The sequence below is a fragment of the uncultured Massilia sp. genome (genome assembly GCF_913773735.1).
Lineage (GTDB): Bacteria > Pseudomonadota > Gammaproteobacteria > Burkholderiales > Burkholderiaceae_D > Telluria.
On record NZ_CAJYEB010000044.1, the window covers coordinates 1 to 56824 of the forward strand.

The 56824-nt window shown below is 69.3% G+C and carries 49 protein-coding genes; 29 read left to right on the forward strand and 20 right to left on the reverse strand.

Annotated elements, in window-relative coordinates; translation table 11 throughout:
* The 5 genes from QZ749_RS23040 to QZ749_RS23060 form a co-directional block, all read right to left on the reverse strand.
* On the reverse strand, positions 1-2039 hold a 2039-nt coding region (locus QZ749_RS23040), incomplete at its 3' end, for a DUF4347 domain-containing protein (protein ID WP_296952037.1).
* 37 nt (positions 2040-2076) lie between these two features.
* A complete protein-coding gene (locus tag QZ749_RS23045) occupies positions 2077-2871 on the reverse strand; it encodes an efflux RND transporter periplasmic adaptor subunit (RefSeq protein ID WP_296952039.1) in 795 nt (264 codons plus the stop codon).
* A complete protein-coding gene (locus QZ749_RS23050) occupies positions 2868-4490 on the reverse strand; it encodes a TolC family protein (RefSeq protein WP_296952043.1) in 1623 nt (540 codons plus the stop codon). The genes QZ749_RS23045 and QZ749_RS23050 overlap by 4 nt, the downstream gene beginning before the upstream one ends.
* Before the next feature lie 445 nt (positions 4491-4935).
* Positions 4936-5607, reverse strand: a complete 672-nt coding sequence (locus tag QZ749_RS23055) for a hypothetical protein (protein ID WP_296952046.1) — start codon at positions 5605-5607, stop codon at positions 4936-4938.
* Between the two features lie 128 nt (positions 5608-5735).
* Positions 5736-6983, reverse strand: a complete 1248-nt coding sequence (locus tag QZ749_RS23060; protein WP_296952049.1) for a serine hydrolase — start codon at positions 6981-6983, stop codon at positions 5736-5738.
* A 138-nt stretch (positions 6984-7121) separates the two neighbouring features.
* Here QZ749_RS23060 and QZ749_RS23065 point away from each other — a divergent pair, with 138 nt between their 5' ends.
* Together QZ749_RS23065 and QZ749_RS23070 are read left to right on the forward strand one after the other, a co-directional pair.
* Entirely contained in the window at positions 7122-8108 is a 987-nt protein-coding gene (locus QZ749_RS23065; protein WP_296952052.1) for an LLM class flavin-dependent oxidoreductase, read from the forward strand.
* A 127-nt stretch (positions 8109-8235) separates the two neighbouring features.
* Positions 8236-8514, forward strand: a complete 279-nt coding sequence (locus tag QZ749_RS23070; protein WP_373896853.1) for a hypothetical protein — start codon at positions 8236-8238, stop codon at positions 8512-8514.
* Positions 8515-8553: 39 nt separating this feature from the next.
* On the opposite strand, the gene QZ749_RS23075 is transcribed toward QZ749_RS23070, so the two are convergent.
* Positions 8554-9144 carry an isochorismatase family protein gene (locus tag QZ749_RS23075; protein WP_296952054.1) on the reverse strand — a complete coding sequence of 197 codons (591 nt, stop codon included), beginning with the start codon at positions 9142-9144 and terminating at the stop codon, positions 8554-8556.
* A 142-nt stretch (positions 9145-9286) separates the two neighbouring features.
* Here QZ749_RS23075 and QZ749_RS23080 point away from each other — a divergent pair, with 142 nt between their 5' ends.
* Entirely contained in the window at positions 9287-10996 is a 1710-nt protein-coding gene (locus QZ749_RS23080; RefSeq protein ID WP_296952057.1) for a M1 family metallopeptidase, read from the forward strand.
* Positions 10997-11254: 258 nt separating this feature from the next.
* On the opposite strand, the gene QZ749_RS23085 is transcribed toward QZ749_RS23080, so the two are convergent.
* The gene (locus QZ749_RS23085; protein WP_296952060.1) at positions 11255-14038 is read right to left on the reverse strand and encodes a pitrilysin family protein; all 2784 of its coding nucleotides are present in this window, start codon (positions 14036-14038) and stop codon (positions 11255-11257) included.
* Between the two features lie 185 nt (positions 14039-14223).
* Between QZ749_RS23085 and QZ749_RS23090 the strand changes: the two genes are divergently transcribed.
* The 9 genes from QZ749_RS23090 (at position 14224) to QZ749_RS23130 (ending at position 20466) form a co-directional block, all read left to right on the forward strand.
* Positions 14224-14781, forward strand: coding sequence for a DUF882 domain-containing protein (locus tag QZ749_RS23090; protein ID WP_296952062.1), 558 nt, complete (start codon positions 14224-14226; stop codon positions 14779-14781).
* A gap of 77 nt (positions 14782-14858) precedes the next feature.
* Complete coding sequence (locus QZ749_RS23095) at positions 14859-15692, forward strand: hypothetical protein (RefSeq protein ID WP_296952065.1); 834 nt, start codon at positions 14859-14861, stop codon at positions 15690-15692.
* Complete coding sequence (locus QZ749_RS23100; protein ID WP_296952068.1) at positions 15689-16003, forward strand: hypothetical protein; 315 nt, start codon at positions 15689-15691, stop codon at positions 16001-16003. The genes QZ749_RS23095 and QZ749_RS23100 overlap by 4 nt, the downstream gene beginning before the upstream one ends.
* A gap of 15 nt (positions 16004-16018) precedes the next feature.
* Complete coding sequence (locus QZ749_RS23105) at positions 16019-16432, forward strand: nuclear transport factor 2 family protein (protein ID WP_296952071.1); 414 nt, start codon at positions 16019-16021, stop codon at positions 16430-16432.
* A 5-nt stretch (positions 16433-16437) separates the two neighbouring features.
* Positions 16438-17757: a M20/M25/M40 family metallo-hydrolase gene (locus QZ749_RS23110; protein WP_296952073.1), complete on the forward strand. Its 1320-nt coding sequence runs from the start codon at positions 16438-16440 to the stop codon at positions 17755-17757.
* 19 nt (positions 17758-17776) lie between these two features.
* Positions 17777-18220: a thioesterase family protein gene (locus QZ749_RS23115; RefSeq protein WP_296952081.1), complete on the forward strand. Its 444-nt coding sequence runs from the start codon at positions 17777-17779 to the stop codon at positions 18218-18220.
* An 86-nt stretch (positions 18221-18306) separates the two neighbouring features.
* On the forward strand, positions 18307-18888 hold the full coding sequence (locus QZ749_RS23120; RefSeq protein ID WP_296952084.1) for an RNA polymerase sigma factor: 582 nt from the start codon (positions 18307-18309) through the stop codon (positions 18886-18888).
* 8 nt (positions 18889-18896) lie between these two features.
* Positions 18897-19415 carry a hypothetical protein gene (locus QZ749_RS23125; protein WP_296952086.1) on the forward strand — a complete coding sequence of 173 codons (519 nt, stop codon included), beginning with the start codon at positions 18897-18899 and terminating at the stop codon, positions 19413-19415.
* A 25-nt stretch (positions 19416-19440) separates the two neighbouring features.
* Positions 19441-20466 carry a hypothetical protein gene (locus QZ749_RS23130; RefSeq protein ID WP_296952089.1) on the forward strand — a complete coding sequence of 342 codons (1026 nt, stop codon included), beginning with the start codon at positions 19441-19443 and terminating at the stop codon, positions 20464-20466.
* Between the two features lie 130 nt (positions 20467-20596).
* Here QZ749_RS23130 and QZ749_RS23135 read toward each other — a convergent pair whose 3' ends face one another.
* Positions 20597-22999, reverse strand: a complete 2403-nt coding sequence (locus QZ749_RS23135; RefSeq protein WP_296952092.1) for a catalase — start codon at positions 22997-22999, stop codon at positions 20597-20599.
* A 158-nt stretch (positions 23000-23157) separates the two neighbouring features.
* Entirely contained in the window at positions 23158-23664 is a 507-nt protein-coding gene (locus tag QZ749_RS23140) for a DUF3016 domain-containing protein (protein WP_296952096.1), read from the reverse strand.
* Positions 23665-23835: 171 nt separating this feature from the next.
* Here QZ749_RS23140 and QZ749_RS23145 point away from each other — a divergent pair, with 171 nt between their 5' ends.
* The 4 genes from QZ749_RS23145 (at position 23836) to QZ749_RS23160 (ending at position 29018) form a co-directional block, all read left to right on the forward strand.
* On the forward strand, positions 23836-24573 hold the full coding sequence (locus tag QZ749_RS23145; protein ID WP_296952098.1) for a DNA-formamidopyrimidine glycosylase family protein: 738 nt from the start codon (positions 23836-23838) through the stop codon (positions 24571-24573).
* Positions 24574-24806: 233 nt separating this feature from the next.
* Positions 24807-26312: an HD domain-containing phosphohydrolase gene (locus tag QZ749_RS23150; protein ID WP_296952103.1), complete on the forward strand. Its 1506-nt coding sequence runs from the start codon at positions 24807-24809 to the stop codon at positions 26310-26312.
* A gap of 97 nt (positions 26313-26409) precedes the next feature.
* Positions 26410-28611, forward strand: a complete 2202-nt coding sequence (locus QZ749_RS23155) for a response regulator (protein ID WP_296952107.1) — start codon at positions 26410-26412, stop codon at positions 28609-28611.
* Positions 28612-28622: 11 nt separating this feature from the next.
* The gene (locus QZ749_RS23160; RefSeq protein ID WP_296952203.1) at positions 28623-29018 is read left to right on the forward strand and encodes a PPC domain-containing DNA-binding protein; all 396 of its coding nucleotides are present in this window, start codon (positions 28623-28625) and stop codon (positions 29016-29018) included.
* 176 nt (positions 29019-29194) lie between these two features.
* Here the strand turns inward: QZ749_RS23160 and QZ749_RS23165 are convergent, their stop codons facing one another.
* The 3 genes from QZ749_RS23165 to QZ749_RS23175 all read right to left on the reverse strand — a co-directional run bounded on the left by QZ749_RS23165 (position 29195) and on the right by QZ749_RS23175 (position 32112).
* On the reverse strand, positions 29195-31171 hold the full coding sequence (locus tag QZ749_RS23165; protein WP_307726677.1) for a GAF domain-containing sensor histidine kinase: 1977 nt from the start codon (positions 31169-31171) through the stop codon (positions 29195-29197).
* A gap of 91 nt (positions 31172-31262) precedes the next feature.
* The gene (locus QZ749_RS23170; RefSeq protein WP_296952207.1) at positions 31263-31751 is read right to left on the reverse strand and encodes a hypothetical protein; all 489 of its coding nucleotides are present in this window, start codon (positions 31749-31751) and stop codon (positions 31263-31265) included.
* A 145-nt stretch (positions 31752-31896) separates the two neighbouring features.
* Complete coding sequence (locus QZ749_RS23175; protein WP_296952110.1) at positions 31897-32112, reverse strand: hypothetical protein; 216 nt, start codon at positions 32110-32112, stop codon at positions 31897-31899.
* Between the two features lie 228 nt (positions 32113-32340).
* Here QZ749_RS23175 and QZ749_RS23180 point away from each other — a divergent pair, with 228 nt between their 5' ends.
* Positions 32341-32715: a hypothetical protein gene (locus QZ749_RS23180; protein WP_296952112.1), complete on the forward strand. Its 375-nt coding sequence runs from the start codon at positions 32341-32343 to the stop codon at positions 32713-32715.
* 64 nt (positions 32716-32779) lie between these two features.
* Here the strand turns inward: QZ749_RS23180 and queC are convergent, their stop codons facing one another.
* The gene (gene queC, locus QZ749_RS23185; RefSeq protein WP_296952114.1) at positions 32780-33496 is read right to left on the reverse strand and encodes a 7-cyano-7-deazaguanine synthase QueC; all 717 of its coding nucleotides are present in this window, start codon (positions 33494-33496) and stop codon (positions 32780-32782) included.
* Between the two features lie 96 nt (positions 33497-33592).
* Here queC and QZ749_RS23190 point away from each other — a divergent pair, with 96 nt between their 5' ends.
* Together QZ749_RS23190 and QZ749_RS23195 are read left to right on the forward strand one after the other, a co-directional pair.
* Positions 33593-35530, forward strand: coding sequence for an autotransporter assembly complex family protein (locus QZ749_RS23190; RefSeq protein ID WP_296952117.1), 1938 nt, complete (start codon positions 33593-33595; stop codon positions 35528-35530).
* A complete protein-coding gene (locus tag QZ749_RS23195) occupies positions 35530-40035 on the forward strand; it encodes a translocation/assembly module TamB domain-containing protein (protein ID WP_296952121.1) in 4506 nt (1501 codons plus the stop codon). Before QZ749_RS23190 ends, QZ749_RS23195 begins: the two co-directional genes overlap by 1 nt.
* Positions 40036-40152: 117 nt before the next feature.
* On the opposite strand, the gene QZ749_RS23200 is transcribed toward QZ749_RS23195, so the two are convergent.
* Entirely contained in the window at positions 40153-41046 is an 894-nt protein-coding gene (locus QZ749_RS23200; protein ID WP_296952123.1) for an SDR family oxidoreductase, read from the reverse strand.
* Between the two features lie 93 nt (positions 41047-41139).
* On the opposite strand from QZ749_RS23200, the gene QZ749_RS23205 reads away from it, so the two are divergent.
* Complete coding sequence (locus tag QZ749_RS23205) at positions 41140-41973, forward strand: helix-turn-helix transcriptional regulator (RefSeq protein WP_296952126.1); 834 nt, start codon at positions 41140-41142, stop codon at positions 41971-41973.
* Between the two features lie 19 nt (positions 41974-41992).
* Here QZ749_RS23205 and QZ749_RS23210 read toward each other — a convergent pair whose 3' ends face one another.
* Positions 41993-42163, reverse strand: coding sequence for a hypothetical protein (locus QZ749_RS23210; RefSeq protein ID WP_296952128.1), 171 nt, complete (start codon positions 42161-42163; stop codon positions 41993-41995).
* A 98-nt stretch (positions 42164-42261) separates the two neighbouring features.
* On the opposite strand from QZ749_RS23210, the gene QZ749_RS23215 reads away from it, so the two are divergent.
* From QZ749_RS23215 to QZ749_RS23240, 6 genes are all read left to right on the forward strand, one after another.
* Entirely contained in the window at positions 42262-42783 is a 522-nt protein-coding gene (locus QZ749_RS23215; protein WP_296952130.1) for a hypothetical protein, read from the forward strand.
* A gap of 9 nt (positions 42784-42792) precedes the next feature.
* Positions 42793-43305: a hypothetical protein gene (locus QZ749_RS23220; RefSeq protein WP_296952132.1), complete on the forward strand. Its 513-nt coding sequence runs from the start codon at positions 42793-42795 to the stop codon at positions 43303-43305.
* A gap of 166 nt (positions 43306-43471) precedes the next feature.
* Complete coding sequence (locus QZ749_RS23225; RefSeq protein ID WP_296952134.1) at positions 43472-44431, forward strand: DUF535 family protein; 960 nt, start codon at positions 43472-43474, stop codon at positions 44429-44431.
* A 132-nt stretch (positions 44432-44563) separates the two neighbouring features.
* The gene (locus QZ749_RS23230; RefSeq protein WP_296952137.1) at positions 44564-46531 is read left to right on the forward strand and encodes a DUF4214 domain-containing protein; all 1968 of its coding nucleotides are present in this window, start codon (positions 44564-44566) and stop codon (positions 46529-46531) included.
* A gap of 65 nt (positions 46532-46596) precedes the next feature.
* Complete coding sequence (locus tag QZ749_RS23235) at positions 46597-47682, forward strand: hypothetical protein (protein WP_296952139.1); 1086 nt, start codon at positions 46597-46599, stop codon at positions 47680-47682.
* 66 nt (positions 47683-47748) lie between these two features.
* On the forward strand, positions 47749-48087 hold the full coding sequence (locus tag QZ749_RS23240) for a hypothetical protein (RefSeq protein ID WP_296952141.1): 339 nt from the start codon (positions 47749-47751) through the stop codon (positions 48085-48087).
* Positions 48088-48201: 114 nt separating this feature from the next.
* Here QZ749_RS23240 and QZ749_RS23245 read toward each other — a convergent pair whose 3' ends face one another.
* The 3 genes from QZ749_RS23245 to QZ749_RS23255 are packed head-to-tail and all read right to left on the reverse strand — an operon-like array spanning position 48202 to position 53153.
* Complete coding sequence (locus QZ749_RS23245) at positions 48202-51030, reverse strand: ATP-binding protein (RefSeq protein ID WP_296952144.1); 2829 nt, start codon at positions 51028-51030, stop codon at positions 48202-48204.
* A 7-nt stretch (positions 51031-51037) separates the two neighbouring features.
* Positions 51038-51763, reverse strand: a complete 726-nt coding sequence (locus QZ749_RS23250) for a hypothetical protein (protein ID WP_296952146.1) — start codon at positions 51761-51763, stop codon at positions 51038-51040.
* Entirely contained in the window at positions 51756-53153 is a 1398-nt protein-coding gene (locus QZ749_RS23255) for a hypothetical protein (RefSeq protein ID WP_296952148.1), read from the reverse strand. The genes QZ749_RS23250 and QZ749_RS23255 overlap by 8 nt, the downstream gene beginning before the upstream one ends.
* Before the next feature lie 294 nt (positions 53154-53447).
* Between QZ749_RS23255 and QZ749_RS23260 the strand changes: the two genes are divergently transcribed.
* From QZ749_RS23260 to QZ749_RS23270, 3 genes are all read left to right on the forward strand, one after another.
* Positions 53448-53879, forward strand: coding sequence for a hypothetical protein (locus QZ749_RS23260; RefSeq protein ID WP_296952150.1), 432 nt, complete (start codon positions 53448-53450; stop codon positions 53877-53879).
* 281 nt (positions 53880-54160) lie between these two features.
* A complete protein-coding gene (locus QZ749_RS23265; protein ID WP_296952152.1) occupies positions 54161-54574 on the forward strand; it encodes a glutaredoxin domain-containing protein in 414 nt (137 codons plus the stop codon).
* A gap of 78 nt (positions 54575-54652) precedes the next feature.
* On the forward strand, positions 54653-54829 hold the full coding sequence (locus QZ749_RS23270) for a hypothetical protein (RefSeq protein WP_296952155.1): 177 nt from the start codon (positions 54653-54655) through the stop codon (positions 54827-54829).
* A 50-nt stretch (positions 54830-54879) separates the two neighbouring features.
* On the opposite strand, the gene QZ749_RS23275 is transcribed toward QZ749_RS23270, so the two are convergent.
* Both QZ749_RS23275 and QZ749_RS23280 read right to left on the reverse strand, forming a co-directional pair.
* Complete coding sequence (locus tag QZ749_RS23275) at positions 54880-55635, reverse strand: DUF3108 domain-containing protein (protein WP_296952158.1); 756 nt, start codon at positions 55633-55635, stop codon at positions 54880-54882.
* A gap of 1 nt (position 55636) precedes the next feature.
* A complete protein-coding gene (locus QZ749_RS23280) occupies positions 55637-56800 on the reverse strand; it encodes a DUF3108 domain-containing protein (protein ID WP_296952160.1) in 1164 nt (387 codons plus the stop codon).
* Positions 56801-56824: the final 24 nt, after the last annotated feature.

Below are 56824 nucleotides of genomic sequence, written 5' to 3' on the forward strand. Positions count from 1 at the left end.
TCGGCGCCGTCGTAGCCGGTCGCCGGGGTATAGGTGTAGGTGCCGTCGCCATTCACCACCACGCTGCCGTGTGCCGGATCGGTGGCCTTGCTGTACGTCACCAGGTCGCCGTCGACGTCCGTGGCGACAGGCAGGCTGCCGCTCTTGACCGTATCTTCGTTCGTCGTGATCGCCGTGCCGGAGGCCGTCGGTGCATGGTTGGCCGGGGGATCGGCGAAGTCGACCACGATGTCGCTGCGCGAGGCGCCCGTCACGGCGCTGGCCGAGACGCCACTGAACGCCGCGTCGCCGAAGGTCACGCCGAAATTGGCGATGTCGTTCGCATTCGTGTGCGCGTTGGCGTTGCCGGTAAACGTCAGGGTCGCGGTGGTGGCGCTGGTACGCGTCACGTGGGCCGTGAGGCCGGCCGGGGTATTGCTGAACGTGACGCCTGACAGGTCCGCGCCATTGCTACCGCTGAAGCTGCCGTTGGCCAGCGTGATGGTCGCGCTCATCGAGAACGATCCGTCGTTGGCGCTCGCCTCGACGAAATTGGTGGTGCTGTAGGTCAGGCGCGGGGCCGGCGTGTCGACGACGTTGGTGGTACCGTTCCAGGCCGGACCCACGCTGAAATCGATCGCGAAATAGGCGATGCCGCTCAAGCTGCCGGAACCGGCGGTGTTGACGCCCGACTTGATCTGGAACGAACTCATGGAGTCGTAATAGACCTTGACGCGGTACTCGTCGGCGGTAATGCTGCTCGACGGGTTGTTGAAGCCGCTGGCCGCCACATACTGGAATGTCACCGCGCCGTTGCCCTGGGTCGAGGCGACCAGCTTGGTGTTGGTCGATAGTTCGTAGCGCGAAAAACCCTTGAACTGCTGGTACTGGCGGTCGCTGTTGCTGGAACCCACGCCATCGATGTCGTAGGAGTTGACAGCAACGTTCTGCAGCGTGACGGCGGTGCCAGTGCCCGCGCCGGTGTAAGTGCCGGCCTTGTAGAAGTCGATGGTGAACGTAGCGCCGCCGCCGGAAGCGGTGACGTTCATGTTCGGCTGGAAGTAGTTCGCCCCCGTCGTCGAGGGGTTGTTCGGCGAATCGTAGGTGCTGATGGTGGCGCGGTCAAGCGCGGTGGTTACCACCGCATCGATGGCCTGGCCGTCGATGGTAATGACGCTGTTGAAACGCACCACGTTGCCGTTCGACTTGCCGTCGCCGATGATATTGGTGAAGCCGCTGCCGGTGCCGTTGAACACCAATTCTCGCCAGTTGGCGTCGTACACCGTCTGCGTCGCCAGCGCGCCCTGCCAGCCGGCGCCGTCCAGCGCCAGCGCGGCGGTGTCGATGGCGCCCTGGTGCGCTTCCAGCGTCCAGTTGCCCGAGAACGCCCGCGAACCGGTGATATCGGTCGACGCGGCCACGTCGGCATGGGTCAGCGCGGCCAGGCGATCCACGAACGCCTGGCCGGCCGCGCCTTCGGCCACGTCGCAACCGTAGATCAGGAGGTCGCCGCCGGATGCCAGGGCCTGGCCCAGGCGCGCGAAGCGGTCGCCGTACTGGTCGATGTTGGCGCCCGAAATGGTGGATCCCAACTCGATCTGGCCGGCCGCGCCGTGCGTGACCAGGTGGATCGCGTCGACCGGCGCGTGTCCGGCAAGCGCATCGACCATCTGCTGCAGGCCGTCGCGCGTATGGTCCAGCACGACCACTTCCACCCCGGGCGCCACGCCCGCCACCAGTTGCTGGTAGTTCGGGATATTGTCCTCGATGAACACGATCTCCTGGCGTTCCTGCGCCGGCGGGCGCAGTGCGGGCGGCACCAGCGTGTCCTGGTGGCCGGCATCGTGCCGGGGCGCCGCGCGCTCGGCCGCGGCCGCGGCCGTGGCGTCGGCCGCCGCCTTGGCCGCGGCGACCGCGGCATCGGCGGTGGCGCCGTCGAACATGATACGCGGCTCCAGGGCGAACGATGCCGGGCCGCGGCGGTTCAGGGCGCGGCGCGCGCCGGCGGGGGCACCCGCCGTATCGATGGCGGTCAGGTCGAGGACGGAATTGGATTTCATGCGGGTTCGGGGCAAAGGATGGGTCGGTACCGGCGGGTCAGTGGCCGGCGGGTGGAGTGAGCTCGACGCGTCCGCTCATGCCGGCGATCAGCTCGGGAAAACGGCCGGCGATCGCGGCCGACAGCTTGACCGACTGGCTGACCGGATCGACGCGCGCGCCGATGCGCTGTACCTTGGCCGGATAGGTCTTGCCGGTCTCGTCGATACGCACCTGGAACGCGTGTCCCGGCTTGATCCAGGCCAGCCAGCGCGACGGCACCAGGAATTCGAGTTCGAGCACCGAATCGTCGAGGATCTCCAGCAGGGCCTGGCCGGGCTGCACGTATTGCTGCTCGCGCACCTTCTGCTCGGCGACGCGCCCGCCGAACGGCGCCGCGATCGTGCACTTGGACAGCAGCACGCGGCTGCCTTCGACTTCGGCCCTGGCCTTGCCGACTTCGGCTTCCGACGCCTCCAGTTCGACCTTGCCGACCGAACGCAGCTCATCGAGGCGCTTGTTGGCGACGTAAGTGCGCTCGGCCGCGCCCAGCACGGCCCTGGCCTTCTGCAACTGGGCCTGCTGCAGCGAGCAATCGAAGGCGACCAGCGCCTGGCCGGCGCGGAATGCGCCGCCTTCTGGCACCGCGATCCGGCTGATCTTGGCGCCGATCTCGGACGCCACCGTGGTGTAGCGGCGCGGCGCGAGCTGGGCGCGGATATCCTGGCGATCCAGCGCGGTGCGGCCGGCCTGGGCCTGCGGCGCCGGCACGGCGGGCGCGGCGGCGATGGCCGCCTGGGCCATGGCCAGGCCGGCGGCCGCTACCAGGGCCGCGATACGGACGTGCACCCTCATTGGCGCTTGCCCTGCGCGGCGCGCTTGCGCTGCGTCGTGGCCTTGGCCAGCTTGACGGGCGCGGCCGGGGCGGCCGCGGGCGCCGGCGCGGCCGGCGCGGCCGCTGCGGACTTGGCGGGACGGGACGCGAGGTCCTGCTCCCAGGTGCGCATCGCCGCGCCCACGTCGCGCGTCAGCTGTTCCAGCGACAGCTCGTCCACGCTGCCCAGGCGCGGTTCCATGCCCACGGTCGCCTGCATCTTGCTGGCCGCGCCCTGCAGTTGCGCCAGCGACTGGTAGCGGCGCAGCAGCGACAGGATCGCGGTCGTGTTGTTGGCCACCATCTCCAGCTGGCTCTGGGCTTCGACCTGGCGGCGATTGCGCACGTGCTCGGCGATCTTCGCGTCGGCGCTCCAGATCTGGTCGGCGCGCAGGTACTGGCGGTAGGCGACCTGGTATTGCAGGCGCGCCAGGTGGACCTGGGTCAGCACGCTCATCTGGGTCGCCATGCGGCGCTGGTCGGCCAGCTTCACGCCGGCCTCGGCCATGCGTTTCTGGGCCGGCCCGGAGAACAGGTTCATCACGTTCCACGACAGGTGCGCGCCGGCGTCGTTCCAGCGGTTGTTGATCTGGTACTTGTCGGCGTCGTAGCGCAGGTCGTAGTTGAACGACAGGTTGGGGAACAGGCGCAGCATGGTCTTGCGCGTTTCCTCGACCGCGATGCGGCCGTTGTAGAACTGTTCGCGCAGGTCGGCGTTCTGGGTCACGGCCAGCTCTTCCAGGCGGGCCACGGGCACCTCCAGCAGGGCCGGCTCCATGCCGCCATCCGGCTCGACGACCTCGAAGTCCTGGTCCAGGGGCGCGTTGATCAGGCTGGCCAGTTCGACGCGGCCGCTGGCCAGTTCCTGCTCGATGCTTTCCAGCAGGCGCAGGTTTTCCAGCAGCTGGCGCTGGTAGCGCAGCGTGTCGACCGGCGAGCGCAGGCGTTCCTTCTCGACCTTGCGGGCATCGGCCAGGGCGGCCTCGGCCATGTCGATCGTGCGCTTGACGTCGTCGCGCAGCTTTTGCGCGCTGGCGGTGCGCCAGAACGCGGTCCGCACGTCGGCGATCAGCACGTGCATGGCCTTGCGGCGGCGCTCCGCCGCGATCAGCACGCGGTCCGCGCCCTGCTTCGCGCTCAGGTAGGACATGCCGAAGTCGAGCATGTTCCAGGTCAGGCCCAGGTCGTAGGCCGCATGGCTGCGCTCCGACGAGATGTACGGGTTGGCCAGCGACGGCTTGCCGGTGACGGAATCGACGCTGCGGGTGATCAGTTCCTTGTCGCGCCAGGTATAGCCGGCGTTCGCCATCGCTTTCGGCAGCATGTCCAGGTTGGCCACGTCGAGCTGGTTCAGCGCCAGCGCCTCTTCCATCAGGCGGGTGCGGCGCTCCAGGTTGTACTTGAGGGCGCGGGCGATCGCCTCGTCCATCGACAGCTTGCCGGACAGCGGAGGAACTTGCGCCTGGGCCGCCGCGCGGTCCAGCGCCGCCTGCCGCTGCAGCGTCTCCTCGGCCAGCGGTTGCACGTTCACGGTGCCGCAGCCGGCCAGCACCGCGGCGGCAAACACGCCGGCCGTCGCTGCTGCGAGTTTCCTGGGCATGAAGAAGGGGGATTGGCTGGGAAGGATCGCGCGAGAGGACATGGATGGTAATCGATGGGATGAGATTCGCCACGGTGCCGGCAGAACCGGCACCGGCGTGGCGCGGGGATGGATAACGCTAACAAAGAAGATGATGACCAGAATTTTAGTGCACAATTGCTACCAAAATATCCCAAGAAACTAATATTTCCACTTTGCATGTTGTTATTAGGTAACGGAATATTGACAACGATGCCATGATTTTGCATTGTTTCTTTGTGGAAAATATTAAATCTCGATCCTCTTTTCTTTGCTTTGTTGAAAAATCCTCATCGAATGGCGATGACCGGACACGATCCGGGGTGCTCCGCGTTCGTCACGGCGAAAAAAAACCAGCCCGCAGGCTGGTTGTCGGTCGCAAGCATGGCTTGCGCAAGCGGCATGCATGCCGCCCGCTGACGCGCGATCAGTAGCCGCGGCTGCCGGTGCCGCCGCTGGTGCCGCTGGTCGTGCTGGTGCCGGTGGTGCTGGTGCCGCTGCTGGTGGTACCGGTGCTGGTACCGGTGCCGGTCGCGCTGGTGCCCGCGCCCGAACCCGCGCCCGTGCCGGTCATGCCGCCGCTCGACCCGCTCAGGCCGCTGCCCGAGCTGACGCCGCCGGCACCGGTGCTGCCGCTCATGCCGCTGGTGCCGGTCGCGCCGGAGCCCATGGTGCCGGTCGCGCCGGTCGTGCCGCTGGTTCCGCTGGTGCCGGTGGTACCGCTGCCGGTACCCATCGGGTCCGTGGCCGTGCCGGTGGTGCCGCTGGTGCCCATCGAGCCGGCGCCGGTGGTGCCGGTGGTGCCGCTGGTGCCCGACGAACCGGTGCCCATGGTGCCGCTGCTGGTACCGCTGGTACCGCTGGTGCCGCTACCCATCTGGCCCGTGGCGGTACCGGTGCTGCTGCCGGTCGTGCTGCTGCCGGTCATGCCGCTGCTGCTGCTGCCGCTGCTGCCCGACTGTTTCTTGCCGGAGTGTTTCTGCGACGATTTGCTGGTCGACGACTGGTCCTGCGACGTGGTGCTGGTCTGCGCCTGGGCAGCGCCCATCATCGCCATGGCAATCGACGCACCCATCAGGCCTTTCAGAAGTTTATTCATCTGCATGTCGTTTCTCCTAATATGTTTGGGGCTAAAAGCTCAACAATATCAATGAGATACCGTTCAGAGGAAAACCAGTCTAAAGCGATCGCGGCAAAGCGTGCGCGCGTTAGCCGCCAGGAAAGTATTCATCCGGGGTGAACCAGGCCCGCCGCCTGCGCGGACAGCGTGCCCAGGCGCGTGTACAGCTCGAGCACGCGGCTGGCATCGTCGGGATAGACGCGGTTCGACAGCAGCACGTAAAAGCTGCGCGATCCCGGGTCGATCCACAGCACGCAGCCCGTGAAACCGGTATGGCCGTAGCTGGCCCCAACCGGGTACAGCAAGCCGCGCGGCCGTAGCGCGTAGGGCGAATCGATGTCCATGCCCATGCCGCGCGGCGCCAGTCCGGCGGGCGTCTGCGCCGTGGTCAGCAGGCGCACGCTGTCCGGGCGCAGGATGCGCACACCGTCGAGTTCGCCGCCATTGAGCACCATGCGCGCATACCGCGCCACGTCGCGCGCGGTGGTGAACACGCCGGCCGAGCCGGCCACGCCGTCCATGCGGCGCGCGGTCGGGTCGTGCACCACGCCCTGCAGCAGCGCGCCCGGCGCCAGGTCGCCGTGCGCCGTGGCCGTGCCCGGCTGCGCGCCCTTCTGCGTCGGCGCGATCGTGTCCGCCGCCACGCCGCGCCGCAGCGGCAGGTAGCCGGTATCGCGCATGCCCAGCGGCGCGAAGATGCGGGTGCGCGCGAACTGGTCCAGCGGCATGCCGGAGACGCGCTGCACGAGCTGGCCCAGCAGGATGTAGTTGATGTCCGAGTAGCGCAACAGCGTGCCCGGCGCATCGGTCACCGCCGTGTTGCACGCCAGCGCGTGGGCGGCGGCATCGCCGTGCCAGGCCGGCTTCGCGGGCAGCCCGGACGGCAGGCCGGAACTGTGGGTCAGCAGGTGGCGGATCGTGATGGCGTCCTTGCCGCCGCCGGCGCATTCCGGAAAGTACTGCGCCAGGCGCGCATCGAGGTCGATCTTGCCCTCCTCGGCCAGCAGCAGGATGGCCGGCGCCGTGGCCAGCACCTTGCTCAGCGAGGCGGCATCGAACACGGTGTCCGGCGTGACGGGCGCCGCGTCCGGCCCGTCATGCAGCGTACCGTAGGCCCGTTCGTAGACGTCGCCGGCGCGCTCTAGGTGGAACACGGCCCCCGGCAATTTTTTCTCGCCGATCGCCTGCCGGAGCGCGGCATCGATCTCGGGAAAGCGCGCCGCATCGAGGGCGGCATGACGGGCGCCGGGGAGCGGACGGCCGGGGACGGCGCACCCGGCGGCGAGGACGGCGAGGCAGGCGACGGCGAACAGGGTGCGGCGTGGCAGCCGCGCACGGAAGGAAAACAGGCGCATGGACGGAACCGCCTTAAAAAAAGGCAATCATAGGCAGCGCATCCGGCAGGGTCAAGCGTACGCGCCGGCGTCCATACGCCGGACCGCATTTTGGACCGCCGCGCACGCGAAAGGAACGATCGGCGTATGATTCCCCGCATGATCCCATTCTCGATACTCGACCTCGCCCCGATCACGGAAGGGGCGCAGGCATCCGACTCCTTCCGCAACTCGCTCGACCTCGCGCAGCATGGCGAGCGCTGGGGCTACCACCGCTTCTGGCTGGCCGAACACCACGGCATGCCGGGCATCGCCAGCGCGGCGACCGCGGTGCTGATCGGCCACGTGGCCGGCGGCACCTCGCGCATCCGCGTCGGCGCCGGCGGCATCATGCTGCCGAACCACTCGCCGCTCGTGATCGCCGAACAGTTCGGCACGCTCGCATCGCTGTATCCGGGCCGCATCGACCTGGGCCTGGGCCGCGCGCCCGGCTCCGACCAGGCGACGGCGCGCGCGCTGCGCCGCAACCTCGCTTCCGACGCGGACGAGTTCCCGCAGGACGTCGTCGAACTGCTCGATTATTTTTCCGACGCGCCGCGCGGCCGCATCCGCGCCGTGCCGGGCGCGGGGCTGAAGGTGCCGGTCTGGATCCTCGGCTCGAGCCTGTTCGGCGCGCAGCTGGCGGCGCACCTGGGCCTGCCCTATGCCTTCGCCTCGCATTTCGCGCCGCAGATGATGATGCAGGCGATCGAGATCTACCGCGCCACCTTCCGCCCGTCGGAGCAGCTCGACAAGCCTTACGTGATGCTCGGCTTCAACGTGTTCGCGGCCGACAGCGACGAGGAAGCGCAATTGCGCGCCACCTCGATGCAACAGGCCTTCGTCAACCTGCGCACCGGGCATCCGACCAAGCTGAAGCCGCCGGTCGCCGGCTATTACGACCTGCTCGGCCCGGCGGAACGCACGATGCTCGATTCGGTGCTGTCGTGCTCGGCGATCGGCGCGCCCGACACGGTCGAACGCCAGCTCAAGGCCTTCATCGCGCGCACCGGCGCCGACGAGCTGATGATCACCTCGCAGATCTTCGACCACGCGGCGCGCCTGCGTTCGTACGAGATTACGGCGGAGATCCAGCGCAAGGGCTGACGCTGCCGGCGACCTGCTTCATTACGGATTGTTTCCACGGTGGGATGGCGTACATTCGCCGTGGAACGCCATGTCTATGCTGGCGTCATCGGGCGGCATGTCGCCGCCGTGTCACCAGGAGAACACCATGAAGTCGAAGACCGGATCGATCGTCCTTACCCTGATGCTGTCGCTCGCCGCCACGGGCGCCTGGGCCAAGCCCGGCTGCCTGAAGGGCGCGGCCGTGGGCGCGGTCGGCGGCCACGTGGCCGGCAAGCACGGCGTGCTCGGCGCGGCTGCGGGCTGCGCCGTCGGCCACCATATGGCCAAGAAGCAGGAAAAACAGGAAAAGCAGGAGCGCCAGCAGGCCCAGGCGAATGCCCAGGCGCAAGCCAACGCGAACGCCCAGGCGGCCGCACGCAAATAAGCGGCCGTCCATCGGGGCCGGCGCGGCGCCGGCCCGGCGTCAGGCGTCGCCCGTCCCCGCCTGCAAGGCATCGATGAGCGCACGCGTCGAGCGCACCTTGCCCATCACCTTGAACACGTTACCGCACGCAAAGTTGTGCGCATCGGCCTCCATGCTGCTCATCGCATCCTCGGCGAACACCAGCTCGAAGCCCTGGTCGAACGCGGCGCGCGCCGTCGATTCGACGCCGAAATTGGTGGCGATGCCTCCCAGCACGATGGTCTTGATGTGGCGGCGCCGCAGCAGCTGTTCCAGGTCGGTCCCGTAGAAGGCGCCCCACTGGCGCTTGGTCACGACGATGTCCTGCGCCTGCACCTGCGCGTCCGGCGAGAAATGCAGGGCTTCCGGCGGCGGGGCCGGGGTGCCGGGCTTTTTCATGGGATTGTCCGCGGGCAGCGGCAGCAACTCGTCCAGCAGCACGCGCACGAACACCACCATGCCGCCGCGGTTGCGCATCTCGTCCGCCAGCAGCACGCAATTGCCGACGACGCGGTCGGCCGGGTGCGGCGCCAGCTGGCGCGTGGTATTGAAGTTCTGCAAATCGATCAGCACCAGGGCGGTGCGTCCAATGTCCAGTTTGGTATCGTCCATGGTTCCTCCTTGGGTAAAGTATCGGACAAGCGAGGAATCGGCGGCGCGCGCTCGATGCCCCCATGGCCTATTCGCAGCGGGTTGCCTCTGTGATAAATTTCTCAGGATCATCAACAGCGAAGCGCCGACGCGCCGAACCCCCATGAAACGAATCGCCCTTGCCGGCATGAGCGCCCTGCTGGCGGCTTGCGCCACCCCGCAGCAACAGCCTCCCATGACGGCGTACACCACCGGATCCGGCGCCGCGCGCAGCAGCGACCAGCTCGCGCTCGAGTTCGAAAAGGCGGACCTGGCGCTGCGCATCGAGCCGGACACCCGCAGCATCCGCGGCGACGTCCGGCTGACCTTCGGCACCCGCGCCGCGGTCGAGCGCATCGAACTCGACCTCGACCGCAACCTGCCGATCGACGCCATCGAGGTCGACGGCCGGCCGCTGGCCGCGAACCGCTGGCGCAATCCGGAGGGCAAGCTGACGGTCGACCTGCCGCAGCGCCTGGAACCCGGCCGGCAGACCACGGTGCGCGTGCGGTACCACGGGCAGCCGCACGTGGCCAAGAAGGCGCCCTGGGACGGCGGCTTCGTCTGGTCGAAGACGCCGGACGGCCAGCCCTGGGTCGCCAGCGCCGTGCAGGGCGAAGGCTGCGACCTGTTCTGGCCGTGCATCGACCACCCGACCGGCAAGGCGAAGATCGTCGAGGAACACTTCACGGTACCGGCGCCGCTGGTCGCCGCCGGCAACGGCGTGGCGCTGGGCATGGACGAGAAGGACGGCTGGCGCACCTGGCACTGGCGCGCGAAGAACCCGAGCACCTACGGCATCTCGATCAACGTCGGCCCGTACAAGCTGATGGAAGGGAACTACGCCAGCCGCTACGGCAACACGATCCCGCTGCGCTTGTACTACCTGCCGCAGAGCGAGGCGCAGGCGAAGGAACTGTTCGCGGAATTCGCGCCGATGCTGGACTTCTTCGAGAGCGTGATCGGTCCCTACCCGTTCGGCGACGAAAAGATGGGCGTGGTCGAGACCCCGCACAAGGGCATGGAACACCAGACCATCAATGCCTACGGCAACAAGTACGCGAAGACCCCCTACGGCTACGACGACCTGCTGCAGCACGAGTTCGCCCACGAATGGTTCGGCAACCAGCTGACCAACGCCGATTGGGACGATATGTGGCTGCACGAGGGCCTGGGCAGCTACATGCAGCCGCTGTACATGCAGTGGCTGCGCGGCGACCAGGAATACTTTGCCCTGCTGATGCAGTCGCGCGCGGGCGTCCGGAACAGGAAGCCGATCGTGTCGGGCACGCCCAAGCTGGAAGAAGAGGTGTACGACGAGAAGGTCGGTCCTGGCCAGGACATCTACGTCAAGGGCTCGCTGGTCATGCACACGCTGCGCGGCCTCATCGGCGACGCGGCGTTCTTCCGCTCGGTGCGCGAGATCGTCTACGGCACGCCGGACCCGCGTCCGGGCAACTTCGCGCCGCGCAACGGCAGCACGCCGGAATTCATGGCCATCGTCAAGCGCAACGCCGGCCGCGACCTCGACTGGTTCTTCCAGGCCTACCTGTACCAGGCCGCCCTGCCCGAACTGCAGGCCACGCGCAGCGGCGACACCCTGCAGCTGGCCTGGAAGACGGAAAAGAACACGCCGTTCCCGATGCCGGTCGAGGTACGCGTGGGCGAGCGCATCGTCAGCGTGCCGATGACGGACGGCCGCGGCAGCGTGGCGCTGCCGGCCGGCGCGACCTACACGCTCGATCCGCATTCGAAGGTGCTGCGCCGGCTCGCGCACATCGAGCAGTTCCACCAGTACCAGGAAGCGCAGAAGAAGCGCAAGGCCGGCAGCTGAACGCCGGCGTCCTGGCGCAGGCCCGGATCCGATGTTGCATGCGCCATCGCAGCGCAAACAGCAATCGGACTCCGGCCTGCGCCGGGACGACGTGCTTGCATGGCTTGAAACGGCGGTTCCAGCGCGGTCCTGGACGTCACGCTGCCCGGCAACGGCTGGCTGCGCTCGCGCAGCCTTCGCACCGGAGCGGATAGCGCGCGGCGAAGCCGTTCACCTGGCGCGGGAAGCGGACTCCGGTGCGAGTCCGCGCCCGTCGTTTCAAGGCAAGACATTCCCTTCGGTATCGATCCTGCGCACCTCTCCCAGCCCCAGCGCGCGGATGTCGCGCTCGATCTTCGCCAGGTCGCCGACGACGATCCAGACCGGCTGGCGCGGCAGCACCAGCCGGCGCGCCAGCGCAGCGATGGCGTCCGGCGTGACCGCGCGCACCTGCGCCGCATAGGTGGCGTAGTGATCCTCCGGCAGGCCGTACTGCAGGATCGTCGCGTAGGCATTGCTCAGTTGCCCCACGGTTTCGAAGGCGCCGGGCAGGCCCAGCGTCTCGTGGTCCTGGGCCTCCTGCAGTTCGCGCGGCGTGACGGGGCGGCCGCCGGCGATGGCGGCGTATTCGCCGGCCAGCGCGCGCAGGGCATCGGCGGTCTTGTCCGTCTGCACGGGTGAGACGCTGTACAGGATGCGCTGCCCGACCGCCTGCACCAGGGTCGCGCCGACGCCGTAGGACCAGTGCTTGTCCTCGCGCAGGTTCAGGTTCAGGCGCGAATTGAAGGTGCCGCCGAACACGTCGTTCAGCAGGTCCAGGGCGGTCGCATCCGGGCTGTTGCGCGGCGGCGCCAGCTGGGCGCCGACGATCTCGCTCTGCAGCGCGCCGGGACGGTCGATCAGGTAGACGACGCTGCCGGCCGGCTGGGACACGGCGGCCACGTCCTTGCGCGGCACCGGCCCGGGACGCCAGGCGCCGAACGCGCGCTCCAGCAGCGGCAGCAACGCCGCCAGCGTGGTGTCGCCGACCACCAGCAGGGTCGCATTGTTCGGCCGGAACCAGGTTGCGTGCCAGGCCGCCAGGTCGGTACGCCCGATGCGTGCCAACGCCTGTTCGGTGCCGCTGCCCGTCAGCGGCAGCGCGTAGGCGTGCCCGCGGCCGTAGACGAGCGCCGGCAGCGCGCGCAGCGCCATCAGGCGCGGCACCGTCTTCTCGCGCGCGATGCCGGCCAGGCGCAGCGCGCGCTGGCGCTCGACCTCGGCCTGCGGGAAGGACGGATGCAGCGCCAGGTCGGCATACAGGGCGAGCGACTGCGCCAGCGTCGGCGCCAGCACGTTCATGTTGACGAAGGCGCCATCCAGGTTGATCGTCGTGCCGAACGAGGCGCCCAGCGCTTCCAGTTCGCGCGCGATGTCCTGGGGTCCGCGCACCGTCGCGCCGGCGCCGCCGGTTCCCTCCTCCAGCATGCGCAGCGCGAAGCTGGCCAGGCCCGGCAGGCGCTGCGCATCCGCCGCGAAGCCGGCATCGACCATCAGCGACAGGTTGACCACCGGCGCGCCGTGGCGTTCGGCGACCACGACCTTCAGGCCGTTCGACAGCACGGCCCTGCGCATCGGCGGCAGCGCCAATTGCTGCGCCTGGCCGGCCGGCGGCGCGACGTCGCGCTCGAGCGTGGACGGCGTCGCCGCCAGCTGCGCCGGAAAGGGATCGACCTGCAGCACGAAGTCGCCGTCGGCGAGCCAGTCGCGCATGGCCCGGCGCACGGCGGCCGGGGTCGCGTCCTTGATGCGTTGCAGATACGTCTTGTAGCAGTCCGGCGCGCCCGTGAACACGGCGCAGCGCGCCAGCACGTCGCTCTTGCCCCCGAAGCCGCCGACGCGCTCGAGCGCGCGCACCTGCCCGGCCAGGATCGCCACCTGCGCGCGGCGCAACTCCTCGGCCGTCGGCCCCTGGTCCAGCAGCGTGCGCAGTTCCTCGGCGGCGCCGCGTTCCAGCGCGGCCGGATCGGCGCCGGGGCGCGCGGTCAGGTTGATGCCGAACTGCCCGGCGATCTCGTAGGAATCGTTGCCGGCGAAGGCGGACGTCGCCAGTTGCTCACGCTCGACCAGGCGCCGGTACAGGCGCGAGGTCTTGCCGCCGCCCAGCACGCGCGCGCCCAGGTCGAGCAGCGCTTCCTCGGGCGTGTCGGCGCCGGGCACGTTCCAGATCCGGTAGATGCGCGCCTGCGGCACGCGGTCCTGCACGGTCATCCGGTGCGTGCCGCTGCGCCTGGCGACCCAGGCGCGCTGGCGCGCCAGCGGCGGGCCCGGGGCGATGTCGCCGTAGTATGTCTCGACCTTGGCGCGCGCTTCCTCCGGCGTGATGGCGCCGGCCAGCACCAGCACGACGTTGTTCGGACCGTAATGGCGGCGGAACCACGCCGTCACGTCGTCCATCGAGGCCGCGTCGAGGTCGGCCATCGAACCGATCGTGGTCCAGGAATACGGATGCCCGGCCGGCCAGGTGTTGGCGGCGACGAGCTGCTCGACCACGCCATAGGGCTGGTTCTCGCGCTGGCGCTTTTCGTTCTGCACAACGCCGCGCTGCAGGTCGAGCTTGTTCCGGTCGAGCACGGGCAGCAGGTGGCCCATGCGGTCGCTCTCGGCGAACAGCACGGTGTCCAGCATCGACGCCGGCACCGTCTCGAAATAATTCGTGCGGTCCTTGTTGGTGGTGCCGTTCAGGTCGCGCGCGCCGATGCCTTCCAGCGCCGCCAGGAAGGGGCGATCGACATGCGCGCTGCCGGAGAACATCAGGTGCTCGAACAGGTGGGCGAAGCCGGTCTTGCCTGGCTGCTCGTCCCGCGAACCGACGCGGTACCAGGTGTTCACGGCCACCACCGGCGACTTGCGGTCTTCGTGCACGAGCACCGTCAGGCCGTTCTTCAACACGAACCTGGTGTAGGGAATATCGGGAACCGGGATGTCGACGACGGACGGGTCGGGCCGGGCGGCCGGCGCCGCCGGCAGCCACGCCGGCACCAGCAGGGACAGGATGCAGAACAGCCGGATCAGCGCGGGCATGGGGTCTCCTCGAATGACAGCCCCGCATTCTAGGCAGATGCCCGCATTGCCGGTGCACGCATGTTCCCAAGAAATATTTCTTGCCTTGTCGTCCTGCGCCGACAGGCACTGTGGGCCTGGTCCGCTGCACGATCCATGCAACAGGCGTATCATGCAGGCTTAGCCACCAGTGCAAGGACAGTCCCATGAATCAACGACGCTCCTTCCTCAAAAGCTCTGCCGTCATGGCATCGGTACTGGGCGCGCCCGCGGTCGTCAAGGCCAAGTCGATCCCGACGGCGGCCGCCGCCGCGGCGCCCGGCGAACGCATCTTGCGCCTGTACAACACGCACACGGGCGAAACCACCCGCAGCGTGTTCTGGGCCGAAGGCCAGTTCATTCCCGATGCCTTGCAGGACATCAACAAACTGCTGCGCGACCACCGCAACAACAAGGTCGCGGCCATCGACCCGCAGTTGCTGATGCTGCTGGACCGAATCAGCGCGAAGTTCGGCGACCACCCGACGATCCACGTGATTTCCGGCTACCGGTCGCCGGAAACGAATGCCAAGCTGCACGAAAACACGACCGGCGTGGCCAAGCACAGCCTGCACATGGACGGCAAGGCCATCGACGTGCGCATTCCGGGCCAGGACCTGGCCAAGCTGCACCGGGTCGCGATGGCGGCCAAGGGCGGCGGGGTCGGCTACTACCCGGACTCGCAGTTCGTCCACATGGACGTCGGCCGCGTGCGCTACTGGTGATGCGCATCCGGCCGCCGCGCGCCGCGACGCCGCCGGCGCTGTTGCCTGCGGCGTTGGCCACGCCGTTGGCCACGTCGTTGGCCACACTATTGGTCGCGCTGTTGGCCGCGCCCCCGCTGGCGCGCGCCCAGGTGGCGCCGGCCACGCAGGACGCCCCGCCGCCCGCCGCGGTGGTGGCGCCGGCGCAGACGGTCAACGTCACCTCGACGCGCGATCCGGTCGACAAGTCCTACCGCAAGATGATCGCCGGCATGGCGCGCTTCGAGCGCGAGCACGCGCTGGCGCCGCGCGCCACGCTGCGCTTCCGCCTGCTGCCGCGCTCGCCGAACGTGGACATGCACGGCATCACGCTGCGCATCGTCGGCGATGCCGTCACGGTGCCGGTGCCGGTCGCGCCGGACAACAGCTTCACGCTGCCGCGCAACGCGCAGGCGCTGCGCGAGGACGCCGCCGTGCTTGCCAACCGCAAGACCACCAGCATGACCTGGCGCGCCCAGGTGACGACGCCCGGCCTGCCGCCCGGCACCCGGCGCCTGGGCGACCTGCGCCTGGAATGCCTGGTCGGCGTCGAGGCCGGCCTGGTGTCGAACCGCTCGCCGCTGTTCGGCTGGATCGCCGACGCCCTGAACAGCCCCGAGCAGGTCTGCAACAGCCCGGACGGCAACTTCCTGTTCTTCACCGAGCGGCCCGTGTTCGCCGTCATCCTGCGCGCGCCGGGACGCAGCGAGATCCTGCCGTTCCGCTTCCTGTACGCGGGCGGCGAGCAGACGCGCGACATGCTGCCCTACTGCGATTGCCAGGTGCTGCTCGACCGCACCTATTACGCGCCGATCTGGGACCGCAGCTGGCCCGACGACACCCTGGTCCACTTCGCGTACATGGACGACCTCGACGAAGGGATGCAGCCATGAGAACCCTGTCCACCGTCCTGCTGGCGGCGGCCCTGCTGGCCGGCTGCGCCAGCGCCCCCACGCCGGGCACGCTGGTGCCGGCGGACCGCTTCGGCCAGGTGGTCGTGCCCGGCAAGACCACGCGCGCCGAGCTGGTGGCCGCCTTCGGGCAGACCAGGACGGTGGTGTTCGACAGCGGCATGGAAGCCTGGCTCTACAGCACCGCCACGCCGGCCGGCGCCGCCGAACAGGTGGTGCTGCTCGACCGCGCCGGCATCGTGCGCAAGGTGCGCACCCGGCCGCCCTACCCGGGCGACCAGCCACGCCGCTGAGCGCTTCATGGCAGAATGCCAGCATCGCCACCCACCGCCATCGCGCCGATGCCCGATCCTCTTTCCCCCGAAGCCGTCGTCCAGCGCCAGCTCGACGCCTACAATGCCCGCGACGTCGACGCCCTGCTCGCGACCTATGCGCCGGATGCGCGCCAGTACGAGCATCCGGGCCGGCTGGTGGCCAGCGGCGCGGCCGAGCTGCGCGCGCGCATGGCCGTGCGCTTCCAGGAGCCGAACCTGCATGCGCGCCTGCTGCAGCGCGCCGTGATGGGCAATATCGTCATCGACCACGAGGAAGTCACCCGCACCTTCCCGGAAGGCACGGGCACCGTGAACATGGTGGCGATCTACGAGGTCGTCGACGGCAGGATCGCCAGCGCCTCGGTCCAGGTCGGCAACAAGCGCCTGCACGGCGCCGCGCCGGCATGAGGGCCATGCAGCGCGCGATCCGCCGCGCGGCGATCGCCGCCCTGCTCGCGGCCGGCGGCATCGGTGCCGCCCACGCGGCGGCGGAGACCGGCCTCGATCCGGTCGAGCGGCGCATCGTGGCCGAAGTCAGGGCCGGCGCGCCGCAGGCGCTGGCGCTGCTCCAGAAGAGCGTGCTGATCAACAGCGGCACGATGAACCTGGAGGGCGTGCGCGCCGTCGGCCAGTTGTTCCGCGAACAGTTCGACGCGCTCGGCTTTGCCACGCGCTGGATCGACCTGCCGCCGGAGATGCAACGGGCCGGCCACCTGGTCGCCACCCGCGACGGGCGGCGCGGCAAGCGCCTGCTGCTGCTGGGCCACCTCGACACCGTGTTCGAACCGGGCAACGGCGCACCGACCTGGGAACGCCAGGGCGACGGGCGCGTGCGCGGCCAGGGCGTGTCCGACATGAAGGGCGGCGACGTGATCGTCGTGGCGGCGCTGCGCGCCCTGCAGCGCGCCGGCGCGCTCGACGACACCCGCATCGCCGTCATGTTCACCGGCGACGAGGAAGAAGCCGGCAATCCGAAAAGTCTCTCGCGCGGCGACATGGTGGCGCTGGCCAGGCGCAGCGACGCCGCCCTCAGCTTCGAGGGCAACGTCGTCGACAAGGACGGCCGGCCGACCGCCACCGTCGGGCGCCGCGCCACGGCCGGGTGGACGCTCGAGGTGACGGGCCGCCAGGGCCATTCGATGGCCGTGTTCGGCGCCAACGGCTATGGCGCCGTGTACGAGGCGGCGCGCATCCTCGACGCCTTCCGGCGCGAGGTGGCCGAACCGGGCCTGACCTTCAACCCGGGCTTCATCGTGGGCGGCACCGAGACCGCCGTCGACGCGGCGGCCGCGCGCGGCAGCGCCTTCGGCAAGACCAATGTGATCGCCGCCGGCGCCCGGGTCGAGGGCGACCTGCGCTACCTCGACTACGCCCAGCGCGACCGCGCCCATGCGCGCATGCGCGCGATCGTGGCGCAGCACCTGCCGGGCACCGACGCCACCATCGCCTTCCACGATTCGTATCCGCCGATGGCCGTCACCCCCGGCAACCTGGCGTTGCTGGCCACGTATTCGCGCGCCAGCGAGGACGCCGGCCTGGGCGCGATCGCCGCGCTGCCGGCCGAGGCGCGCGGGGCCGGCGACATCCAGTTCGTGGCGCCGTTCGTCGCCAGCCTGGACGGCCTGGGCGCCAGCGGCAACGGCGCCCATTCGCCCGCCGAGGATCTCGAACCCGACTCGATCGAGCGCGGCGCCATCCGCGCCGCGCTGCTGATCTACCGCCTGACCCGCTGACACTGGAACCGACACCGCCATGGCCCGACTGACCCTCTCCTTCCCCGAAGACCAGTACTACTACACGACCGTGCTGACGGTGCGCGTCACCGACATCAACGCCGGCAACCACCTGGGCAACGACTCGATGATCTCGATGATCTCGGAAGCGCGGGCGCGCTTCCTGTTCGAGTTCGGCGTGGCCGAGACGGAGCGCGACGGCACCGGCATCATCGTGACCGATCTGGCCACCACCTACCGCGCCGAGGCGCACGCGCGCGACGAGCTGCTGTTCGAGGTGGGCGTGATGGACTTCAACAAGTACGGCGGCGACGTCATCTTCCGCATCACCCGCCCGCGCGACCGGACGCTGGTGGCGATGGCCAAGCAGGGCTTCGTCTTCTACAACTACAAGGCCGGCCAGGTGGTCGCCATGCCGGACGAGTTCCGCGCCAAGTTCGCGCAGGTGAACTGGATCGATTGAGGCCACGCCCGCGTGTGTGCGGGAACACAAAAAAAACTGGAACTTTTTCTTCCCCCCGGCGGAATATGGGTAAAACACACTTGCCCATGACGACCACCACCGCCTCCGACTCCGACCTGCTGCGCCAGACGCGCGCCGGCGCCGCCGATGCCTTCGCGGCCCTGTACCGGCGCCACCAGGGTCCGCTGTACCGCTTCGCGCTGCTGCGCTGCGGCTCGCCCGGCACGGCCGCCGACGTGGTGCAGGAAGCCTTCATGGGCCTGCTCACCGGCCGCTTCGCCTTCGATCCGCTGCGCGGGCAGTTGCAGCACTTCCTGTTCGGCGTGGCGCGCAACCTGATCCTCAAGCTGGAAGCGCCGGGCCAGCGCCACGTGCCCCCGGCGGCGGACGACGACGAGGACGGCGAGTCCGAGCTTCCCGCCGACGGCGCCTGCCCGCTGGCGCGCCTGCTGGACCACGAGGCGGCCGAGGAAGTCCGGCGCGCGCTGGCCCTGCTGGCGCCCCATTACCGCGACGCCGTGATCCTGTACGAGATGCACGAGCTGTCGTATGCCGAGATCGCCGACGTCTGCCAGGTCGACATCGGCACCGTGCGCTCGCGCCTGTCGCGCGGCCGCGCGGCCCTGGCCCGGCGCCTCGCCGCGTGGCGCGGCGCCAGCACCGTTTGAAAGGACACATGATGACGACTCCGGATTCCCGCAACCCCGATGGCCCCGACGCCCGCCTCCCGCTGTTCGACGACCTGCGCCGCGAGATGGCCGCGCTGGACGCGCCACGCGGCGTCGAGAAGGAATTGATGCAGGCGTTCGCGCAGCGGTTCCCGCGCCGCCGCCGCTGGCACGACGCGCTGACCGCCCGCGCGTGGGCGTTGGCCGGCGGCCTGGCGGCGGCCGGCGTGGCATGCGCGCTGCTGGTCGTGAACCTGCACGCGCCGGGCGTCGATGGCGGGACGGGAAGCGTCCAGCCGGTAGTGACGCGCGGCGACGACGGCGGCCTGTTCATCGCCCTCGACTCGATCGAGCGCATCGAGCGGGAACCCAGTCCGCGCATGGTGTCGACGCAGGTGTCGCGCACCAGCCTGGCCGCGCTGGGCGTGCCGCTCACCCCCGAGACGGCGGGCGAGTCCGTCCGCGCCGAGATGCTGGTCGCCGCCGACGGCCAGCCGCTGGCGCTGCGCCTGAGCGCCATCAACTGACCATCCATCGACCAAAGAGAGTGCCATGAACCCTACCCGCCCGATCCTGGCCGCCACCCTGGCCGCCGCCCTGGCCAGCCTGTCCACCTTCGCACTGGCCGACGAGCAGGCGCCCGCCGGCGGCCAGACCTTCATCGTCGATTCGCTGGTCAAGGACCCGCGCAGCGGCGTCACCATCATGCGCACCGGCACCGTGACGCAGGCGCCCTACAGCGCGCTGGCCGTGACCGAGCGCCTGCAGCTGCTCGCCGACGGCAACCAGATCGCCGAGCGCCAGAGCACGATGACCTACCGCGACGGCGCCGGCCGCACGCGCCGCGAGGTGCGTGATGCGAAAGGCGAGACGGTCGTCGTGACGATCAACGATCCGGTCGCCTCGGCCAACGTCGTCCTGCATCCGCAGACGCGCACGGCGACGCGGATCGGCGACCTCTCGCTGGCCGCGCGCGCCGCCGCCGAGAAGGGCCGCGCCGCGGCCGCCGCAGCCGCGCGCGTCAGCACCGAGCTGGCGCGCCGCGAAGGCGACATGGCGAACGTCGAGCGGCGCCGCTTCGGCGACGGCAGCGAGGCGATCATCGTCAAGCGCGTCGAACGGGGCGGCGAGACGCGCGTGAACGTGCAGGACGTGCGCATCCAGTTCCCGAAAGTACTGGCGAACGCGGTCACGATACGCGATCCGCAATCCACGGTCGTGACCCTGACGAACACGATGTTCGCCGATGCCAGGTGGGCGGCGAAGGCGACCACGAAGGACCTGGGCACGCGCGACGTCGGCGGCGTCAAGGCCGAGGGCAAGCTGCGCAGCTACGAGATCCCGGCCGGCGAGATCGGCAACCGCAATCCGATCGTGGTGTCGGACGAGACCTGGACCTCGCCCGAGCTGAAGGTGGCGGTGTACACGAAGCACAGCGACCCGCGCAGCGGCGACACGATCTTCAGGCTGGAAAACATCCGGCGCGAGGAGCCGGCGCCGGCGCTGTTCGCGGTGCCGGCCGGCTACACGGTCGACGAGCCGCTGGGGCAGCGGAAAGAGAAAGACAAGGCAAAATGACCCGTCGTCCCGGCGCAGGCCGGGACCCGATCTTCGCACCGAAGCCGCACACGCCGCGTCGATGCAGCCTCATCGACTTCGAATGGGAACCTGGGTCCCGGCCCGTGCCGGGACGACGGCGCTACGTCCATCACACCATCGGCGGATCCGTCTCGCGCGCGAAGGCACGGTGGCTTGCCAGCGCCTGCTTGAACGCGTCGACCGGCGCGTCGACCAGCAGGCCCGGATCGGCCGAGCCGTCCGGCAGCGTCGCCGGGATCATCGCCTTGGCCAGCAGGTCGACACCGGCGCCCAGCGCCAGGATCGGCTTGCAGTGGCGGTACTGCTCGCGCACGAAGTCGATCGTGTGGGCGTTGCGCGCCAGCGCCGCGACGGCCTGCTTGCCGTCCGGGACCACCATGGCGTCGTACAGCACCGACGGCCCGGCTTCCAGCGAGACCTCGACGTCCAGCGGCGCGCCGTTCGCGCCCGCCACCTTGCCCAGCATATTGCCCACCAGGCGCGGCACGGCGCCGTCTTCCAGCAGCGTCGCGTACAACGCACGCACCTGGTCGGCGTCCACGCCCGGGGCCACCAGGATGGCGACGCGGCGCGTGCGGATGCCGGTCTGGCCCGGGCGGCTCATCAGCGACAGGGCCGGCGACGGCGCATACGCCGGCACCGGCGCGTCCAGCGCGCGCGGCAGCGGGTCCGGCACCTCCATGCCCAGGCCCATGGCGACCTTGGCGACCAGGCCGGCATCGACGTTGGCCAGCAGCGCCAGGATGCGCTGGCGCACCGCCGGCGTCTGCACGCGGGTCAGCTCGAAGCGGAAGGCGTTGGCGATGTGGTCCTGCTCGACCGGGGTCTGGCTCTGGTAGAACAGGCGCGCCTGGCCGTAGTGCTCGGCGAACAGCTCGGGATTGCCGCGCACCTTGTCCTCGGTGGTGAAGCGCTCGGGGAAGCTGGTGAAGCCCATCTTGCCGGCCTGGTACGGGCTGCCGCCGCCCAGCGAGTTCGGCTCGTAGTTCACGCGGCCGCGGTTGATGGTCTGGCGGTGGAAGCCGTCGCGCTGGTTGTTCTGCACCTGGACCACCGGCGCGTTGATCGGGATCTCGTGGAAGTTCGCGCCGCCCAGGCGCGTGAGCTGGGTGTCGAGGTAGGAGTGGTTGCGGCCCTGCAGCAGCGGATCGTTGCTGAAGTCGATGCCCGGCACGATGTGCGCGGTGCAGAACGCCACCTGTTCGGTCTCGGCGAAGAAGTTGTCCGGATTGCGGTTCAGGACCAGGCGGCCGACCGGGGTCAGCGGTACCAGCTCCTCCGGCACGAGCTTGGTCGCGTCCAGGATGTCGAACGGGAAGGATTGCGCCTCCTCCTCCGTGAACACCTGCAGGCCCAGCTCCCACTCGGGGAAGTTGCCCGACTCGATCGCTTCCCACAGGTCGCGGCGATGGAAGTCCGGATCGGCGCCGGAAATCTTCACGGCCTCGTCCCACACCAGCGAATGGGTGCCCTGCATCGGCGTCCAGTGGAATTTCACGAAGCGCGACTCGCCCTGGGCATTGATCAGGCGGAAGGTGTGCACGCCGAAGCCCTGCATCGTGCGGTAGCTGCGCGGGATGGCGCGGTCCGACATGGCCCACATGAGCATGTGCGCGATTTCCGGCGACAGGCCGGCGAAGTCCCAGAAGGTGTCGTGGGCGGTGGCGGCCTGCGGCATCGCATGGTGCGGTTCGGGCTTGGCGGCGTGCACCAGGTCGGGGAACTTCATCGCGTCCTGGATGAAGAACACGGGAATGTTGTTGCCGACCAGGTCCCAGTTGCCTTCGTCCGTATAGAACTTGACGGCGAAGCCGCGCACGTCGCGCGCGACGTCGGTCGAACCGCGCTCGCCCGCCACGGTGGAAAAGCGCACGAACACCGGGGTGCGCTTGCCCTTGGCCGCGAACGGCGCCGCGCGCGTCAGTGCGCCGAAGTCGTCGTAGGACTCGAAGAAACCATGCGCGCCCGAGCCGCGCGCGTGCACGACGCGCTCGGGAATGCGCTCGTGGTCGAAATGGGTGATCTTCTCGCGCAGGATGAAGTCTTCCATCGCGGTGGGACCGCGCAGGCCGATCTTCAGCGAGTGCTGGTTGTCGGCGACCGGCACGCCCTGGTTGGTGGTCAGGTGGCGGCCGGACGGATCGGCGCGCACGCGGTCGAGCGGTTCCACGGTGCGGTTCTCGCCCACCGGCGGCTGGCCGCTGCCGACCTTGTCGGAGCTGGCGATCTCGCTGCTGGTGCTGCCGGTGGTGGCCGGCGACGCGGGCTGGTGATGATCGCCCACGTTCGGCGTGCGGGAAGCGTCGCCGTATTCGCCGGGCTTGTTCGGATTGAAGGGCATGGCGGCCGCCAGCCGCTTTTCGTCGGCAGCCTTGTCGAACAGGCGCGCCTCGACCGGATTGGCCGGGGAAGCCGACGGCGGGGTCGGGTCGGACGGGCCAGCCATGGTGCTCAATACCGAGCCGGCGCCGTCGGGCGTGCCGTTTGCGGGGGTCTTGCTTTTCGAAGTCATCCTGTCCTCACTGATTATTCAACCGGGTTTTGTTGGACATCCAACATAGCCGGCGGGGACAGGTGCCACGGTTACATCACTAACATAGCGGACGATAAAACCGTTAAATGATTACTATCGCCTGCATAGCGAATATTTATCATTTATGCAGGGAAATATCAACGATGCCCGACGCGTTTGCGGTCGATGGGCGCGATGGTCTTGTCGAACCAGGTATCGATCATCTGTTTTTCGTAGCGCAGCGGCTCGCTGTCGAAGTAGCGGTTGAAGGTCTGCTGGTAATTCATGTCGGCCAGCTTGGCCTCGCCGCTCTTGATCACCTTGCCGTCCTGCTCCAGCGTGTAGCGCAGGTCCATGCGCGGCCAGTCGGCGCTGCCGCTCAGCACGCGCAGGTCGCGGCCCATGCGCGCGTTCGGGATCAGGCGGCCGGCCGGGTCGAAGTCGGTCACCTCGATCCGCAGGTCCTGGCCCGCCGGCAGCGACTGGCCCAGCTTGGTGAAATGGTCGCTGATCTGCTGCAGCATCTCGTCGCGCTCCCAGGTGGCAAACGGCAGGTCGTGGAAGGTCTCCGGCTTGACGTAGGTGACGCTGACGGCAGCGGACGCGCTCCCCGCCACCAGTGCCAGCAGGCCCGCCAGGGCCACCGCAGGCATGAACGGTTTCATGGTGTCTTCCTTTCGTGGTATCGGTTCTTTCACAACGAATATACGCCCGTTTGCGCGGCCGCGTCCGTCGCCACGCTGTCAAACTTTGTATCCAAATGTGTGGTCGCGCACCGGGGCTTCCAGCCTCCCTCCGGCACAATGGCCGGGCCGATAGGGAAAGGGGGAAAGCTCATGCCGGAAGGTCCATCGCTCGTCATCCTGCGCGAACAGGCGGCCCGCTTCGTGGGCCAGGAGATCGTGCGCGCCGAAGGCAATACCTGGACCATCGACCCGGCGCGCCTGCGCGGCCAGCGCCTGCTCGCGCTACGCACGTGGGGCAAGCACCTGCTGCTCCAGGTGCCCGGCATGACGGTGCGCATCCATTTCCTGCTGTTCGGCACCTGGCGCATCGACGAGCGCCGCGACAAGCCGGCGCGGCTGTCGCTCGGCTTCGCCGACGGCGGCGACATCCATTTCTATGCCTGCTCGGTCAAGGAGATCGACGGCGACGTCGATGCCGGCTACGACTGGGCCGCCGACGTCATGGCCGACGCCTGGGATCCGGCCAGGGCGCGCAAGACGCTGCGCATGGCGCCGGCCATGCTGGCCTGCGACGCCCTGCTCGACCAGGACATCTTTGCCGGCGTCGGCAACATCATCAAGAACGAGGTCCTGTTCCGTACCCGCATCCATCCGCTGTCCGCCGTCGGCGCGCTGCCGCCCGCCAAGCTGCGCGCGCTCGTGCACGAGGCGCGCGCGTACAGCTTCGACTTCCTGGCGTGGAAGAAGGCAAACGTGCTGAAGCAGCACTGGCTGGCCCATGCGCAGGCCACCTGCCCGCGCTGCCGCATTCCCTTGCACAAGGCGATCCTGGGCCGGACGAAGCGCCGCAGCTTCTGGTGCGAGCGTTGCCAGAAACACTATGCATGAGCCGGAAAGGTGCATGCGCACCACGATGGCGCCATCCGCCGGCGCATGCCATTGGCATGGCATAAAGACAGGGAAGCAACTCGTTGCTGCATGGTGACTCAACAGTGCGCGCGCACAATATTTCTTGTTGTTAATGGGTACTGCCCATACTACAATCGTTTCGACGCGCTGCTGTGCGCACGCCATGTTCTTACTTTTTTTTCATCCTTGTACCCACGCTACGGACATCGTCTATGTCATTCCTTTCTTCTGCCGCGCCGAAACTCGCTCCATGGAAGGTCTTGCTGGTGGACGACGAGCCGGACATCCATGACGTGACCAAGCTGACCCTGTCGCGCTTCCGCCTGGACGGCCGCGCCCTGAGCTTCCTGCACGCCTACAGCGGCGCGCAAGCGAAGGAGGTGCTGGCGCGCGAGAAGGACATCGCGCTGGTGTTCCTGGACGTCGTCATGGAAGCCGAGGACAGCGGCCTCGAAGTGGCGCGCTGGATGCGCCAGGACCTGGACAACCAGTTCACCCGCATCGTGCTGCGTACCGGCCAGCCGGGCCAGGCGCCGGAAGAACGCGTGATCGTCGACTACGACATCAACGACTACAAGGAAAAAACGGAGCTGGACCGCACCAAGCTGTTCACGACCACGTTCGCCGCGCTGCGCGCCTACCGCGACATCATGAAGGTCGAGGATGCGCGCCGCGTGCAGCAGAACTACCGCGAGGGCCTGGAACGCGTGATCGCGGCGTCCTCGCACCTGTTCCGCCAGCGTAACCTGAAGGATTTCGCCAACGGCCTGCTGCAGCAGGTGGTGGCCCTGCTGCAGCTCGAGCAGAGCATGCTGCTGCGCCTGGCCGGCGCCAGCGTGATCGCGGGCGAGGCGCGCTACGAGGTGCTGGCCCGCATCGGCGACCTGGGCGAGGAACCGATCGGCCCGGACCTGGTGGCCCAGCTCGACGAGGCGCGCCACAACCGCATCTCCAAGCTGCACGGCGACACCTACGTCGGCTACTTCCCCAACAACAGCGGCAAGGCTTCGCTGCTGGTGCTCAAGGGCGTCGAGGAGATTTCCGAGATCGACGTGCAACTGCTCGACGTGTTCTGCTCGGGCGTCGCGATCGCCTTCGACAACATCCTGCTGAACCAGGAGATCACCGATACCCAGGCCGAACTGATCCTGCGCCTGGGCGACGTGGTCGAGTCGCGCTCGAACGAGGCCGGCAACCACGTGCGCCGCATGGCCCAGGTATGCCACCTGCTGGCCCAGGAATCGGGCATGTCGGAAGAGGAGACGGCGGTGCTGATGCACGCCGCGCCGATGCACGACATCGGCAAGATCGCCACGCCCGACGCGGTGCTGCTCAAGCCGGGCCGCCTGACGCCGGAGGAATGGGAGATCATGAAGCAGCACCCGACCGTGGGCCTGCAGATCCTCGACGGCTCGCAGCGCCCGATCCTGAAGGCGGCCGCGGTGATCGCCCACCAGCACCACGAGAAGTACGACGGCAGCGGCTATCCGCAGGGCCTGCAGGGCGAGGACATCCACCCGTACGCGCGCATCGTGGCGGTGGCCGACGTGTTCGACGCGCTCACCCACGAGCGCGTCTACAAGGATGCCTGGCCGATCGAGCAGGTGCGCGACTACCTGCAGGACGTCGCCGGCAAGCACCTCGATCCGCACTACGTGGACCTGCTGATCCGCAACCTCGACAAGGCGGAGCAGATCAACCGCCGCTGGCCCGACTGAGATCCCTCCCGATCGGCGGCGGGACAGCCGCCGGGTAGTCGGGTAACATGCGGGGCGACGAAATGATTCGCCGCCCATACTAATCCGGCATGTCCCGATGCGCATCCGAACCCGCCTCCTGATCCTCATCCTCGCGATCCTGGTGCCCGCCTTCCTGGCGGCGGCGCTGGCGGTCGGCTACGTCTACGTCGAGGAGCGGCACGCGCAGGAGAACAGCGTCAAGGAAACGGTGCGCGCGTTCGCCCTGCTGGTCGAGAACGAGCTGGAAAACACCGAGGGCATCCTGCACACGCTGGCGCGCTCGCCCGCGCTGGCCGAAGGCGACATGGAAGAGTTCCACCGCCATGCCCGCGCGATGGCGCCGCTGCGCGACGGCGCCATCGTCCTGCATGCCGCCAGCGGCGCCAGGCTGCTGGATACGCGCGTGCCCTTCGGCAGCGCGCTGCCGGCGCGGCGCCTGGCCAACATCGACACGCTGGCGCGCCGCGACGGCGCCGACCGCACGCTGGTGTCCGACCTGTTCACGGGCCCGGACGGCATCCACCGCTTCGTGGTCCAGGTCCCGGTGCGCCTGGACGGGCGCGTCGCCTACTACCTGAGCATGAGCGTGAACGCGGCCAAGCTGCAGGCGCTGCTGGAGCGCCAGCGCTTTCCCGAGCGGTGGCAGGCCGTGATTGCCGACCGCCAGGGCCGCGTCGTCGCGCGCCTGCGCGAGGCCGAGAAATTCCGCGGCCACCTGGTGGGCGACCAGGCCCTGCGCAGCTTCGCGGCGCAGCAGGAAGGCACCGTGTCCGCCAACAACCTGGCGGGCATCCCGATGCACGGTTTCTTCAGCACCGTCCCCGACTACGGCTGGCGCGCGATGGTCACGATTCCCCAGGACGAAATGCGGCGCGTGCCGCTGTACACGGCATCGTTCCTGGGCGCCATCATGACCCTGCTGCTGGTGCTGGCGGTGGCGGGCGCGCGCTGGTTCGGCCAGCGCGCCGCGGCGCCGATCGAATACCTGGGCCGCGGCGCCGAGGAGCTGGGCGCGGGCCGCGAAGTGGCCTACACGCCGCAGGGCGTGCTGGAGATCGACGCGGTGGCGCGGCGCATGGCCGAGGCCAGCCGCCAGATCCTGCGCGCCCAGGCCGAGATGGAACGGCGCGTGGCCGAGGCGGTGGCGAACAGCGAGCGCGCCCAGAGCGCGCTGCTGCAGGGCCAGAAGCTGGAAGCGCTGGGCCGCCTGACGGGCGGCATCGCGCACGAATTCAACAACCTGCTGCAGACCCTGACCACGGCGCTGCAGATCGCCGCGCTGACCTCGAACCAGCCCAAGGTGCAAACCCTGATCGACACCTGCAAGCGCACCGTGGGCCGCGCCACCGCGCTGACCACGCGCCTGGGCTCCTTCGGACGGCTGCAGGACGCCAGGCTGGCGACGGTCGATCCGGGCGAGCAGATACGCGGCTCGGTGCAGCTGCTGCGCGGCGTGCTGCGCCAGGGCGGCGGCCTGGAGATCGACTGCGCCGACGGGCTGTGGCCGGTGACGGTCGATCCGCTGCAGTTCGACCTGGCCCTGCTGAACCTGACGATCAACGCGCGCGACGCCATGCCGGGCGGTGGCCGCCTGGTCATCGCGGCGCGCAACGAGACGCTCGAGCCGACGACGACGCGGCCGGGTGGCGACTACGTGCGCGTGAGCGTGACGGACACCGGCAGCGGCATGCCGCCCGAGGTGCTGGCGCACGCGCTCGACCCGTTCTTCACGACCAAGGCGCCGGGCGAGGGCACCGGCCTGGGCCTGCCGCAGGCCTACGCGTTCGCGACCCAGTCGCAGGGCTGGCTGGCGCTGACGAGCGCGGTCGGTGCCGGCACCACGGTCGACGTCTACCTGCCGCGCTCGCGCCAGCCGCTGACGCCGCAGCAGGCGGCGCGCCAGGGCACCGCGCTGCCGCGCGGCGCCGGCCGGGTGCTGTTCGTCGAGGACGATCCGCTGGTGCGCGAGGCCGTCGTGCGTGGCCTGGAGGATGCCGGCTTCGACGTCGTGGTCGCGGCCAGCGGCGACGCGGCGCTGGCCATGCTGGACGGCGGCCTCGACACCGACGTGGTGTTTTCCGACATCGTCATGCCGGGCCAGGTCAGCGGCATCGACCTGGCCGCCCTGCTGCGCGAGCGCCGTCCCGGCCTGCCGGTCGTGCTGGCCACCGGCTACACCGACCAGCGCGCCGCGCTGCCCGGCGTGCAGGTATTGTCCAAGCCGTACGAGATCGAACAACTGGTCGCCCTGCTGGGCGGCCTGGCCACGAAGGAGTAAGGACCATGGCACTGCAAGCCCTGCCCCTGCGCATCGGCGCCGGCGCCGACCTGCGCGCCGCGCTCGACGCCGTCCTCGCGCGCCACGGCGCCAGCGCCGCCTTCGTCGTGCAGGGCATCGGCAGCCTGTCGGTGGCGCAACTGCGCTTCGCCGGCCGGCCCGGCTGCACGGCGTTGCGCGGCGACCTGGAGATCGTCTCCCTGGGCGGCTCGCTGTCGCCGGACGGGCCGCACCTGCACATGGCGGTATCCGACGCCGCCGGCCGCGTGACCGGGGGCCACGTGGGTCCGGGCTGCATCGTGCGCACCACGGCGGAGGTATTGGTGGCGCTGTTGCCGGGTTGGGAGTTCGGCCGCGAGGACGATCCGGCGACCGGGTACAAGGAATTATCGGTACGCGCCAGGTAGGGTGGACGGCTCCGCCGTCCACGCGTCCAACCGGCTTGCGAGTGGCCGCGCGGCGTGCAGATCGCGTTGAACGGCTTACGAGTGGCCGCGCGGCGTGCAAACCGTGTTGAACGGCTTACGAGTGGCCGCGCGGCGTGCGAATCGTGTTGAACGCGTGGACGGGGGACCCGTCCACCCTACGCCACGGCGGCCAGCTTGGGCTTGTTCAGCTTGCGCGGAAACCGCAGGTGATACTGCAGGCCCGTGCCCGGGCTGCTCTCCACGCGCAGGGTGCCGCCCAGCGCACCGGTCACGAGGTTGTACAGGATGTGCGCTCCCAGCCCGCTGCCGCCGTTGCCGCGCTTGGTCGTGAAGAACGGGTCGAACAGCTTGGCCAGCGTGTCCTCGTCCATGCCGGCGCCGTCGTCGCCGTATTCGAACGCCACCATGTCGTCTTCCAGCACGGCCTGGATGCGGATCCGGCCCGGCTGGTCGCGCTCGAAGCCGTGCACCAGCGAGTTCACCACCATGTTCGTCAGGATCTGCGACACCGCGCCCGGGAAGCTCTCCATGACCAGGTCCTTCGGGCAGTCCACCTCGACCTTGACCGGGCGGCCCTTCAGCTTGGGCTGCAGCGACAGCAGCACCTCGTTGATGTAGGCGCCCAGGTTGAACGTGCGGATGTCGTCCGAGGACTGGTCCACCGCCACCTGCTTGAAGCTGCGCACCAGCGCCGCGGCGCGCTGGGTATTGGTGGTCATGATGCGCAGCGACTGGTCGACCACGTCGAAGAACGATTGCAGGCTCTCTTCCGTCATCTCGCCGTTGGCCAGTTCCTCGCGCGTGAGCTTGAGTTCCTGCACCAGGTGGCTGGTGGCGGTCACGCAGATGCCCAGCGGCGTGTTGATCTCGTGGGCGACGCCGGCGACCAGGCGGCCCAGCGAGGCCAGCTTTTCCTGGCGCACCAGTTCCGACTGCGCCTCCTGCAGCTGCGTCAGCGCCTGGTTCAGGGCGGCGTTGCGCGCCTCCAGGCTTTCCTTGGCCTTGCGGATCGCGCGGTCGGCCTGCATGCGCGCGATCGCCACCGCGACGTGGCTGGCGATGAAGGCCAGCAGGTCGAGGTCGGCCTTGGTGTACACGATGGTCGGGTCGTAGCTCTGGATCACCAGCACGCCGTAGGCCTTGTCGTGCACCAGCAGGGGCGCGCCGATCCAGCTGGCGATATTGGTATTGCCGAGCGGCTGGCGCACCTTGCCGGCGGCGTGCAGGCGCGCGAAGCTGCCGGCGTCGTGCAGCTGCGCCTGGCGCGTCTGCAGCACGTAGGACACCATGCCGGCGCCGAACGGGAAGCGCTTGTACGGCGCCTCGGCGTCCTTCTCGTCGACGAAATAGGGGATGCTGATCTCGCCGGTGTCCGGATGGGTCAGCGCGATCAGGAAGTTCCTGGCGGTCATCAGCTCGGAGACGATGTCGTGCAGGCGCTGCGCCAGCACCTCGGTCTCGAGCATGGCGGCGGACAGGTCGGCGATCTGGTACAGGGCGTGCTGGACCTGTTCGGCGCGGCGCCGCTCGGCCACTTCGCGCGCCAGCGCGCGGGTGCGCTCCTGCACGGCGCGCTCGAGCCGGTCCATGCTCTGCAGGCCCTGCAGCGCGTTCGACACGTGGTTGGCGATCAGCGAGAACAGCGCCTCGTCCTCGGCGCTGTAGGTGTGCTGCGGCAGGTAGCTCTGCACGACGATGGCGCCCAGCACCTCGTGCTGCTGGTCGAGCAGCGGGCAGCCCATCCAGTGCTCCGCCACGCTGCCGCGGCCCCAGGTGCTGCCGTTGTCGCGCGCGCGCTCCTGGTCCGACGTCATCGACAGCGGCTGCCGGTTGAGCATCACCCAGGCCGTCGGCGACTGCTCGGGCGAGGCCAGCGCCACCCGCTCCTGCGGGTCCGGCCCCTCGTCGACGGTGTCGACGAAGTAGACGAAGCGCACGGTATTGTCTTCGCGCTCGGCCAGCGCGACATAGAAATTGTCCGCATACATGATGCGGCCCAGCGCGTGGTGCACGGCGCCGAGGAATTCGCGGATGTCGGTGCAACTGGCGGACAGCTGCCCGATCTCCAGCAGCATCGCCTGGACCGCTTCCAGGCGGGCGAGACGGCTTTCCATCGCTTCCCTTTCAAGCATGAATAATGCGTGAGGGAAATAGTACCAGTTCAACCCACGCACCGGCGCATCGGGGCGCGGAAAAATCGCCGCGCCCGCCTCGCCGCCACGTTCAGCGCGGCGCGCGGAAATCGTTCTCGATCCAGGCCATGGCCGAGGACGGCGACAGCTTGAATCCGGGTTCCACGCGCACCTGCGCGACGCGCTCGCCCATCTCGTCGAAGGCGGACAGCAGCGCGTACGGATTGTCCTCGTCGGGCACGATGTCGAGCGTGACCTTGAGTTCGCCGTCGGCGGTCGACACCACGGTGTTCTTGTGCAACTGCGCGTGCAATTGCTGCTCGTGACGGCGGATCACCTCGGACGCCGTTTTCACCAGCGTGTGGAAGGCCGGGGTGTCGAGCGGTTTCGGGTTCTTCTTGTCGCGTCCCATGGTCCAGGGACCGACCAGGGCCGGTTCGGATTCGCCATCCTTGTACATGGCCACCGCCCAGCCATCGTCGTCTTCGTTCTTGATGACGCGCGCGGTCCAGCCATTGCCCTGCCACAGGCGCGGCTCCTGCACGGGAGCGTCGTCGTCGTGGGATGCTTCGTCGTTCATGTCGTTCATTCTCAATCCGGCGGGCTGTGCCCAAAGCCAGATCATAGGGAATTCCGCCGCCCCGGACAAGGCGCGGACGACGAATCGCGCGCAGCGCCGGCGCAGCGCCCGCCCCGGCCGGCCGAACGCCCGCCGCGCCGGCGTCCTAGATGATGCGCAGGCCGGGACCGGGCGGCGGAACGATCGGCGGACCGGGCAGGCTGGGCCGCGGGTCGATCGCGGGATGCGGCATGTCTCGGCCGAACGGATTGATGAGCGGGTTGATGAGAATGGGCGGAATGGCCGGCGGCGCCGAGGGTGGATTCTTGTGGCCGGCAGCGCCCGCCGGTCCTTCCCGGATCAGGTGTCGCGTCTTCTGCATGGGACCTCCTGCAATAGAGCAGGCTGTCAGTATAGCCCCCGTGCCCGGCAATGCAAGGCTTGATTTCCGGCATTCCCGCCCGTCCGCTCATCTGCCGCGCACGCTGTTCGGCCCCGCGAAAACGCAGCCTGTCGCACGCCGCTGGAGCGGCGTGGCCGGCATGCCTACAGTAGCACCATGCCGCCGACAAACGAACGAACGGCACAACGACTTCCAAGAGGATTCATCATGAAAAAGATCGCCGCCATCGTCTTCCTGTTCCTGTTCGCGCTGATGCTGTGGAATATGTTCGCCTGGAGCGGGGACATGGCCTTCCACGTCGACGGCGACGAGATCGACGGCCCGCTGGAAGCCCTGCTCGGCATGCTGTTCGCGGGCGGCGGCATGCTGGTGGCCGGGGTGGTGATGCTGATGGTGGGCAGCATCCTGGCCGTGGTGTTCGCCGGCGTCGGCATCCTGTGCGTGGGGGGCCTGCTGCTGGGGGCGCTGCTGGTCGCGCTGGTGGTGTCGCCGCTGCTGCTGCCGCTGCTGGTGCCGGTGGCGATCGTGTGGTGGCTGGTGAGCCGCTCGCGCCGCAATCGCCTCCTGCAGCAGCCGGTGTAGGTGCAAAACCGGGGTCAGGGCCCTTGAAAAGCAATACCGGGCCCTGACCCCTGCGCACCCGCCGTCAATCCGTCAGGCGCCGCGCCGCCGCGTACTGCTCGTAGCCGCGGGCGCGCAGGGCGCACGCCGGGCAGGTACCGCACCCGTGGCCCCAGGCATGCGCGGCGCCCCGCTCGCCCAGGTAGCAGGTATGGGTGTCGAAGCGGATCAGGTCCACCAGCGCTGCGCCGCCGCTCTGCTCGGCCAGTTCCCAGGTCTGCTTCTTGTCCAGCCACATCAGCGGCGTCTCCACCTTCAGCCGCGTCGCCATGCCCAGGTTCAGGGCCACCTGCAACGCCTTCATCGTGTCGTCGCGGCAGTCCGGGTAGCCGGAGAAATCGGTCTCGCACATGCCGCCCACCAGCACGTTCAGGCCGCGCCGGTAGGCCACCGTCGCCGCCACCGTCATGAACAGCAGGTTGCGCCCCGGGACGAAGGTGTTCGGCAGGCCGTTTTCCTGCATCGCGATCTCGACGTTGCTGGTCAGCGCCGTGTCCGAGATGCGCGCGATCAGCGACAGGTCGATCAGGTGGTCCTCGCCCAGGCGTCCGTCCCAGGCCGGATCGAGCGCGCGCATCTTCGCCAGCACGGTCGGGCGCACTTCCAGTTCGATCGCGTGGCGCTGGCCGTAATCGAAGCCGATGGTCTCGACGCGCGCGTAGCGCTGCAGCGCCCACGCCAGGCAGGTGGTGGAGTCTTGGCCGCCGCTGAACAGGACGAGCGCGGTATCCGGTTGGTGCATATTGAGTATTCCTGAGCTAAGTGAACGCTAAACGTCCGCCATCGTCTTTAACAATCCGTTAAGATGTGGCCGGCAAATCAACAATGATGGAGTGACATGTTTCCCGCACGCCCCGACCCGGCCAAGGCGACGACGCCGGCGCAATCACGAATTTTGGCACAAATCGTGCTGGGCGTGAACGCACTGTGCCTTGCCCAGGTCGCGGGCGCCCAGGACCAGCCGCAGGCGCCGGCCACGCAGGCCACGCCCGACGCCCGCACGGCGGCCCCGCTGCCGATGGAGGCGCCCTCGCGCGCCGTCGACTACGACGTGCGCATCGAGGCGCCGCGCGCGCTGCGCGAGCTGCTCGAGGAAAACCTCGACCTGATGCGCTGGCGCGGCAATCCGCGCCTCGACATGGAGCAGCTGCAGCGCCTGGTGCGCGTGGCGCCCGAGCAGGTCAAGACGCTGATCGCCACCGAGGGCTACTACTCGCCGCAGGTCAGCGCCGGCCTGGACACTTCCGGCGCCAAGCCGGTGGCGCGCATCATCGTCGAGCCGGGCCAGCCGGTGACGGTCGGCGACGTCGACATCGAGCTGCGCGGCTTCGCCCCCGCCGACAAGGGCAGCGCGCCGGTCGACGCGGCCACGCTGCGCCAGGGCTGGACGCTGGGGACCGGTTCGCGCTTCCGCACGGCCGACTGGGAAGCGGCCAAGCGCAACATCCTGCGCCAGATCACCCAGCGCCGCTTCCCGCGCGCGCAGCTGCTCGACTCCAGCGCCACCGTCGATCCGGACAGCCGCCGCGCCCTGCTCAAGGTCGTCATCGACAGCGGCCCGGATGCGCAGTTCGGCAACCTGAAAATCGAGGGCCTGCAGCGCTATCCGGCCAGCGTGATCACCAACCTGAACCAGATCCGCCCCGGCGACGAATACAGCGACGCCGCGCTGCAGGCGCTGCAGGGCCGGCTGCAGGACACCGGCTACTTCAGCAGCGTCGAGGTCAGCGCCGACATGTCGGGCGTGGTGGCCCGGCAGGTCGACGAACTGAACCAGGGCGCGGGTCCGCAGGCGTCGACCGCGACCGGGCCGACCACGCTGCCGGTGCTGGTGCGCGTGACCGAGAACAAGCGCAAGAACGTCTCGCTGGGCGTCGGCTTTTCCACCAACACCGGCGCGCGCGCCCAGGCCAACTACGGCGACCTGCTCGTGTTCGGCAAGCGCAACAAGAGCAGCGTGCTGTACGAGCAGAAGCGCCAGACGGCGCGCACCGACTTCTACTGGCCGACCACGTCGAACGGCTACAACAACAGCGTCGGCGGCGGCTTCGACCGCCAGGATGTCGAAGGCCAGATCACCCGCACCACCAGCATCTCGGCCACCCGCGCCTGGGGCTCGCCGCTGCTGGAACGCAGCATCAAGATCGAGGCGCTGACCGAGCAGGTGACGCTGGCGGACGCGATCGCGCCCAGCCCGCGCGTGAAGAGCCTGCCGGTCACGTTCTCGATCACCAAGCGCAGCCTGGACAGCCTGGTGGCGCCGACGCGCGGCTACAGTGCCAACGTGCAGCTGGGCGCGGCGCCGCTGCCGGTCCTGACCGACGAAAAATTCGTGCGCCTGTACACCCGCGGCCTGGCCTACAAGCCGGTGGGCGACGACGGCACCCTGATCCTGCGCGGCGAGTTCGGCGCGCTCGGCTCGAAGAACAAGGAAGGCGTGCCCACGACCTTCCTGTTCCGCGCCGGCGGCGACGGCTCGGTGCGCGGCTACGGCTACCAGGAGCTGGGCGTGCCGGTCGGCAGCGCCATCACGGGCGGCCGCTACCTGCTCACCGCCAGCGCCGAATACGATTACTGGTTCAAGCCGCCCTACGGCGCCGCCGTGTTCTATGACGTCGGCAATGCCGGCGACAAGCTGAGCGACCTGAAACCCGAAGTGGGCTATGGCGTCGGCGCGCGCTGGCGCAGCCCGGTCGGGCCGATCAACGTCGACGTCGCCTACGGCAAGGCGGTGCACAAGGTCCGCCTGCACTTCTCTCTTGGATTCACCTTCTGATGGACGTCGACAACCACCCCCCCGAACAGGCGCCGCCGCCGGCTTCCGCGCCCAGAACGCGCAAGTGGCCGCGCCGGGTCGCGATCGGCGCCGCCGTCACCGTCGTGGTGCTCGGCGGCGTCGTCTGGTACCTGGGCCGCGAGACCACGCTGCAGATGATCGCCCAGCGCGTGGCGAAGGCCAGCGGCGGCGCGCTCACGCTCACCGGCGTGTCCGGCTCGCTGTACGGCCACATGCACGTGGACCGCATCGTGTTCCGCAGCGAGACCCAGCTGATCACCGTCGACACCGTCGACATCGACTGGAAGCCCTGGCAATACCTGTCGCGCGGCGTCGAGATCAATAAACTGTATGCGCAATCGCTGCGCATGGAGACGCTCAAGGAATCCAGCGAGAAGTCGACCATGCCGGCGAAGCTCGCGCCGCCCTTCAAGATCGCGGTCGAAGACGCGCGCCTGGCGAAGATGGTGATGGTCAACCAGGGCGCGTCCACCGAGATCGACGACATCCGCGCGCGCCTGCACGGCGACAAGCAGCAGTGGAAGCTCGACTACGCGGGCGCCAGCACGCCCTGGGGCCAGGTCAAGGCCGGCGGCACCATCGCCAATACGCTTCCCTACAAGCTGGACCTGGACGCGAGCCTGAGCCAGACCCAGGCGCCGCCGCCGGCCGCCGCGCCGGGCCAGCCGGCGCCGCCCGTCACGCCGGCGTCGATCGGCGCGCAGCTCACGCTGCATGCCGGCGGGGACCTGCGGCGCACCGTGATCGACGCCAGCGGCAAGGCCGCGCGCGCCGAGGGCACGGGCCAGCTGGTGCTGGCGCCGTTCGCCGACATCCCGCTGCAGGCCTTCACGCTGAACGCCCGCAACATCGACCCGGGCTTCTTCAGCCCCGCGCTGCCGACCGCGGACCTGAACCTGGCCGTCGCGGTCAAGCTGGATCCGAACCGCAACATCGCCGGCTCCGTCAACCTCGTCAACGAAGGCCCGACGGGCACGCTCGACCAGCAGCGCCTGCCGCTGCGCGCGCTGCGCGGCCAGCTGGGCGGCAACCTGTCGGCCCTGAACGTGTCCGACGTGCTGCTCGACCTGGGCGCGGCCGGCCGCTTCACGGGCGGCGGCAGCCTGCAGCGCAAGCCGGACGAACAGGGCCTGGGCACCGCCGAATTCGTGCTGCGCACGGACCGCTTCGACCTGCAGCAGATCCAGTCCAGCATGAAGCCGACCAGGATCGCCGGCGAGCTGCGCATCGCGAACACCCAGGACACGCAGACGCTCGACGTCGACCTGGCCGACGCCGGCATGCGCCTGGTCGCGCAGGCGGCGCTCGACGGCAACGTGCTCGCCGTGCGCGACGCGCGCCTGTCGGCCGGGCGCAGCAGCGTCCGCGTGACCGGCGAGATGAACCTGCTGGACAAGAAGCCGTTCAAGGCGACCGCCATCGCCAGCCGCTTCAACCCGGCCGATTTCGGCAACTTCCCGCAGGCCGACATCAATGCCGAGGTCCATGCCGCCGGCGCGCTGGCGCCGCAATGGCAGGTGGCCGCCGATGTCGCCATCGCCCGCAGCCGCCTGTTCGACCAGCCACTGTCCGGCCGCGGCAAGCTGGCGGCGGACGCCACGCACGTGAGCGACGTCAACGCCACGCTGGCGCTGGGCCAGAACACGGTCGACCTGAAGGGCGCCTTCGGCAAGCCGGGCGAGCGCCTGGCCTGGCGCGTCGACGGCAGGCAGCTCGCCGCGCTGCGCTCCGACCTGTACGGCGCGGTGCAGGCGAACGGCGTCGTCACCGGCACCATGCAGGCGCCGCGCACCACCTTCGAGGTCGATGCGACGAGCCTGGGCTGGGTGCCGAAGGAACGCAAGACCAATACCGGCCGCCTGCACGCGAGCGGCGAGGCCTGGCTGGACGGCAAGGACGACGCCCGCTTCGTCGCCGTGCGCGCCAAGGGCGACATGCAGCGCCTGAATCCGGCCGCCTTCGGCTCGCCGCTGGCCGGCAGCATCAACGGCACCTTCGATGCCAGCGGGCGCAGCGGCGCCAACCTGGGCGGCGCGGTCGACCTGGCGCTGCAGCAGTCGACCCTGTCGAATTCGCCGCTGTGGGGCCATGCGAAGCTGAGCGCCGACAAGCGCCACATCTCCAACGCCGACGTCGACCTGCACCTGGGCGGCAACGTCATCGCCGCCAAGGGCGCCTTCGGCAGCGGCCGCGACACGCTCGCCTGGCGCATCGACGCGCCGCAGCTGGGCGCCCTCGGCCCCGACTTCGCCGGCGCGCTGCGCGGTTCGGGCACGCTGTCCGGCACGATGGACACGCCCTCGCTCACCGCCTCGCTGGAAGGCCAGAAGATCCGCGTGCTGGGCACGCAGAACATCGGCGCGCTGCGCGCCACCGCCAACGTCGGCGCCGGCCGCGGCGCCAGCGACCCGCTGGCGCTCGACGTGCAGGTCAGCGACTACGTGGGCGCCGCGAAAGACGGCAGCGGCAACGACACCCGCATCGCCAGTGCGCGCCTGCAGTCCACCGGCACGCGCGGCGCCCACACGATTTCCGCGGCGGCGCGCGGCGACGCCTTCGACGCCGCGCTGGCCGTGCACGGCGGCTGGAGCGGCAATGCCTGGACCGGCAGCCTGGACACCCTGACCAACCGCGGCCGCTACGCGCTGTCGCTGGCCGCCCCGGCGCCGCTGCGCATCGCGGCGCCCGCCGGCAGCGGCGTGGCCGGCCTGGCCAATCCGGAGCAGATCGCCTTCACCAATGCGACGATCCGCCTGCCGGCCGGCTCGGTCACGCTCGAATCGCTGGCCAAGAACGGCCCGCGCTGGACCAGCCGCGGCGGCGCCACCGGCGTGCCGGTCGGCTACCTGACCCAGGCCTCGGACGCCGTGCGCCAGAACCTGCGCGGCGACATGACCATCGGCGCGCAATGGGCGCTCGACCTGCGCGCGCCCGCCACGCCCGGCGCCGTGCCGGCGCTGGACGGCAGCCTGCACGTGTTCCGCGAGAAGGGCGACCTGATCGCCGGCGACACCGCCCCGGTCGTGCTGGGCCTGCGCACGCTCGACCTGCGCGCCGACGTCGGCGGCGGCGCCCTGCGCGCCCGGCTGGCGGTGGACGGCACGCGCCTGGGCAACGCCAAGGTCGACGCCACCGCGCAGCTGATCCGCGGCCTGGTCGACAACGACAGCCCGCTCAAGCTGACGGCCGACGCCAACCTCGGTTCGCTGGCCTGGGTCTCGCCGCTGCTCGGCCAGCCCGGCCTGGAGGTCGACGGCGCGCTGCGCGCGACGGTGGCCGGCAGCGGCACCGTGGGCGCGCCCACGCTGAACGGCACCATCGAGGGCGACGGCCTGGCCGTGCGCTGGCCGGACCAGGGCCTGCGCCTGCGCAACGGCCAGTTGCGCGCCACGCTGGCGGGCGACACGCTGCAGCTGCAGCGCCTGGCCCTCGAAGGCAACAGCGGCCGCGCCAGCGTCGACGGCACCGTGCGCTTCGCCGGCGGCGAGGCGGCGATGAACCTGAAGCTGGTCGCCGACAAGCTGGAAGCGCTGTCGCGCCCGGACCGCACCGTGATCGTCAGCGGCCAGGCCTCGGTGGTACGCGACGCCAACCGCTTCGCCGTCGAAGGCAAGTTCCGCGCCGACCGCGCCCTGATCGAATTCGCGCCGCAGGACCGCCCCACCCTGTCGGACGACGTGATCGTGCTGGGCCGCGGCGCCCAGAAGCCGACGGTGGCCGCCAAGGAAAAGGCGGTGCCGCTGACGGTCGACCTGACGGCCGACCTGGGCGACGACTTCCACGTGCGCGGCCTGGGCGCCGACGCCTATCTCGCCGGCGCGGTCCAGCTGCGCATGGTGGGCAGCAACCCGCCGCGCATCAACGGCACCGTGCGCACCGTCGGCGGCACCTATGCCGCCTACGGCCAGCGCCTGTCGATCGAACGCGGCGTCGTCACCTTCAGCGGCCCGTACGACAACCCGTCGATCGACGTGCTGGCGGTGCGCAAGCGTCCCGAGGGCGAGCAGCTCAGCGAGACTAACGTCGAAGCCGGCGTGCAGGTGCGCGGCACGGCGCTGGCGCCGACGGCGCGGCTGGTGTCGACGCCGAACGTGCCGGACAGCGACAAGCTGTCCTGGCTGGTGCTGGGCCACGGCATGGAAGCGACCACCGGCAACGAGGCGGACGTGCTGAGCGCCGCGGCCGGCGCGCTACTGGGCGGCAAGGGCGGTACCGGCGGCATCACGAGCAAGCTGGCGAACTCGCTGGGCGTCGACGAACTGGGCGTGCGCCAGGGCACGGGCCAGGCGGCGGGCCTGGAAAACACCGTGGTCACGGTCGGCAAGCGCATCTCGTCGCGCCTGTACCTGAGCTTCGAACAGGGCGCCGCCACCGCTTCCAGCGTGGTCCGCCTGCGCTACAAGGTCAACCCGCGCATCACCCTGCAACTCCAGACCGGCACCAACACGGCGCTGGACGTCCTGTACTCCTGGGCCTTCGACTAACCGGGTCCAACATTTGCGCCACCACAAACCGGGGTCAGAGCCGGGGTCAGAGCCCGATTTTGGGAAATTTCCAAAAACAGGGCTCTGACCCCGGCTCTGACCCCGGTTTAATTTTGCTTAAGTGGGGAAGTAGCGTTCGCTGTCGATGTCGTCGAGCAGCGTGCGTGCGCGGGGGTGCCAGTCCAGGGTGTTACGCGTCCAGGTGCTGGCGGCGGGGGCGTCCAGGCTGGTGAAGCGGTGGAACCAGCCGAAGTGGGCCGCCGCGTCCTGCGCCGGGCGGCTTTCCAGCGGGACGTCCAGGCGGCGCGCGATGACGGCGGCGATGGCGTGGAACGGGATGCCATCTTCGGCGACCGCGTGGTAGCGCGCGCCGATCGCCGCGCGTTCCAGCGCCAGGCGATACAGGCGCGCCGCGTCGACGCGGTGCACCGCCGGCCAGCGGTTGGTCCCGTCGCCGGCATACACCGACACACCCTTGTCGCGCGCGATGCCGATCAGCATCGGCACGAAGCCGTGGTCGCCCGCGTCGTGCACCGACGGCGGCAGGCGCACGATGGACGCATGCACGCCACGCGCCGCCAGCGCCTCGGCCGCGTGCTCCGAGGCGCGCGGGAACGCTTCGAGGATGGGATGCGGCGCATCGGTTTCGACGGCCAGCCGTCCGGGCGCGACCAGCGCGAGGCCCGACGTCACCAGCAGCGGCTTGGCGCTGCCTTCCAGCGCCGCGCCGAGCGCCTCGATCGCGCGCCGGTCCAGCGCGCAGCTTTCGGCGAAGCGCGAGAAATCGTGCTGGAAACCCGCGTGGATCACGCCGTCGGCCGCCATGGCGCCGCGGCGCAGGCCGTCCACGTCGTCGAGCGTGCCGCGCAGCACGGCGGCGCCCGCCCGTTCGAGCGCCGCCGCGCCGGCGTCCGAACGTGCCAGCCCGAGCACCTCGTGGCCGTTGTCGATCAATTCCCGTACGACCGCCGAACCGACGAAGCCGGTGGCGCCGGTAACGAATACACGCATGTCATTCTCCTGAGGGTTGCGAATGACGTTACTATCGTGCCGGCGCCCATGGGGGTAAAGTAGTGAGCTTATACGGGTATGGGGAGTAACAGGATGGATGCGGCGACCGCCCGCGACAATGCCTTGGGCAATTATCTGAAGGACCGCCGCGGCCGGCTCGATCCGGCCGCCTTCGGCTACCCGGCCGTGCGCCGCCGTACGCCCGGCCTGCGCCGCGAGGAAGTCGCGCAGCGCGCCCACATCAGCGCCACCTGGTACACCTGGCTGGAACAGGGCCGGGGCGGCGCGCCGTCCGGCGAGGTGCTGGAGCGCATCGCCGGCGCGCTGATGCTGACCGAGGCCGAGCGCGAACACCTGTTCCTGCTCGCGCTCGGCCGCTCGCCGGAGCCGCGCTACCGGCCCGACGCCGGCCTGTCGCCGCGCATCCAGCGCATGCTCGACGCCCTGCCCGCCAGCCCGGCCTTCGTCAAGACCCTGACCTGGGACGTGGTGGCCTGGAACCGCGCCGCCGATGCCGTGTTCGGCTACGGCGCCGCCGCGCCCGGCGAGCGCAACATCCTGCGTCGCATCTTCTGCGACCCGCAACGGCGCGCCGCGCAGCTCGACTGGGACAGCGTCGCCCGCTTCGTCGTCGCCGCCTTCCGCGCCGACGCCACGCGCGCCCGCCCCGATGCCGGGGTGGACGGCCTGGTGCGCGAACTGTCGCAGCGCAGCCCGGAATTCGCCGCCTTCTGGCAGGAGAACGACGTGCGCCACCACGGCGAAGGCACCAAGCAACTGCGCCATCCGGTGGCAGGCCTCATCGCCATGGAATATTCCTCGTTCACCATCGACGGCCGGCCCGACCTCGGCATGGTCGTCTACAACCCGGCGACGCCGCAGGACGAGGACAAGGTGCGGCGCCTGATGGCGGCGCGGCCAGCGTGACGCCGGCCGGCGCAGACGCTCAGTGCAGCATGCGCCCCACGCTCGGATTCGGATCCGGCACCGGATCGTCGTTCAGCGGCGTGCGGATCGGCGGCTGGTGCGGGTCGGCCGGCTCGAACGGATCGGCGGGAGGTTCCTCGATGGGCGCGGGATCGGGGGCGCGATGGGCTTGGCGGGGGAAAAGGGTCATGTGCGGCTCCGGGATGGCGAGCCAAAACATTACCACCGGCGGCGTTTGATCGCCGCCCGCCTGGATTACAATGGCGGATTCGACAGAAAGGATCCACCATGCTGACGACGCCCATGGTTGCCGCCGTCCTCGTTCCGCTCGTGCTGTGGCGCATGTATAGCCGCATCCGGCGCCTGACTAGCCGCCAGCGCTCGAAGACCTGGCGCCACCGCACCACGCTGGTCTTCTTCCCGCTGCTGGTCCTGGCGCTCGGCACGTTCGCCCTGGGCACCCATCCGATCGCCCTGGCGGGCCTGGCCGCCGGCCTGCCGGTCGGCATCGTGCTGGGCCATGTCGCGATCGGCAAGACCCGCTTCGAGCAGGTGGGCGATACGTTCTACTTTACCCCGCATGCGCCGATCGGCCTGGCCGTGGCCGCCCTGTTCATGGGACGCATGGCCTGGCGCGCCTATGAGTTTTACGCCCTGGGCTCGTTCGCCCACCACGAATTCGTCACCAGCCCGCTGACCCTGGTCATCTTCGGCGTGCTGGCCGGTTATTACATGCGCTTCGCATTCGGCCTGCTGGCCTGGCGCAAGCGCACCGCCGCGCACGACACGACGCACGGCGCATCGACCTGAACGGAAACAATGAGCATCACCACCCTCGCCCTCATCCTCCTCATCCCGATCCTGGTCTGGCGCATCTATTCGCGCCTGAAGAGCCAGATGACGCGCCAGCGCTCCATCATGTCGCGCCATTACACCGGCCTGCTGGTGTTCTGCGCCATGGTGCTGGTGCCGGCGGCCAGCGTGCTCGACCGGCCGTACGCGCTGGTGGCGCTGGCCGGCGGCGCCGCGATGGGCATCTTCCTCGGCGTCTACGGCCTGCGCCGCACGCGCTTCGAGGCGACCGACCAGGGCTATTACTTCACGCCCAGCCAGCGCCTCGGCGTGCTGGTCGGCATGGTGCTGGTGGCACGCGTGATCTACCTCGGCATCGAGATCTACATGAACCAGGGCAGCAACCAGCCGAACCCGCGCTTCACCGACAGTCCGCTGACGATGTATTGCCTGGGCCTGACGGCCGCCTACTTCGCGACCTATTCCGCCGGCCTGGTGCGCTGGCGCCGCCAGAAGCGCAAGGAAATCGGCGACATGTGAACGCCGGGCGATTATTCTTTCTGTCAACAGCCTTTAAGAAACAGCGTCAGCCTCCGGCTTGACCTGGATCGACCCTCCTCCACGCGCTTGTCCGCCCCCAAGGACCCGGCGCGGCGACCTGCCGAGAATGGCCGTGTCCGCGCACCGCGCATTCCCGGAGGAGGCAATGGTCATCGTTCACCTGGCCCGGCACTGGCTGGCGCGCCGCCACTACCCGTTCGCCTCGTGGTCGGCGTGCATCGCGCGCAGCCTGCGCGTGCTGCTGTTCTACCGCGACCACGCGCGCCTGCTGGCGCTCGGCGTCTACCGCGACCACCTCACCAAGGTGCACGACGACGTCTTCCACCACCTCAGCCACCGCGACTACCTGGCCAAGGGATTGACGCTGCGCGAGCGCGTGCGCTGCGTGACCACCCACTACCGCTTCGAGGAGCAGGCGTTCGACGCCGCCTACCGGCGCGCCGTCTACCGCGATGGCGGCCTGGTGCTGTGGCGCCGCGAAGCCGGCGGCATGCCCTTCGAGATCAGGCTGGACATGGCCTCGCGCCTGAGCGCCGAGGGCGACCTGACGATCGTCCTGCTGGCCGGCGGCCGTTGCCTGCATCGCCTGTCGTTCAGCTGGGTCGACGGCCGCTTCGCCGGCGTGGACGCGCCCCTCCTGCCCTTCGTCGCGCGCAACCAGGGCCACCGCGCCCAGGCCGCGGACCTGGCCGACGCCTTTCGCGCCTTCGAACGCGCCTTCCCCAACAACTCGCCCAGCTTCTTCTGCTTCGCCGCGCTGCAGGGCATCGCGCTGGCGCTGGGCATGGACCAGGTGGTGGCAGTCAAGTCGGCCCGGCAATGCGCCCACGATCCCGCCGCCGTCAACCATTTCGCCAACGCCTACGACGGCTTCTGGCAAGTCCTCGGCGGCGTCGCCACGGACGGCCGCGGCTGGCGCGTCGCCCTGCCCTTCCACGTCAAGCCGCTGGCGGACATGCCGTCCAAGCATCGCAAGCGGGCGGCGCTGCGGCGCGCGCACTGGCGGGCGATCGGCGACGAGGCCGGCCTGGCGCTGCGGCGCCATCTCGTGCAGGACCATGCCCCGCTGCCCACGGCACCGGCAGCCTGCGCGGCGCCAACTTGAACAGCGGGTTCGCGCGGAAAAGCAACAGCGCCAACGATATTTAAACCCCACAGTTACTTATCGTATTGCCAATGCTATAGTTTTGGTTCCAAAAAGAAATAATTCCTTCTCTCACCGATTCCAAGGAACCCTATGGCTGGACAATACGACGCCACCGTCACCGCTTTCTACCTGGCCTATTACGGGCGCCCGGCCGATCCGGCCGGGCTCGCCTTCTGGTCGCAAGCGCTCGAGGACAGCGACGGCGACTTCAGCGCCATCGTCGACGCCTTCTCGACCTCGACCGAAGCGACCGACCACTTCGGCACCGGCACGCCGGCCGAACGCGTCACCGCCATCTACCAGCAATTGTTCAGCCGCGCGCCGGACCAGGCCGGCCTCGACTACTGGCTCGGCGCCCTCGAGAAGGGCAACGTCAACCTGGGCGACATCGCCATCCAGATCGTGGGCGGCGCCCAGGACCAGGACCTCGCGCTGTCGACGCTGCGCCAGGAAGTGGCGGCCCAGTTCACCGCCGCGGTGACGGCATCGGGCGTGGCCTACGACGGCGACGCCGCCATCGAGGCGGCGCGCGTGCTGATGGCCGCCGTCACGACGGCTACCGGTGCGGACCAGGTCAAGTCGCTGGTCGCCGCCAGCACCGCGCTGGTCCAGACCGCGCACGACAATCCGGCCATCATCTCCACCCTGGCCGCCGACGGGAAGCTCAGCGCCGTGCTCGCCACGACCAGCGGGCAAGCCGATCCGGTCGGCGCGATCAACGCGCTGACGAGCATCGCCAAGGCCGCGGCCGGCGACCCGGCCGCGCTGGCCACGCTGCAGCAGGGCGGCGGCGTGACCGGCCTGCTGAATTCCCTGCCTGCCGGCACGTCGCTGGCCAATCTCGGCGCGGCCGTCGACAAGGGCGGCCTGGGCGCGGCCATCGAGATCACCAAGCCGCCGGTCGCCACCGTACCGGAAGAGCCGCCGCCGCCGAGCGCGCCGCGGGTACGCCTGGTCGAGGATACCGGCATCGACGCCACCGACAAGGTCACCGCCAACGGCAAGCTCCAGGTCAGCGGCGTGGAAGACGGCGCGACCTGGCAGTACAGCGCCGACAACGGCAAGACCTGGACCACGGGCGCGGCCGCCGTCGGTGGCGTGGCGACCCTGGACACGAGCGGGACCGGCGCGCATGCGCTGCTGTTTCGCACCGTCAGCGCGGACGGCGCCAGCGACGTCACCGCCTTCCACTACACCATCGCCCCCACGATCGCCTTCAGCGGCCCGGACGGCAAGGACCTGCCCACGGACACGCTGACCGCCAACTCCCTCTACTTCTTCGTCCACGTCGCCGGCAGGGCCGCCGGCACCCAGGCGCAGTTCCAGGTGTCGGCCACCGGCAAGGATGGCAGCTGGTCGACGGCCGACGAATCGGTCCAGCTGCCGGACGGCCAGTACTACATCCGCTACCTCGTCACCGATACGGACGGCAAGGTCAGCCCGACCAACGCACTCAAGCTCATCATGGACCAGTCCAAGCCGTCGCCCACGGTGGAACTGGTCGAGGACACCGGCCTCAGCGCCACCGACAAGATCACCAAGAACGGCCAGGTCAAGATCGGCGGCCTGGGCGCGGGCGAGACCTGGGCGTACAGCTTCGACAACGGCAAGACCTGGACCAAGGGCACGACCGGCAGCGACGGCACGGCGATCGTCGATGCCGGCAGCGCGGGCGCGCAGTCGCTGCTGGTGCGCACCTACGACAAGGCGGACGGCAACGCGTTCACCAATACCCAGTTCAAGTACACGGTCCAGGCCCCGCTCGCGCCGACGATGGCGTTCGCCGGTGTGGACGGCACGGACAGCGGCTCCGACACGCTGACCGTGAACTCGACCGACTACGTGGTCAACGTCTACGGCTCGAAGACGTCCGTGTCCCACGAGTTCCAGGTTTCGGACACCGGCAAGGACGGCAGCTGGGTCTCGACCAGCGACAGCACGCTGCTGCCCGATGGCCTGCACTACATCCGCTACGTGTTCACGGACGCCGCCGGCAACGTCGGCGCCACCAATGCGCTCAAGCTCGTCGTCGATACCGTCGCGCCCGCCCAGGCCTGAAGCTGGCCTCGGTCGAAGGCGGCGCGCCGGGCAGCAACCATACCGACCTGGCCCACGCCGACGTCGTGTTCAGCTACACCGGCACGCTCGACCTGAACAAGGCCGAGGCGCTGTTCTACATCCTGGGCACCAAGGGCGACTGGAGCCTGGCCGACAAGCAGATCGACCGGGTCGCCAAGACGATCACGTTCAAGGACATCGACCTGAGCCACGGCGATGCGACGATCATGCTGGAATCCAAGGACGCCGCCGGCAACACGCTGCGCCTGGTCCAGCAGATCAGCGGCCCGTTCACGACCTTCACGGCGAAGGCGGCGGACGACGGCATCGTGCTGCGGGCGAACAAGGACGGCAACGTCTACCTGGTCGACGGCGACGACGTCGTCCAGGTGGCGACCGGCGCCAAGTCCGGCGGCGCGCTCGCGGGCGTCGACGTCAAGCTGGGCGTCCAGCAGACCGCCGTGCAGGGCATCCTGGGCGTCGGGCCGAGCGCTACCGTCCATTCCGACCACGCGGGCATCACCTATGGCCTCGGCACCGACGGCGCCGACACGCTGGCCGGCAACTACGTCTGGGCCTACGACGGCGACGATACCATCCAGGCCGTCGGCAGCGCGGCCAACGACGCCTCCCACCAGCTGAGCGTCGTCTACGGCGGCAAAGGCGCGGACACGATCGCTGCGGGCGCGGGCGGCAGCTGGTTCCTGTACCGCAGCGCGGAAGAATCGACCGTCGTCGCCGACGACATGGCGGCGCACGGCTTCGACACCGTCGTCTTCGGCACCGGTGCCACCGACGTCGCGCACACGCAGGTCTTCGACTTTGCCGTGCAGCTCGACGGCATCTACATGCCGATCGCCAGCGAGAAGTCGCTCACCGGCACGGAAACCGGCAACGAGCTGCTGGCGCTGCTCAACGCCGCCCTGGTGCAGAAAAGCACCATCACCTTCCCGGGGCACGGCAAGGTTTCCGGCACCTTCATCGATTTCGCCGTCGCCGGCGGCGGACACGAGAATTTCCTCGTCGTCGATGCCGACGGCAACGGCACGATCGACGGCGCGGACTATGTGATCAAGCTCATCGGCACGATCGACGCCGCCGGTAGCGTCTACATCGACAAGACGGGAACGATCTCCTTCCACAGCGCCTGATCGGCCCCGCCTCCGACCCCGCCCGCAAGGCGGGGTTTTTCGTTAACGATCCTCCAAGGAGCCCCCATGACGCTCGACCGCCGCCGCTTCCTCGGCACCCTGCCGACCATTTCCCTGGGCCTGGCGGCAGGCCAGGCCCGGGCCCAGTACGGCAGCGCGGCGGGAGAGCGCCTGCTGGCGGGGCTGGAGCGGACGGCCGGCTTCACGGTGCAGCGCGTCGTCGACGGCAGCAATCTCGCCGGACTGGCGATCGCGCCGCACCGCCTGGATGGGCTGGAAGAGCGCCTGCGCGCGGCCAACGTGCGGATCGGGAAGGTCCAGGACGGCAAGGTGCAGCTGGGCTTCAACGAATCGATCCTGCGGCGCGATACGGCCTATCTGTTGAAGGCCTTCGGCCAACCGTAGGGTGGGCAGCTCCACCCCGCCGCCCGCGTCGACACTGCGCGCGCGCTGCCCACGCGTGACGCATGCATGCCCCGCGGCCGCATCGAATGCCATCCCGACGCGAACGCGAACAATTTACGCCGCCTTCGGCTCCTCGCCTTCCTTGCGCCGCTGCAGCACGAAGATCGGCTGCGCCCACTGCACGTCCTTCTTCTTCTTGCTGGTGATGAGGGTCAGGTCGGACGGGTCGTAGACGTCGGTATTGTGGGTCAGCGGCGTCGTCATCAGGTACTGGGCGTCGGTGTTCTTGAGGAACTCGCCGACCAGCTGGATGTTGCGGATGTCCAGGTGGGCGAAGGGTTCGTCGATGAACACGAAGCCGCCCGAGCCCTCTTCCGATTTCAGCAGGCCGATCAAGAGCACCAGCGACTTCATGACCTGCTGGCCGCCCGACGCCTCGCCGTCGTTCATGCCGATCTGGCCCTTGCCGTCGAACTTGAAGCGCACGTGCAGGCCGGCCTGGGCCAGCTGCACGTCGTCGTTCTCCAGGCGCACCGGGTCGGCCGTGACTTCGATGTTCGCCAGTTCGCCCAGTTCCCGGATGTTCTTCGAATAGGTCTTGATCGTGTAGCGCAGGCGCTCGATGTAGGCGCCGCGCGCGTTCGCCGTGGCCTCGATCGCGCGGTTGTTCTGGTAGCGGCGCTCCTCGGTCTCGACCTGGCGGCCCGAGAGCTGCTCGTCCAGGCGCGCGTACTGGTCGATGACGGTCGGATCCTGTTCCCAGTTGCCGCGCTCGAGCGAGTTGTCGAGCGTGTTCATGCGCAGCTTGACCTGGTGCGCGTTCTGGTGCGTCGCCACCAGCGCCGCGCGCTGCTGCGGGTTGCGCCAGGACTGCGGCACGTGGCGCCAGTTGCGGCGCAGCGCCAGCAGCTCGCGCGCGTGCTCGCTGCGCTGGTCGATCTGGCGGCGGTGGTTCAGGCGCATGCCCGCTTCCGCTTCCGACAGCGCCATGCGCGCGTTCTGCCACACCGTGTCGGCGCGCGTGCGCGTGACGGTCGCGTTCTTGATCAGGAGCTGCAGCTCGCCCAGGCGCGCGCCCACTTCCAGGCGCTCGGCCTTCAGCGGCGCCAGCGCGCGGCCGGCCTCCTCGAACTCGGCCTGGCGCGCCGACAGTTCCTTGGCCGCGTCCACGCCGGCGATGCGCACGCGCAGGCTCGATACTTCCGACGCCAGCTTGCTGATCGCCAGCGTCAGCGTGTCTTCCTGGGCTTCCAGCGACGGCAGCAGCTTCTGGATCGCTTCCAGGCGCTGGGTCTTGCCGGCCGCGCCGAAGCGGTAGCGCGCCGGCTCGACGAACAGCGAACGGCCGCCGCGACGCTCGCGGTGGTAGGCGTCCGGCGTGATCCACTCGTCGGCATCGCTCTTGAAGCCGGCATCGACGGAATCGACGCGCTCGATGCGCTCCAGCTGGTCGATCAGCCAGCCCGGCGCCGCGCTCGAAAAGCGCACCACCGACAGCAGCGTGTCGTCGCGCACCACCGGCGCGTCGACGCAGTCGGGCACGATGAAGTGGCGGTAGCGTTCCTTTTCCGCGAGCTTGTAGGCCGCCGGCGCATCCTTGGCGCGCTCCAGCAGCACGACCGAGGCGTAGCCGCCCAGCACGCCCTCGACGGCGCCCTGCCATTTCGGATCGGTCACCTCGACGATGTCCGACAGCATGGCGTGCGGGATGCCCGCATCGCGCAGCGCGCGGCGCATCTGGCGCTGGGCTTCCGGTTCCGGCATGGTGGTCTTGCCCTGCAGCGCGGAGACGGTCGCCAGCTCGCCGGCGATGCGCGTGGCCAGCGCCTCGCGCTCGGCCTTCTTCTTGGCCAGTTCGGCTTCCCTGGCTTCCAGCTGCACCGCCACCTCGGCGATGTCGGCGCCGGCATCCGCGGCCAGCCGGTTCAGGCGTTCCTTCTGTTCCAGCAGGCTTTCCAGCGGCTTGAGCTTGCCGTTCAGCTGGGTCAGGCGCGCCGCCAGTTCGGTGGCTTCCTGTTCCAGCTTGACTTCCTGCTGCTGCGCCTCGGTCAGCGCGCGCTGCTGGGCCGCCAGCGCATTGCGCTTCTCGGTGAGGATGCTGTCGGCCTGGGCCAGGGGCTTCCTCGCCTCGCGCAGCGCGCGGCTGGTATTCGCCGCTTTTTCGCGCGCCTCGTGGTACTCGAGGCTGGGCAGCACTTCCTCGACCAGGTTGCGCCGTTCCTTCTGCAGGTCTTCCCACTGGTGGTAGTTGGCCACGCGCAGGCGCAGGCCCTCGAGGTTCAGGCGCGAGGTTTCCAGCTCGGCCTCGAAGCGCTTGAGCTCCGTCTCGGTGTCGCGCTGGTGGCGCTTGGCTTCGTCGTAGGCGTCCAGCACCTCCTTGTCGCCGAACACCTGGAACACCAGGTCGAGCAGCTGGCGCGGCGCGTATTCGCACAGCTTATCCGTCTCGCCCTGCTCCAGCGCCAGCACCTTCGACATGGCCGGCGACAGGCCGGCCGAGGCCAGGCGCTTGCGGTAGTTCTCCACGCCCAGCCAGTCGGTGGCGTCGGTGACTTCCTCGATCTCGATGTTCCCGGGGCGCATCAGGTACTGGCGCTTCCAGTCGCCGCCGTTCTTCTGCACCTGGCAGAACAGCGTGACTTCGTCGTCGCTGAAGAAGCCGCTGTGGCGGAACGGGCGGTTCGACAGCTGGCGGCCGCTCGGCTTGTTGTCGACGACGGCGCGGATCCAGGCGCTCTGCTGGCCCGAGTGGCGCGCGTAGTGCTTGTAGGTGCGGCCCATCGAGCAGTCGAGGCCGAACAGCGTGCGCAGCGCGTCGAGCAGCGTGGTCTTGCCGGAACCGTTCTGGCCGGCGATGGTGATGATCTTGGCGTCGAGCGGGATGTTCTTGATCCGCTGCCAGTAGTCCCAGTGGACCAGCTCGAGAGATTTGATGTGGAACATGCGTGTCCTAGCCTTGGGTCGTGTCGGTGTCGGCGGCGGCCGGGTCGGCCGCGACCGCCGCGGCATCGTTGGCCGCTTCGCTGGCCGGACGGCGCGCCGTGACGGCCAGCGGCGCGCGCTTGAACACGTCCGCCAGCGCGCCGTTGATGATGCGCTCCTTGAGCAGGTCGGTGTCCATCAGCAGGTCCAGCAGCGGGCCTTCGAGGATCTCGTCGCCGCGGCGCTCGATGAAGCCGAGCTTGGACAGCAGGCCGAGGTTCATGTCCATGCGGGTCTTCTTGCCCAGCTTGTCGCCGAAGTCGGCCAGCAGCGCGGAATACGAGATGCCGATCGAGGTGTCCTCGGCGCGCGGGATCGGGTTGTCCTTGTCGAACATGTCGGACTGGTCGACGTCGATGGACTGGTGGGTTTCCTGGCGCTGGCGCTTGGGCAGGATGATCTGCGCCCACAGCACCACCAGCAGCGCCACGCCGTCGCGCGTGAGGCCGAAATTGTTGTTCTGCCAGATGTCCTTGGCGCCGAAGATCTTCGGCTCGACGTTGCGGTGCAGGGCCAGCGTGACGTGGTCCGCGTACACGTTGTCGAGCAGCTTCAGGCCGCACTCCAGCAGGCGCTTGTCGACTTCGGCGCGGAAGGTGTCGTCCGACAGCGCGCGCTTGACCACCTTGTCGTCGCGGCGCAGGGTCTGGTGCGTGAGCAGTCGCGCGATCAGGATTTGGGCATCGTCATTCATCTTGCGTCTTGCTTTCCAGGTCTGGATGGGGGTCTAGGTCGAGGTTCAGGTCCAGCGACAGCGTGGCGCGCGACATCGCGGCGACGTGCGGATCGTCCAGCGCGACCATCTCGTCCTCGGACGCGAAGCGCACGGGCAGGCGCGCCAGCTCGGCGGTCGCGCCCTGCAGGTTGGCCTCGGCGGCGTCGCCCAGCAGCGGCAGCAGCGAGGCGCGGTAGGACGCCACCGCGAAGCTGGCCGGCAGCAGCGAATCCTGGATCGGCACGCTCCTGGGCGCGCCGTCGGCCATCGCGGGGAAGTTGCCCAGGCTGGCGAAATCGGACAGGCGCCGGATCCAGTCGTCGAGTTCCGCCTGCATCGCCGGGTTGTCGTTGACGGTCAGCGGCGCGTCTTCGCCGCTGGGCAGGCGGCCGGGCGCCAGGTTCACGGCGCGTTCCATCAGCAGTTCGGTCTCGGCCACGTCGATCATCTCGGCTGGCGTGGTGAACAGCGGCACCACCGGGCGATCGATCGCGTCCGCGGCCAGGCTGGCCAGGTCCTCGTGCGCCAGCAGCCAGCGCTTGATGTCGGTGGTGGACAGGCCCGACTGGCCCAGGTGCACGCGCTGGCGCTCGATCTGGTTCAGCGCGCGCGAGAACATGCCCTGCATGTTCAGCAGCTGCGACTGGGCCCGGCCGATCGCCTGGGCGGCGCGGTGCGTGGCCGAATCGGCCCGCTCGTCCGAGGTGATGGCGCGCAGGATCGTCGAGCCCTTCTCGACCCAGTCGCAGGCCATGTGCCACTTGGCCTGCGAGGCGCGCAGGCGGAACTCGGAGCCGGAGGCGATGGCGTCGCGGAATTCCTCGTGCAGCTCGACCAGGCGGCCCAGCAGGTGCTTCAGCTGTTCGACGGTGACGCCGCCGACGGCCTGGGCGCCGGCCACCTGCGACAGCAGGAAGCCCATTTCCGCCTCGTCTTCTTCCGGCTTGCCGAGCGCCAGCAGCGTGTCGAGCGCGGCCAGCACGTTGCGCGCCAGCGGCGTGATGCGGTACACGGCGGCCGGATTGTCCCAGGCCAGCAGGCCGTGGCTGCGCAGCCGGCCCAGCACCGTCTCCAGGCTTTCCGGGATCAGGTAGGCGAACTTCTGGTTGATGTCCGCGCGCGAGAAGGCCGTGGTCGCGCTGTCGGCCGCCAGGTCGCGCAGCACCAGCAGGCGCACGATGACGCCGTCCTGCGCGCCATGGAACAGGGCCGTGAAGGCTTGCAGCATCGGCTGCGCGCGCTTGAGGTGGTAGACCTGCTCGATCTCGTCGGGCGCGACTCCCTCGTGGAAGTGGGCCTGCAGCGGGTCGATCTCGTCTTGCGCTGGAAAATGCGGGTCGGCGGCGGAAGCTGCCAGGTTGTCGATCATCGTAAGGCTTGCCAGTTTCGCGGGTCGCGGAAGCCGTCGGGAGACGGGCGCGGGGGCGTCAGTATAACAGTTAAGGAGTGGCAACTAAGAAGGATGGCGAGGCGGGATGTCACATCTGACGAATATGCAACGGAATGAAAAGAGCGCCGGACTTATCAATCGGGCAACGATCGTCATCCCAGCCGCGCGCTTTCGGCCGCGCACTTGATGGATAATAAACCTTGCCATATTTATATCTTCATCTTGTGCTGGATGCCTATTGATAAGGCAATCCGATAAATAAGGAGGAATGCCATGAAACGCACCATCGCCGGCGCGGCCATCGCCCTGGCCGCCTGCCTGGCCCTGCCCGCCAGTGCCGCTCCCACGCCGCAGCAGCAGAACGGCATCGGCTACGTCAACGGCGGCGTCGGGCAGGACGAACAGGACGCCATGCGCGCCATGCGCGCCGACTACAACCTGCTGCTGACCTTCGCCACCAGGCAGAGCGGCGCCTACCGCTCCGACGTCCAGCTCGACATCATGGACGCCAGGGGCGCCACGCTGCTGAGCGTGCCGAACACGGGGCCGATGTTCTATGCCAGGCTGGCGCCGGGCACCTACCGCATCAGCGCCGCGGCCGAGGGCAAGACGTTCAAGCGCACCGTCAAGGTCGGCACCGCGCCGCGCGAACTGACCCTGCATTGGCAAAACGATACGCCGGACGATCCGCATCCCGAGCAGTGACTGTCCCGGCCTGCCCGTCCGGGCAGGCCACTTCCCTTCCCCGTGTCTCCTCCCCGCGCATGCGCCGGCCGCATGTGTGCATGATTTTTTCAACATCTATCCATCACGCATTGACTCTAACGCAACAATGTTAGATGTTACGTATTCTTCGCGTATATGTCACATGAAGAGCAACACTGGTTTTCCAGAGGGATCGTCGCGTTCCGGCTAACGCCATACAGGGAGAACATCATGAGCAAGACATTCGTCGTCGCACCGTGCGACGGCCAGGGAAGCTGACCATGGCCGGGGGAACGAACGCGTTCGCCAGGACGGCCAGGGCGATCGCGGTCTACGGCCTGATCCTCGCCGGGGGCCTCGCGGCCGGCCATTACGTGCCGCAGGCGGTGCGGGCGCTGATGCCGAAGTACAGCGAGGGCAATTTCAACGCCTATTACCCGGATGCCCGGACCCGCGTCGTGGTCTACGGCACCGAGACCTGCCCTTACTGCGCCAAGGCACGCGCCTACCTGAAGACGCGCCAGGTGGCGTTCGGCGACTTCGACGTGGCCAAGTCGGACAAGGGCCGGCAGGACTTCGCCAGGCTGGGCGGCAAGGCGGTGCCCGTCATCCTGATCGGCGACCGCCAGCTGGTCGGCTTCGACAAGGATGCGATCGACGCCGCGCTGTCCAGGCTCAAGAACGCGCCATTGTAAGACCGGTTGCAGGACCCATGCGGCCGGGGGATGCCGGCCGATCCGTGCAGTTCATTGTCACCACCAAGGGAGAAACGCATGAACCGGAAAATCGCATTGCTGATGTTCGCCATCGGCGTGGGCGCCGCCTCGGCGCCGGCGCTGGCCGCAAGCTGCCAGGGCCTGTGCGCGGCGGCCTACCGCAGCTGCATCAGCTGGGGTGGCGACCCCGCCACCTGTGAAGCGGAGCGCGAGGAGTGTTTCGCGCAGTGCTGACCTGACCCAGGCCGGCAACGGGGCCCGCGCAGCGCGCGGGCCTTGTGCGTTTACTTCTTGCCGATGCGCTCGAGCGTCTGCTCGACCGTCTCGCGCTCGCCCTCGGTGAAGCGCAGCTTGACCGGATACCATTCGAGCGACGGCGCCAGCCACATGTCGAGCGTCTGCTCGCGCGAGCCGGGCGGCGTGGCGCGCGCCACGTGCACGGCGTCGACCTCGCCCAGCGTGCCGCCCAGTTGCACCTTCTCGCGGCCGACGACGCGGAACGTCCACGGATCGGCATCGCGCGGGCCGACCACGAAGAACTGCCATTCCGATCCCGCCTTGAACTTGTCCTTCGCGGCGCGCGCCACGCCCACCAGTTGCCACGAGATCGACACGCGGTCCTGCTCGCCGCCGCGGATCGGGTAGGTCTTGTCGCCGTCGCTGAAGGAAATCGTCTTCGCGCCGCGGTCGAAGGTGGCCGTCACCGCCTCCTTGCGGAAGCGCTTGTCGTAGAACTCGTTCGGCGCCAGGCCGTACGCGTCGATGGCGCCGCTGCTGCGGTTTTCGGTCAGCTTGCCCAGCACGGCCACGCGCGATTCGGCGCTCACGGCATACTTGCCGTCGCCGGCGCGCCAGGTCAGGGTGGCGTCGCCGTTCAGGGCCAGGCCGCGCTGGCGCGCGCTGATCGTGTACGCCAGGTCGGCCGACGGCGGCAGGTCGAACTGCCGCTTGACGGACGGGTGCTCGTCGTCGGCCGCATGGGCATTGGCGCCGAGCGCCAGTACGAAGGCGGCGCCCGCCAGTGTCATCATTGTCTTCATCTCAGCTTCCTGCGTTCTTGGTTACGATATTGCTCACGGTCTGCGTGGTCACGGCGCCATTCGCCTCTGTATTGCGGATCTGTACCGGATACCAGCCCCGCTCCGGCGCCAGCCACAGCTCCAGGCGCGAATGGTAGGAACCGGGCTTGGGCGGACGCACCAGGCGCCAGGTGGCGATGCGGCCCAGCTTCGTCTCGATGTCTTCCTGCCCCGCCACCTGGAAACTGTAGATGGCGGCGTCGCGGTCTTCGGCGACCTGGATGTCGACGGTGCCGGACAGCTGCTGCGGATCGGCCCGCGCGATCGCCGCCAGCTGCAGCGGCAGGCTGGCCTTGTCCTGCGCGTACGGCGCGATGCCGTAGCGGGCCTGCGAGGCCGAAAACGTCAGCAGGCCGACGTCGCGGCTGAAATGCGAGGCCGTCAACGAACGCCCGCGCCGCTTCTCCGTCATCAAGGTGGGGACGAATCCCTCGTCGCCGACCGTGCCCTCGCTCGTCAGCGTGAGCAGGTTCACGTGCGCGAACACGACGCGGATGCCCGCCTCGACGCGCACCTTGTAGCCCGTCGGCGCGATCGTCCACGACAGCAGCGCGTCGCCATCCCAGCGGGTGCCGTCGGGGTCGATGCGCACCACGTCGAGCGTGATGTCGGCCGGCGGCGGCAGGTCGACGCGGTAGCGGCGCGCGGCTGGGGCGGCGGGCACGGGAGAAGGCGCGGGCGCATCCGCCTGCTGCTGCGATTGTACGCCGGCCGGCGCGGCGGCGGCGCTTCCCTGCCCGGCGGCGGCGGCATCGGGCACCGCAGCGGCATCGGTAGCGGCATCGGTGGCGGCCGGCGCGCCCGCGTCCGCCACGGCCACCGGCGGTACCGGCGGCGGCGATGCAGCGGGCGGCGGTGGCAATGGCGGCAGCGGCGGTGGCGGCACCTCGGGCAGCGGCGGCGGCGATTCCAACGCCGGCTGCGGCGGCGGCACGGGCGCGGGCGGCGGCGGCGCGTCGTCGGGCACCAGTTGCGCCGTCATGGCGTCGGGCACGCCGGCATGGCGCACGGACGGCCGCCCCAGCTGGCCGCCGAACCAGTCGAACACGAGCACGTGCAGCAGGACCGTGAGCGCAGCCAATGCCAGTTGCCGGCGACGACGGGTCGATGCGATGACGGTACTCATGCGCCTAGTGTAGCGTGTCCGGAC

Excerpts from the sequence above, each read along its gene's own strand:
- QZ749_RS23045 (WP_296952039.1), bottom strand. The coding sequence starts at position 2,871 with ATGAGGGTGCACGTCCGTATCGCGGCCCTGGTAGCGGCCGCCGGCCTG.
- QZ749_RS23050 (WP_296952043.1), bottom strand. The coding sequence starts at position 4,490 with ATGCCCAGGAAACTCGCAGCAGCGACGGCCGGCGTGTTTGCCGCCGCG.
- QZ749_RS23055 (WP_296952046.1), bottom strand. The coding sequence starts at position 5,607 with ATGAATAAACTTCTGAAAGGCCTGATGGGTGCGTCGATTGCCATGGCG.
- QZ749_RS23060 (WP_296952049.1), bottom strand. The coding sequence starts at position 6,983 with ATGCGCCTGTTTTCCTTCCGTGCGCGGCTGCCACGCCGCACCCTGTTC.
- QZ749_RS23065 (WP_296952052.1), top strand. The coding sequence starts at position 7,122 with ATGATCCCATTCTCGATACTCGACCTCGCCCCGATCACGGAAGGGGCG.
- QZ749_RS23070 (WP_373896853.1), top strand. The coding sequence starts at position 8,236 with ATGAAGTCGAAGACCGGATCGATCGTCCTTACCCTGATGCTGTCGCTC.
- QZ749_RS23075 (WP_296952054.1), bottom strand. The coding sequence starts at position 9,144 with ATGGACGATACCAAACTGGACATTGGACGCACCGCCCTGGTGCTGATC.
- QZ749_RS23080 (WP_296952057.1), top strand. The coding sequence starts at position 9,287 with ATGAAACGAATCGCCCTTGCCGGCATGAGCGCCCTGCTGGCGGCTTGC.
- QZ749_RS23085 (WP_296952060.1), bottom strand. The coding sequence starts at position 14,038 with ATGCCCGCGCTGATCCGGCTGTTCTGCATCCTGTCCCTGCTGGTGCCG.
- QZ749_RS23090 (WP_296952062.1), top strand. The coding sequence starts at position 14,224 with ATGAATCAACGACGCTCCTTCCTCAAAAGCTCTGCCGTCATGGCATCG.
- QZ749_RS23100 (WP_296952068.1), top strand. The coding sequence starts at position 15,689 with ATGAGAACCCTGTCCACCGTCCTGCTGGCGGCGGCCCTGCTGGCCGGC.
- QZ749_RS23105 (WP_296952071.1), top strand. The coding sequence starts at position 16,019 with ATGCCAGCATCGCCACCCACCGCCATCGCGCCGATGCCCGATCCTCTT.
- QZ749_RS23110 (WP_296952073.1), top strand. The coding sequence starts at position 16,438 with ATGCAGCGCGCGATCCGCCGCGCGGCGATCGCCGCCCTGCTCGCGGCC.
- QZ749_RS23115 (WP_296952081.1), top strand. The coding sequence starts at position 17,777 with ATGGCCCGACTGACCCTCTCCTTCCCCGAAGACCAGTACTACTACACG.
- QZ749_RS23120 (WP_296952084.1), top strand. The coding sequence starts at position 18,307 with ATGACGACCACCACCGCCTCCGACTCCGACCTGCTGCGCCAGACGCGC.
- QZ749_RS23125 (WP_296952086.1), top strand. The coding sequence starts at position 18,897 with ATGATGACGACTCCGGATTCCCGCAACCCCGATGGCCCCGACGCCCGC.
- QZ749_RS23130 (WP_296952089.1), top strand. The coding sequence starts at position 19,441 with ATGAACCCTACCCGCCCGATCCTGGCCGCCACCCTGGCCGCCGCCCTG.
- QZ749_RS23135 (WP_296952092.1), bottom strand. The coding sequence starts at position 22,999 with ATGACTTCGAAAAGCAAGACCCCCGCAAACGGCACGCCCGACGGCGCC.
- QZ749_RS23140 (WP_296952096.1), bottom strand. The coding sequence starts at position 23,664 with ATGAAACCGTTCATGCCTGCGGTGGCCCTGGCGGGCCTGCTGGCACTG.
- QZ749_RS23145 (WP_296952098.1), top strand. The coding sequence starts at position 23,836 with ATGCCGGAAGGTCCATCGCTCGTCATCCTGCGCGAACAGGCGGCCCGC.
- QZ749_RS23150 (WP_296952103.1), top strand. The coding sequence starts at position 24,807 with ATGTCATTCCTTTCTTCTGCCGCGCCGAAACTCGCTCCATGGAAGGTC.
- QZ749_RS23155 (WP_296952107.1), top strand. The coding sequence starts at position 26,410 with ATGCGCATCCGAACCCGCCTCCTGATCCTCATCCTCGCGATCCTGGTG.
- QZ749_RS23165 (WP_307726677.1), bottom strand. The coding sequence starts at position 31,171 with ATGCTTGAAAGGGAAGCGATGGAAAGCCGTCTCGCCCGCCTGGAAGCG.
- QZ749_RS23170 (WP_296952207.1), bottom strand. The coding sequence starts at position 31,751 with ATGAACGACGAAGCATCCCACGACGACGACGCTCCCGTGCAGGAGCCG.
- QZ749_RS23175 (WP_296952110.1), bottom strand. The coding sequence starts at position 32,112 with ATGCAGAAGACGCGACACCTGATCCGGGAAGGACCGGCGGGCGCTGCC.
- QZ749_RS23180 (WP_296952112.1), top strand. The coding sequence starts at position 32,341 with ATGAAAAAGATCGCCGCCATCGTCTTCCTGTTCCTGTTCGCGCTGATG.
- queC (WP_296952114.1), bottom strand. The coding sequence starts at position 33,496 with ATGCACCAACCGGATACCGCGCTCGTCCTGTTCAGCGGCGGCCAAGAC.
- QZ749_RS23190 (WP_296952117.1), top strand. The coding sequence starts at position 33,593 with ATGTTTCCCGCACGCCCCGACCCGGCCAAGGCGACGACGCCGGCGCAA.
- QZ749_RS23195 (WP_296952121.1), top strand. The coding sequence starts at position 35,530 with ATGGACGTCGACAACCACCCCCCCGAACAGGCGCCGCCGCCGGCTTCC.
- QZ749_RS23200 (WP_296952123.1), bottom strand. The coding sequence starts at position 41,046 with ATGCGTGTATTCGTTACCGGCGCCACCGGCTTCGTCGGTTCGGCGGTC.
- QZ749_RS23205 (WP_296952126.1), top strand. The coding sequence starts at position 41,140 with ATGGATGCGGCGACCGCCCGCGACAATGCCTTGGGCAATTATCTGAAG.
- QZ749_RS23210 (WP_296952128.1), bottom strand. The coding sequence starts at position 42,163 with ATGACCCTTTTCCCCCGCCAAGCCCATCGCGCCCCCGATCCCGCGCCC.
- QZ749_RS23215 (WP_296952130.1), top strand. The coding sequence starts at position 42,262 with ATGCTGACGACGCCCATGGTTGCCGCCGTCCTCGTTCCGCTCGTGCTG.
- QZ749_RS23220 (WP_296952132.1), top strand. The coding sequence starts at position 42,793 with ATGAGCATCACCACCCTCGCCCTCATCCTCCTCATCCCGATCCTGGTC.
- QZ749_RS23225 (WP_296952134.1), top strand. The coding sequence starts at position 43,472 with ATGGTCATCGTTCACCTGGCCCGGCACTGGCTGGCGCGCCGCCACTAC.
- QZ749_RS23230 (WP_296952137.1), top strand. The coding sequence starts at position 44,564 with ATGGCTGGACAATACGACGCCACCGTCACCGCTTTCTACCTGGCCTAT.
- QZ749_RS23240 (WP_296952141.1), top strand. The coding sequence starts at position 47,749 with ATGACGCTCGACCGCCGCCGCTTCCTCGGCACCCTGCCGACCATTTCC.
- QZ749_RS23245 (WP_296952144.1), bottom strand. The coding sequence starts at position 51,030 with ATGTTCCACATCAAATCTCTCGAGCTGGTCCACTGGGACTACTGGCAG.
- QZ749_RS23250 (WP_296952146.1), bottom strand. The coding sequence starts at position 51,763 with ATGAATGACGATGCCCAAATCCTGATCGCGCGACTGCTCACGCACCAG.
- QZ749_RS23255 (WP_296952148.1), bottom strand. The coding sequence starts at position 53,153 with ATGATCGACAACCTGGCAGCTTCCGCCGCCGACCCGCATTTTCCAGCG.
- QZ749_RS23260 (WP_296952150.1), top strand. The coding sequence starts at position 53,448 with ATGAAACGCACCATCGCCGGCGCGGCCATCGCCCTGGCCGCCTGCCTG.
- QZ749_RS23265 (WP_296952152.1), top strand. The coding sequence starts at position 54,161 with ATGGCCGGGGGAACGAACGCGTTCGCCAGGACGGCCAGGGCGATCGCG.
- QZ749_RS23270 (WP_296952155.1), top strand. The coding sequence starts at position 54,653 with ATGAACCGGAAAATCGCATTGCTGATGTTCGCCATCGGCGTGGGCGCC.
- QZ749_RS23275 (WP_296952158.1), bottom strand. The coding sequence starts at position 55,635 with ATGAAGACAATGATGACACTGGCGGGCGCCGCCTTCGTACTGGCGCTC.
- QZ749_RS23280 (WP_296952160.1), bottom strand. The coding sequence starts at position 56,800 with ATGAGTACCGTCATCGCATCGACCCGTCGTCGCCGGCAACTGGCATTG.